General features: G+C 73.2%; 47 protein-coding genes, 1 pseudogene and 2 riboswitches. Of the genes and pseudogenes, 29 read left to right on the forward strand and 19 right to left on the reverse strand.

The window, feature by feature from the left end; all coding sequences use genetic code 11:
• Window positions 1-127 precede the first annotated feature (127 nt).
• Window positions 128-255, reverse strand: a riboswitch (FMN riboswitch).
• A 256-nt stretch (window positions 256-511) separates the two neighbouring features.
• The gene (locus tag ACFVXG_RS35240; protein WP_387933589.1) at window positions 512-757 is read left to right on the forward strand and encodes an SCO4226 family nickel-binding protein; all 246 of its coding nucleotides are present in this window, start codon (window positions 512-514) and stop codon (window positions 755-757) included.
• Between the two features lie 102 nt (window positions 758-859).
• Here ACFVXG_RS35240 and ACFVXG_RS35245 read toward each other — a convergent pair whose 3' ends face one another.
• Window positions 860-1,174, reverse strand: a complete 315-nt coding sequence (locus ACFVXG_RS35245) for an antibiotic biosynthesis monooxygenase family protein (protein ID WP_387933591.1) — start codon at window positions 1,172-1,174, stop codon at window positions 860-862.
• A gap of 144 nt (window positions 1,175-1,318) precedes the next feature.
• Between ACFVXG_RS35245 and ACFVXG_RS35250 the strand changes: the two genes are divergently transcribed.
• Window positions 1,319-2,014, forward strand: a complete 696-nt coding sequence (locus ACFVXG_RS35250) for an MSMEG_1061 family FMN-dependent PPOX-type flavoprotein (RefSeq protein ID WP_387933593.1) — start codon at window positions 1,319-1,321, stop codon at window positions 2,012-2,014.
• A gap of 113 nt (window positions 2,015-2,127) precedes the next feature.
• Here the strand turns inward: ACFVXG_RS35250 and ACFVXG_RS35255 are convergent, their stop codons facing one another.
• Window positions 2,128-2,316: a YegP family protein gene (locus ACFVXG_RS35255; RefSeq protein ID WP_387933595.1), complete on the reverse strand. Its 189-nt coding sequence runs from the start codon at window positions 2,314-2,316 to the stop codon at window positions 2,128-2,130.
• Between the two features lie 177 nt (window positions 2,317-2,493).
• Here ACFVXG_RS35255 and ACFVXG_RS35260 point away from each other — a divergent pair, with 177 nt between their 5' ends.
• The 5 genes from ACFVXG_RS35260 (at window position 2,494) to ACFVXG_RS35280 (ending at window position 7,863) form a co-directional block, all read left to right on the forward strand.
• Window positions 2,494-2,910: an HIT family protein gene (locus ACFVXG_RS35260; RefSeq protein WP_387933597.1), complete on the forward strand. Its 417-nt coding sequence runs from the start codon at window positions 2,494-2,496 to the stop codon at window positions 2,908-2,910.
• Window positions 2,911-3,102: 192 nt separating this feature from the next.
• The gene (locus ACFVXG_RS35265; RefSeq protein WP_387933599.1) at window positions 3,103-4,170 is read left to right on the forward strand and encodes a serine hydrolase domain-containing protein; all 1,068 of its coding nucleotides are present in this window, start codon (window positions 3,103-3,105) and stop codon (window positions 4,168-4,170) included.
• A 172-nt stretch (window positions 4,171-4,342) separates the two neighbouring features.
• Complete coding sequence (locus tag ACFVXG_RS35270) at window positions 4,343-5,278, forward strand: hypothetical protein (protein WP_387933601.1); 936 nt, start codon at window positions 4,343-4,345, stop codon at window positions 5,276-5,278.
• Window positions 5,279-5,364: 86 nt separating this feature from the next.
• A complete protein-coding gene (locus ACFVXG_RS35275; protein WP_387933603.1) occupies window positions 5,365-6,549 on the forward strand; it encodes a thiolase family protein in 1,185 nt (394 codons plus the stop codon).
• Between the two features lie 102 nt (window positions 6,550-6,651).
• Entirely contained in the window at window positions 6,652-7,863 is a 1,212-nt protein-coding gene (locus ACFVXG_RS35280) for an alpha/beta hydrolase family protein (protein ID WP_387933605.1), read from the forward strand.
• 98 nt (window positions 7,864-7,961) lie between these two features.
• On the opposite strand, the gene ACFVXG_RS35285 is transcribed toward ACFVXG_RS35280, so the two are convergent.
• Window positions 7,962-8,501 carry a winged helix-turn-helix transcriptional regulator gene (locus ACFVXG_RS35285; protein ID WP_387933607.1) on the reverse strand — a complete coding sequence of 180 codons (540 nt, stop codon included), beginning with the start codon at window positions 8,499-8,501 and terminating at the stop codon, window positions 7,962-7,964.
• A gap of 122 nt (window positions 8,502-8,623) precedes the next feature.
• On the opposite strand from ACFVXG_RS35285, the gene ACFVXG_RS35290 reads away from it, so the two are divergent.
• From ACFVXG_RS35290 to ACFVXG_RS35310, 5 genes and pseudogenes are all read left to right on the forward strand, one after another.
• A complete protein-coding gene (locus tag ACFVXG_RS35290) occupies window positions 8,624-10,090 on the forward strand; it encodes an MFS transporter (protein WP_387933609.1) in 1,467 nt (488 codons plus the stop codon).
• A gap of 360 nt (window positions 10,091-10,450) precedes the next feature.
• Window positions 10,451-11,711: pseudogene (istA, locus tag ACFVXG_RS35295) on the forward strand (IS21 family transposase).
• Window positions 11,711-12,562, forward strand: a complete 852-nt coding sequence (gene istB / locus ACFVXG_RS35300; RefSeq protein ID WP_387933611.1) for an IS21-like element helper ATPase IstB — start codon at window positions 11,711-11,713, stop codon at window positions 12,560-12,562. The pseudogene istA and the gene istB overlap by 1 nt, the downstream one beginning before the upstream one ends.
• Window positions 12,563-13,892: 1,330 nt before the next feature.
• Window positions 13,893-17,573, forward strand: coding sequence for a SpoIIE family protein phosphatase (locus ACFVXG_RS35305; protein WP_387933613.1), 3,681 nt, complete (start codon window positions 13,893-13,895; stop codon window positions 17,571-17,573).
• Between the two features lie 113 nt (window positions 17,574-17,686).
• Window positions 17,687-18,091, forward strand: coding sequence for a nuclear transport factor 2 family protein (locus ACFVXG_RS35310; RefSeq protein WP_387933615.1), 405 nt, complete (start codon window positions 17,687-17,689; stop codon window positions 18,089-18,091).
• A 36-nt stretch (window positions 18,092-18,127) separates the two neighbouring features.
• Here ACFVXG_RS35310 and ACFVXG_RS35315 read toward each other — a convergent pair whose 3' ends face one another.
• The 3 genes from ACFVXG_RS35315 to ACFVXG_RS35325 all read right to left on the reverse strand — a co-directional run bounded on the left by ACFVXG_RS35315 (window position 18,128) and on the right by ACFVXG_RS35325 (window position 21,031).
• On the reverse strand, window positions 18,128-19,195 hold the full coding sequence (locus ACFVXG_RS35315) for an S-adenosylmethionine:tRNA ribosyltransferase-isomerase (RefSeq protein ID WP_387933616.1): 1,068 nt from the start codon (window positions 19,193-19,195) through the stop codon (window positions 18,128-18,130).
• Window positions 19,192-19,953: an SDR family NAD(P)-dependent oxidoreductase gene (locus ACFVXG_RS35320; RefSeq protein WP_387933617.1), complete on the reverse strand. Its 762-nt coding sequence runs from the start codon at window positions 19,951-19,953 to the stop codon at window positions 19,192-19,194. Before ACFVXG_RS35320 ends, ACFVXG_RS35315 begins: the two co-directional genes overlap by 4 nt.
• A 130-nt stretch (window positions 19,954-20,083) precedes the next feature.
• Window positions 20,084-21,031, reverse strand: coding sequence for an RluA family pseudouridine synthase (locus ACFVXG_RS35325; protein WP_387933619.1), 948 nt, complete (start codon window positions 21,029-21,031; stop codon window positions 20,084-20,086).
• A 173-nt stretch (window positions 21,032-21,204) separates the two neighbouring features.
• Between ACFVXG_RS35325 and ACFVXG_RS35330 the strand changes: the two genes are divergently transcribed.
• Window positions 21,205-22,293 (forward strand): PP2C family protein-serine/threonine phosphatase, encoded by a 1,089-nt coding sequence (locus tag ACFVXG_RS35330; RefSeq protein WP_387933621.1) that lies wholly within the window; start codon window positions 21,205-21,207, stop codon window positions 22,291-22,293.
• Window positions 22,294-22,472: 179 nt separating this feature from the next.
• Window positions 22,473-22,859, forward strand: coding sequence for a DUF3224 domain-containing protein (locus ACFVXG_RS35335; RefSeq protein ID WP_387933623.1), 387 nt, complete (start codon window positions 22,473-22,475; stop codon window positions 22,857-22,859).
• A 44-nt stretch (window positions 22,860-22,903) separates the two neighbouring features.
• On the opposite strand, the gene ACFVXG_RS35340 is transcribed toward ACFVXG_RS35335, so the two are convergent.
• On the reverse strand, window positions 22,904-23,734 hold the full coding sequence (locus tag ACFVXG_RS35340) for a poly-gamma-glutamate hydrolase family protein (protein ID WP_387933625.1): 831 nt from the start codon (window positions 23,732-23,734) through the stop codon (window positions 22,904-22,906).
• A 195-nt stretch (window positions 23,735-23,929) separates the two neighbouring features.
• On the opposite strand from ACFVXG_RS35340, the gene ACFVXG_RS35345 reads away from it, so the two are divergent.
• A complete protein-coding gene (locus ACFVXG_RS35345; RefSeq protein WP_387933627.1) occupies window positions 23,930-24,835 on the forward strand; it encodes a DUF5995 family protein in 906 nt (301 codons plus the stop codon).
• Between the two features lie 82 nt (window positions 24,836-24,917).
• On the opposite strand, the gene ACFVXG_RS35350 is transcribed toward ACFVXG_RS35345, so the two are convergent.
• Window positions 24,918-26,357 carry a GuaB1 family IMP dehydrogenase-related protein gene (locus ACFVXG_RS35350; RefSeq protein ID WP_387933628.1) on the reverse strand — a complete coding sequence of 480 codons (1,440 nt, stop codon included), beginning with the start codon at window positions 26,355-26,357 and terminating at the stop codon, window positions 24,918-24,920.
• 303 nt (window positions 26,358-26,660) lie between these two features.
• Between ACFVXG_RS35350 and ACFVXG_RS35355 the strand changes: the two genes are divergently transcribed.
• Window positions 26,661-28,145: an SDR family NAD(P)-dependent oxidoreductase gene (locus tag ACFVXG_RS35355; RefSeq protein WP_387933672.1), complete on the forward strand. Its 1,485-nt coding sequence runs from the start codon at window positions 26,661-26,663 to the stop codon at window positions 28,143-28,145.
• 22 nt (window positions 28,146-28,167) lie between these two features.
• The gene (locus tag ACFVXG_RS35360) at window positions 28,168-28,674 is read left to right on the forward strand and encodes an NUDIX hydrolase (RefSeq protein ID WP_387933630.1); all 507 of its coding nucleotides are present in this window, start codon (window positions 28,168-28,170) and stop codon (window positions 28,672-28,674) included.
• Window positions 28,675-28,680: 6 nt separating this feature from the next.
• On the opposite strand, the gene ACFVXG_RS35365 is transcribed toward ACFVXG_RS35360, so the two are convergent.
• The 3 genes from ACFVXG_RS35365 to ACFVXG_RS35375 are packed head-to-tail and all read right to left on the reverse strand — an operon-like array spanning window position 28,681 to window position 32,119.
• The gene (locus tag ACFVXG_RS35365) at window positions 28,681-30,915 is read right to left on the reverse strand and encodes an FtsX-like permease family protein (RefSeq protein ID WP_387933632.1); all 2,235 of its coding nucleotides are present in this window, start codon (window positions 30,913-30,915) and stop codon (window positions 28,681-28,683) included.
• Window positions 30,912-31,598 (reverse strand): ABC transporter ATP-binding protein, encoded by a 687-nt coding sequence (locus ACFVXG_RS35370; protein ID WP_387933634.1) that lies wholly within the window; start codon window positions 31,596-31,598, stop codon window positions 30,912-30,914. The genes ACFVXG_RS35365 and ACFVXG_RS35370 overlap by 4 nt, the downstream gene beginning before the upstream one ends.
• The gene (locus ACFVXG_RS35375) at window positions 31,595-32,119 is read right to left on the reverse strand and encodes a PadR family transcriptional regulator (RefSeq protein WP_387933636.1); all 525 of its coding nucleotides are present in this window, start codon (window positions 32,117-32,119) and stop codon (window positions 31,595-31,597) included. The genes ACFVXG_RS35370 and ACFVXG_RS35375 overlap by 4 nt, the downstream gene beginning before the upstream one ends.
• 362 nt (window positions 32,120-32,481) lie before the next feature.
• Here ACFVXG_RS35375 and ACFVXG_RS35380 point away from each other — a divergent pair, with 362 nt between their 5' ends.
• Window positions 32,482-33,147 carry a hypothetical protein gene (locus tag ACFVXG_RS35380; RefSeq protein WP_387933637.1) on the forward strand — a complete coding sequence of 222 codons (666 nt, stop codon included), beginning with the start codon at window positions 32,482-32,484 and terminating at the stop codon, window positions 33,145-33,147.
• A gap of 24 nt (window positions 33,148-33,171) precedes the next feature.
• On the opposite strand, the gene ACFVXG_RS35385 is transcribed toward ACFVXG_RS35380, so the two are convergent.
• The 3 genes from ACFVXG_RS35385 to ACFVXG_RS35395 form a co-directional block, all read right to left on the reverse strand.
• Complete coding sequence (locus ACFVXG_RS35385) at window positions 33,172-33,849, reverse strand: YoaK family protein (protein WP_387933639.1); 678 nt, start codon at window positions 33,847-33,849, stop codon at window positions 33,172-33,174.
• An 86-nt stretch (window positions 33,850-33,935) separates the two neighbouring features.
• Entirely contained in the window at window positions 33,936-34,670 is a 735-nt protein-coding gene (locus ACFVXG_RS35390; protein ID WP_387933641.1) for an MgtC/SapB family protein, read from the reverse strand.
• A 118-nt stretch (window positions 34,671-34,788) separates the two neighbouring features.
• Window positions 34,789-36,453 carry an NRAMP family divalent metal transporter gene (locus ACFVXG_RS35395; protein ID WP_387933674.1) on the reverse strand — a complete coding sequence of 555 codons (1,665 nt, stop codon included), beginning with the start codon at window positions 36,451-36,453 and terminating at the stop codon, window positions 34,789-34,791.
• Window positions 36,454-36,831: 378 nt separating this feature from the next.
• Window positions 36,832-37,008: riboswitch (M-box (ykoK) riboswitch) on the reverse strand.
• A 168-nt stretch (window positions 37,009-37,176) separates the two neighbouring features.
• Here ACFVXG_RS35395 and ACFVXG_RS35400 point away from each other — a divergent pair.
• The 4 genes from ACFVXG_RS35400 (at window position 37,177) to ACFVXG_RS35415 (ending at window position 42,203) form a co-directional block, all read left to right on the forward strand.
• Window positions 37,177-37,947: an ABC transporter ATP-binding protein gene (locus ACFVXG_RS35400; protein ID WP_387933643.1), complete on the forward strand. Its 771-nt coding sequence runs from the start codon at window positions 37,177-37,179 to the stop codon at window positions 37,945-37,947.
• Entirely contained in the window at window positions 37,944-40,685 is a 2,742-nt protein-coding gene (locus ACFVXG_RS35405) for an FtsX-like permease family protein (protein ID WP_387933645.1), read from the forward strand. The genes ACFVXG_RS35400 and ACFVXG_RS35405 overlap by 4 nt, the downstream gene beginning before the upstream one ends.
• Window positions 40,686-40,926: 241 nt before the next feature.
• The gene (locus ACFVXG_RS35410) at window positions 40,927-41,298 is read left to right on the forward strand and encodes a BlaI/MecI/CopY family transcriptional regulator (protein ID WP_350506409.1); all 372 of its coding nucleotides are present in this window, start codon (window positions 40,927-40,929) and stop codon (window positions 41,296-41,298) included.
• Window positions 41,295-42,203, forward strand: a complete 909-nt coding sequence (locus ACFVXG_RS35415; protein ID WP_387933646.1) for a M56 family metallopeptidase — start codon at window positions 41,295-41,297, stop codon at window positions 42,201-42,203. The genes ACFVXG_RS35410 and ACFVXG_RS35415 overlap by 4 nt, the downstream gene beginning before the upstream one ends.
• 18 nt (window positions 42,204-42,221) lie before the next feature.
• Here the strand turns inward: ACFVXG_RS35415 and ACFVXG_RS35420 are convergent, their stop codons facing one another.
• A complete protein-coding gene (locus ACFVXG_RS35420; RefSeq protein ID WP_387933648.1) occupies window positions 42,222-43,301 on the reverse strand; it encodes an NlpC/P60 family protein in 1,080 nt (359 codons plus the stop codon).
• 412 nt (window positions 43,302-43,713) lie between these two features.
• On the opposite strand from ACFVXG_RS35420, the gene ACFVXG_RS35425 reads away from it, so the two are divergent.
• The 4 genes from ACFVXG_RS35425 to ACFVXG_RS35440 are packed head-to-tail and all read left to right on the forward strand — an operon-like array spanning window position 43,714 to window position 49,247.
• On the forward strand, window positions 43,714-45,597 hold the full coding sequence (locus ACFVXG_RS35425) for a methylmalonyl-CoA mutase family protein (protein WP_387933650.1): 1,884 nt from the start codon (window positions 43,714-43,716) through the stop codon (window positions 45,595-45,597).
• Entirely contained in the window at window positions 45,594-47,822 is a 2,229-nt protein-coding gene (gene scpA, locus ACFVXG_RS35430; protein ID WP_387933652.1) for a methylmalonyl-CoA mutase, read from the forward strand. The genes ACFVXG_RS35425 and scpA overlap by 4 nt, the downstream gene beginning before the upstream one ends.
• Before the next feature lie 13 nt (window positions 47,823-47,835).
• Entirely contained in the window at window positions 47,836-48,828 is a 993-nt protein-coding gene (meaB, locus tag ACFVXG_RS35435) for a methylmalonyl Co-A mutase-associated GTPase MeaB (protein ID WP_387933654.1), read from the forward strand.
• A 5-nt stretch (window positions 48,829-48,833) separates the two neighbouring features.
• Window positions 48,834-49,247: an SRPBCC family protein gene (locus ACFVXG_RS35440; protein WP_387933656.1), complete on the forward strand. Its 414-nt coding sequence runs from the start codon at window positions 48,834-48,836 to the stop codon at window positions 49,245-49,247.
• A gap of 58 nt (window positions 49,248-49,305) precedes the next feature.
• On the opposite strand, the gene ACFVXG_RS35445 is transcribed toward ACFVXG_RS35440, so the two are convergent.
• Window positions 49,306-49,785: an ATP-binding protein gene (locus ACFVXG_RS35445; protein ID WP_387933657.1), complete on the reverse strand. Its 480-nt coding sequence runs from the start codon at window positions 49,783-49,785 to the stop codon at window positions 49,306-49,308.
• Between the two features lie 664 nt (window positions 49,786-50,449).
• Between ACFVXG_RS35445 and ACFVXG_RS35450 the strand changes: the two genes are divergently transcribed.
• Both ACFVXG_RS35450 and ACFVXG_RS35455 read left to right on the forward strand, forming a co-directional pair.
• Window positions 50,450-51,310 carry a tetratricopeptide repeat protein gene (locus ACFVXG_RS35450; RefSeq protein ID WP_387933659.1) on the forward strand — a complete coding sequence of 287 codons (861 nt, stop codon included), beginning with the start codon at window positions 50,450-50,452 and terminating at the stop codon, window positions 51,308-51,310.
• A gap of 6 nt (window positions 51,311-51,316) precedes the next feature.
• Window positions 51,317-51,790 carry a hypothetical protein gene (locus ACFVXG_RS35455; protein WP_387933661.1) on the forward strand — a complete coding sequence of 158 codons (474 nt, stop codon included), beginning with the start codon at window positions 51,317-51,319 and terminating at the stop codon, window positions 51,788-51,790.
• A 38-nt stretch (window positions 51,791-51,828) separates the two neighbouring features.
• On the opposite strand, the gene cyaB is transcribed toward ACFVXG_RS35455, so the two are convergent.
• From cyaB to ACFVXG_RS35470, 3 genes are read right to left on the reverse strand one after another with little or no spacing between them, the layout of a single operon-like run.
• Complete coding sequence (gene cyaB / locus ACFVXG_RS35460; RefSeq protein WP_387933662.1) at window positions 51,829-52,398, reverse strand: class IV adenylate cyclase; 570 nt, start codon at window positions 52,396-52,398, stop codon at window positions 51,829-51,831.
• Window positions 52,382-52,999 carry an HD family hydrolase gene (locus ACFVXG_RS35465; protein WP_387933663.1) on the reverse strand — a complete coding sequence of 206 codons (618 nt, stop codon included), beginning with the start codon at window positions 52,997-52,999 and terminating at the stop codon, window positions 52,382-52,384. The genes cyaB and ACFVXG_RS35465 overlap by 17 nt, the downstream gene beginning before the upstream one ends.
• 13 nt (window positions 53,000-53,012) lie before the next feature.
• On the reverse strand, window positions 53,013-54,125 hold the full coding sequence (locus ACFVXG_RS35470; RefSeq protein ID WP_387933665.1) for a helix-turn-helix domain-containing protein: 1,113 nt from the start codon (window positions 54,123-54,125) through the stop codon (window positions 53,013-53,015).
• A gap of 201 nt (window positions 54,126-54,326) precedes the next feature.
• Here ACFVXG_RS35470 and ACFVXG_RS35475 point away from each other — a divergent pair, with 201 nt between their 5' ends.
• Complete coding sequence (locus ACFVXG_RS35475; RefSeq protein WP_387933667.1) at window positions 54,327-54,500, forward strand: hypothetical protein; 174 nt, start codon at window positions 54,327-54,329, stop codon at window positions 54,498-54,500.
• Window positions 54,501-54,689 lie beyond the last annotated feature (189 nt).

Genomic DNA, 54,689 nt, shown 5'->3' on the forward strand with positions numbered 1-54,689 from the left:
CCGTCGCCGGGATGCCGGAGCCGTCGGGAGATCGCTCGCCCGACCCGGGAGACACCTCTCCCGCCGTTCACCTGACCGTGGTCCGGTCCGGTTCGTGATGGACCACGGGTACTGCTCTTCGTCCGCCCGCGCACGCCTCCCATCCGGACTTTAACCGTCGGTCCAGGAATTTCACCTGGTCAACCGGCCGCTGGCTGCGGACGGGTCGCGGACTGTAACCGCCGGTTCGGATTTTCACCGACCCCGGAGTGCGCTGAACGTCACTGCTGTTGACGTCATTGTGCCACGCGGGGCGCAAGCCCAGGGAGAGGGTTCCGCTGTGGCCTGTTTCACGGACTTGCGGGGAATGCGCGGCGGGGCGGTACGGCGTCGGTGGCGGCGGCGGTGGCGGGGCTGCGGCGGTGGCGGGGCCGTACGCGCAGGGTGACCCTGGTGGTGGGGCCGGAAAGGCCCGGGAGGGGTCGGCGGGGGTTCGGGCGCGAGCGCGGTTTCGGAGTCGGAGGCGAGCGCGATGAAGTTCATGGACATCCACCACGGGATGACCGGCATCACGGCGGAGCAGCTCAGGGCGGCCCACGCGGCCGACCTGGCGGTCGAGGGCGAGGAGGGCGTGCACTTCGAGCAGGCCTGGGCGGACCCGGAGTCGGGGACGGTGTACTGCCTGTCCGAGGCGCCGACCAAGGAAGCGGTGCAGCGGGTGCACGACCGGACCGGGCACCCGGCGGACGAGATCCACCCGGTGCCGCTGTCGGTGTGACCGGACGGAGGCGGTCGGGCCCGGCCGGGCGTTCAGGCTTGGCCGGACGTTCCGGACCGGCCGGGCGTTCAGGCTCAGCCGGGCGTTCAGGCCCGGCCGGGCTCAGAGCGTGGCGGGTGCGGCGATCGGTGTGAAGTGGCTGACCTCCGGGGGGTGCAGGAGGTAGTGCAGCTCACCCTCCGACCAGACCGGCCGGATCCGCCACATCGGCCCGGCGTACCCGCGCAGGGCCTCCTCGTCGCGCCAGCGGCTCACCACGAGCACCCGGTGCCCGCCCTCGGTCACCGAGCGCAGCAGTTCACCGCCGAGGCAGCCGTCCGTCCGCCCGAGCTGCGGGATCACCTGGCTGAGCAGGTGCGCGCAGAACTCCTCGATGCGATCGGCCGTGACCTGCCCGGCCCAGATTCTGACGATCACGGCCACCACCTCCGGCTGGCTGGAGTCCTTGGCCCCATTATCAGCGGAAACCCGCTGGTGGGGAGGGGTGGAGCGACTCTTTCACGGAGAGTTGGGGAACTCGCGGGAAGCGGTGCGGGGAGGGGCCTCCGTTAGATTCCCGGTATGACCCTCATACCGGAAGCCCCCGCGTCGTCGTCGTCCTCCGCGCAGGCCCCGAACGGCCTGTTCGCCGCCCTCAGCGCGGGCGCCCTCACCGAGCCGGCCCAGCTGCGCGAGGTCTACGAGCAGCCGGGCGACCACGCCCGCCGCAAGCAGGTGGACCACCTCCACGAGGTCGCCCAACGGCTCATCGCCTGCTCCTCGTTGGTGTTCGTCGCCAGCTCCGACGCCGCCGGCCGCTGCGACGTCTCCCCGCGCGGCGGCCCGGCCGGGCTGGTCTCGGTGCTCGACGAGCACACCCTGGCCATTCCGGACGCCACCGGCAACAAGCGCCTGGACACCCTGCACAACATCCTGGAGAACGGCCGGGTCGGCCTGCTCTTCGTCGTCCCGGGCCGGGACACCACGCTGCGGGTCAACGGGCGGGCCTGCGTCTCCACCGACCCGGAGCTGCTGCGGCAGCTGACGGCGGTCGGCAAGCCGCCGCGCAGCGCGATCGTGGTGGCCGTCGAGGAGGTGTACGCGCACTGCCCGAAGTCGCTGATGCGCGGGTCCGCGTGGAAGCCGGAGAACTGGCTGGCCAAGGACGCGCAGCCGACGTCGGCGGAGGTCACGCTGTCGCACCTGCGGGACGACTCGCTGACCGTCGAGATGATCGAGCAGACGGAGCGCGAGGCGCTGCTGTACCGGTACGAGTAGGGGCGGTGGCCGGTGGTGGCCGATGGTGGCCGGCGACGCCCCGCGGCCGGTGGTGCCCCGCGGCCTGCCGGGTGTCGGCCCGGCCGCGGGGCTTCCGCCCGTCCCGGGCCGGGTCAGGCGGCCTTCGGGACGTCGATCACCGGTGCGCCGTCGGCCGCCCGCTGGACGGCCTCGACGCCCTTGTGGGCGGCGTCCTTGCTGACGTAGCCCTGGCCGGTGGCGACGATCTCGCCGTTGCCCGCCTTGAGTCGGAACCGGTACTTGCCGCCGGCGTCCTGGTAGACCTCGAACTTGCCCGACATCCGGGCCACCTCCTCGTGCGGCGCGGGTGCGCCACGTCGGTCCGTCCCCCTCCCCCTCGCAGCACCGTGCGCCCGCTGCCGGGCCGGGCGCACGCGGTCGGCCGCCGGACGGGTGAAGCCGGGCGGATCCGGGTTTGCGGAGGTGCCGGGGACGCCGCCGGTGGTTTGAATGGACGGATGGACTGCGTGTTCTGTGCGGTGGTGGCGGGCGAGGAGCCCGCGCACCGGGTGCTGGACGACGAGGCGGCGGTGGCCTTCCTGGACCGCCGGCCGCTGTTCCCCGGCCACGTGCTGGTCGTGCCGCGCACCCACCACCGGACCCTGCCGGACCTGCCGGCCGAGGAGGTCGGGCCGTTCTTCCTGCGGGTGCAGCGGGTGGCGGCGGCGGTGGAGCGGGGCCTCGGCGCGGCGGGCAGCTTCGTCGCGGCGAACAACCGGATCAGCCAGTCGGTGCCGCACCTGCACGTCCATGTGGTGCCCCGCAATCCCAAGGACGGGCTGCGCGGGTTCTTCTGGCCCCGCGGGAAGTACCCGGACGAGGCGGGGGCGGCGGAGGTCGCGGCGCGGTTGCGGGCGGCGCTCGGGGAGGGGTAGGGGCGTTGCGGGGGGACTGGGGCGGTAACGGGGTCGACTGGCAAGGGGGTTGGGCGGCAGGGGTTGGGCACTGGGAGCGTTGCGGGGGGATTGGGGCGTACGGGGGCGTACACCCGTGGGAGCATCCGGGGTGGGCGAAATCATTTCCCAGGCGGACGACTTCGCAGGTCGTGGGCGCCTAGGCTCGCACACATGGACGAACTAGCCCGCCTCGTGCAGCAGACCGCCGACCGCCTCGCCGGCCGGTGCGTCGGCGTGGTGGTCGCCGGGCTGGCCGGTGACGCCGTGGCGGTCCACGGCGCCGGGCGGACGGGGCCGGGGGGCCAAGTACCCGGGGCCCGAACCCTGTTCGACATCGGCTCCGTCACCAAGGTGTTCACTTCGCTCACGCTCGCCAAGCTGGCGCTCGACGGCGCCGTACGCCTCGACGAGCCGCTCGCGGAGCCGCTCGCGGACGTGCTCCCCCGCCCGGCGGCCGTGCCGACCCGGGGCGGGGAGGCGATCACCCTGCGGCACCTCGCCACCCACACCTCGGGGCTCCCCCGGTTGCCCCGGGGCATGCTGCTGCGCGGACTGCTCCGGCCCAACCGGCCCGACCCGTACGCCCATTGCACGACCGAGCGAATACTCTCCGGGCTCGCGCGGACGCGGCTTCACTCCACTCCCGGGCGCGCCTTCCGCTACTCCAACCTCGGCGCCGGGCTGCTCGGACTGGCCCTCGCCCACCGGGCCGACGCCGGGTACGGGGAGTTGGTGGCGCGCGAGGTCTGCGCGCCGCTGGGGCTGACCGACACCTGTCTGCGGCCGGACGCCGAACAGTCCGCACGGCTGGCGACCGGCCACGCGCCGGGCGGGCGCCCGGTGCCGTCCTGGGACTTCGCGGCGCTCCCGGGCATGGGCGGGCTCCGCTCCACGGCGGCCGACCTCGCGGCCTTCCTGCGGGCGCAGTTGGCCGCCGAGCGCGAGCCTGACGCGCCGTTGGCGCCCGCGATGCTGCTCACCCGGGAGACCCGCCACCGGGTCAACCCGTGCGCGTGGACGCACCTCGGCTGGCTCGGGCACCGGCTGCACGCCCAGCAGGGCAGGCACCTGCAGCTGTGGCACAACGGGGGGACGGGCGGGTCCAGTTCCTTCCTGGCGTTCGACCCGGAGCAGCGGGTGGGGGTGGTGGTGCTGGCCAACAGTCGGCGGCCGGTGGACGCGGCGGGCACGGCGCTGCTGCGGCGGCTGCAGGTGGGGCTCGGCGCGGCCGGACGCTGAGCGGGGGGTCTGCTGCTTGGCGGCCGTCCATTGGCTGCTTGGCGGCCGCCCGTCGACCACCCCAGAGCCCCTATGGGCCGAACGGCACCCCTGCTCCGGACACAGTCCGGCTGTTTCGGGCCAAAAGGTGTCGATTGGCACTGTCCCCGAAGGCGGCGGGCGATCGATCCTGGTGATCCGACAGCCGCAGTTCCGGTTGGGGACGGTTGCGGAGACCGCCGAGGGCAAGGAGGCCGAAGTGGCGATGGTGTGGTCGCCCGCATGGGCGCAGTCGTTCATGGAGAACGGCCAGGCCCGGTGCGGGCCGACCGGTCCGCTCGGGCCGGTGGTGCGGGTGCACCGGGCGTTCCGGCCGGTGCCGTGGCGGGCGCGGACGTGGCTGGACGCGGCCGCGGCGGCCCTGGCACTGGCGCTCTGCCTGGCGCTCGGTGAGTGGTGGCCCGCGCCCGTGGTGGCGGCCGTGGCGGTGGTGGCCGTGAGCGGGTACGGCGTGCTGCGGCCCGCGCCCGGCCTGCACTCCGTGCGGGTCCACGAGGGCGGGCTGGCGCTGGTCCGGGCGGACGGCGGCGAGCGGCTGCTGCCCTGGGCGGGCATCGAGGCCGTGGAGTACTCCCCCGGCGGGCACCGCCGGGGGCCCGAGCTGGGTCGAATATGGCCCACCGGCATGGACGGGCCCCTGGTACTGACCCAGCTGCACGGCTTGGAGGGGCTGGTGCGGGAGGTGGACGAGCGCCTCTCCCCCGGCCTCCGGGCCGACCTGCACGAGGCGCTGCGCACCGAGGGGAGCGTCCGGTTCGCCCGGGGGCGGCTGACCGTGACGGCCGCCGGTCTGGTGCACCGGCCCGCGCATCACCTGGCCCCGACGGAGGCCCACCGGTGGGCGGAGGTGCACTCGGTCCGGGCGTCCGGCCTCGGGGAGCTGGAGATCCGGACGCGGTCGGTCGGACTGCCGCTCACCCTCCCGGTGTCCAATGCCCGCGCGGCGGCGGAGTTCCTGGAGGAGCTCCGCTCCCGGCCCGAGCCCCGGTCTCAGCCCCGGTCCGAGCTCCGGCCCCGGTCTGAGCTCCGGTCTCAGCCCCAGCCCCGGAGCGCCATGGCGAACACCTAGCGGGTCGGATTGGGTTGGATTCCCAAACTCACCGACCTATAGTGAGTTTGCTTTTCCAATTCACCCCAGAGGAGAGGCGGCCCGCCATGCGCGATGCCGTGATCGTCGAAGCCGTCCGCACGCCCGTCGGGAAGGGCAAGCCAGGAGGATCGCTCTCGGGCGTCCACCCGGTCGAACTGCTCTCCCACACCCTCCAGGCCCTGATCGGGCGCAGCGGCGTCGACCCGGCCCTGGTCGACGACGTGATCGGCGGCTGTGTCGACCAGGTCGCGGAGCAGGCGATGAACACCACCCGCTACGCCTGGCTGGCGGCCGGGTTCCCGGAGTCCGTTCCGGCGACCACCATCGACCGGCAGTGCGGCTCCTCCCAGCAGGCGGTGCACTTCGCGGCCCAGGGGGTGATCTCCGGGGCGTACGACCTCGTGGTGGCCTGCGGGATCGAGTCGATGAGCCGGGTGCCGATGTGGTCGAACGTCCCGCCGGGGGCGGACCCGTTCGGCGCCTCGGTCGCGGCCCGCTACCCGGGCGGGCTGATCCCGCAGGGCGTCAGCGCCGAGCTGATCGCCGCCAAGTGGTCGATCAGCCGGGAGGCGATGGACGAGTTCGCGGCCGGTTCCCACGCCAAGGCCGCCCGGGCCCACGCGGAGGGCCGGTTCGCGGCCGAGCTGGTCCCGGTGCCGACGCCCGACGGCCTGGTGGCCATGGACGAGTCGGTGCGCCCGGGCACCTCGCCCGAGGTGCTCGCGGGGCTCCGGCCGGCCTTCGCCGACCCGTCCTTCGCCGAGCGCTTCCCGCAGATCGACTGGTCGGTGACGGCGGGCAACAGCAGCCCGATCAACGACGGGGCCTCCGCCGTCCTGATCACCAGCAGCGAGACCGCCGCCCGGCTCGGGCTGCGTCCGCTGGCCCGACTGCACTCCTTCGCGGTCACCGGATCGGACCCGCTGCTGATGCTCACCGGCGTCCTGCCCGCCACCGAGAAGGTGCTGCGCCGGGCCGGCCTGTCGCTCGCCGACATCGACCTGTTCGAGGTCAACGAGGCCTTCGCCAGCGTGGTCCTGGCCTGGCTGCAGGAGACCGGCGCCGACCCGGCCCGGCTCAACGTCAACGGCGGCGCCATCGCCCTCGGCCACCCGCTGGGCGCCAGCGGCACCCGCCTGATGACCACCCTGGTGCACGAACTGCGCCGCAGCGGCGGCCGGTTCGCCCTGCAGACCATGTGCGAGGCCGGCGGCCTGGCCAACGCCACCGTCCTGGAGGCGCTCGACTGATCCACACCTTCCCCTAGGGGCCGCCGAGGGCCCATCCCGCAAGGGATCAGTACACCGCTGAGCGGACGTCAGTTCCCTTGTCCGCGACCTACCGTCGGTCTCATGAGCCGACACACGAACCGCCTTCGCACCACCGCGGCCGCGGCCGCCCTGCTGCTCGCGCTTCCCCTGTCCGTCGCCGCGGCCGCACCGGCCCTGGCGGCGCCCGCCACCCCGGCCGCCGCCACCGCTTCCGCCACCGGCGCCACCACCGCCCCGAACGCCGTCCACGTCGAACTCCCGCGCCCGACCGGGCCGTACGCGGTCGGGCAGGAGGTCCTGCACCTGGTCGACCAGAACCGCCCCGACCCGTGGGTCCCCTCCGCCGGGCCGCGTCAGCTGATGGTCACCATGTACTACCCCGCGCACGCCGGAACCGGCAGCCCGGCCCCGTACATGACCGCCGCGGCCGCCCGGATGCTGCTGGACGGCAAGCTCCCGGGCAACACCCTCCCGACCGAGGACGTGACCAACACCCGCACCTGGTCGGCGACGGACGCGCAGCCGAAGGGCGGCCACTACCCGCTGGTGGTGCTGTCGCCCGGCTTCACCATGCCGCGCGCCTCGCTCACCAGCCTCGCCGAGGACCTGGGCAGCCGCGGGTACGTGGTGGCCCTGGTCGACCACACCTACGAGAACACCGGCACCACCTTCCCGGACGGGCAGACGCTGCCCTGCGTGGTGTGCGGCACGCTCAAGACCCCCGAGGCCTGGCAGGGCCTGGACGAGAGCCGGGCGAAGGACGTCTCCTTCGTCATCGACCAGTTGACCGTCCGCCCCCACCCCGCCTGGCGCTACGCCCGCATGATCGACCGCGACCGGATCGGCATGGCCGGGCACTCGGCCGGCGGCGCGTCCGCCGTCCCGGCGCTGGTGACCGACGACCGCATCAAGGCCGGGGCGGACCTGGACGGCAGCATGGACTACCTGGTGCCCGAGTCCGGCATCGGCGGAAAGCCGTTCCTGATGATGGGCCACCCGCTGCCCGGCGGCGACGAGGACACCAGCTGGATCAAGAGCTGGCCCCGGCTCGACGGCTGGAAGCAGTGGCTGACCGTCGACGGTTCCGACCACGGCAGCTTCACCGACTTCCCGCTGTTCTTCGAGGCGCTCGGCATGCCCCAGGGGCCGGACACCACCCTGTCGGGCCAGCGGGCCGTCCAGCTCACCCGCCAGTACGTCGGGGCGTTCTTCGACCTCCAGTTGAAGGGCATCGACCAGCCGCTGCTCGACGGGCCGACCGCCGCCAACCCGGAGGTGCGGTTCCACTCCTGACCGGCAGCACCCCCTGAGGTGCCGCATCCCGAGGCCGTCGGCGACCTGCCGGCGGCCTCCTCGGCCTGCCCACCTTGCGGCGCTCGGCAGAAAACGGTCTAAGCCGCGGCGGCCGAGGCGATCGGTTCGAGCAGCGGGTGCGGGCGGACCAGAGCGCGGGAGACCGGGTCCTCGCGGTGGCCACCGGTGTGGGCGGGGTTGGGGCACATGGCGACCTCGGCCGGGGGGACGGGCCCGCCGCCGCAGGCGGGGCAGGCGCCGATGAGGTCCAGGTCGGTGCCGCAGGCGAGGTGCGAGAACAGATGGTGCGGGCCGCCCGGGGTGGCGTGCCGGCCGCCCCAGCGGCTCAACTGGTAGAGCGGGCCCCAGAGTTCGAGGCCGACGTCGGTGAGCAGGTAGCCGTGGCGCAGCGGCGCCTGCTGGTACGGCTCCTTGCGCAGCACCCCGGCCGCGACCAGGGCGTTGAGGCGCGCGGTGAGTACGGCGCGCGGGATGCCGAGGTGGGCGAGGAAGTCGTTGAAGCGCTGCACGCCGTAGAACGCGTCGCGGACGATCAGCAGGCTCCAGCGTTCGCCGACCACCTCCAGGGCGCGGGCCAGTGCGCAGTCCTGCAGTTCGTAGTCGATTCCCAGCGCCATGCGGGCCAGCGTAGTCCACGGTCGAGGTGGGTTCAATGAACAGACTGGCAGTGGTAGCGTGCTGCCCGAGACGAAGGTTCATTCACCAGACCCACAAGTCCGGCCCTCCGGAGGGAACACCCATGTCCCCCGCACCACCCGCCGCGCCCGCCCCGCCTGTTCGGCCCGTCCGCCCCGTTCGGCCCGTTCGGCCCGTTCGGCCCGGTGCCACGCTGGCCGTCACGGCAGCCGCGACCGCCCTGGTCACCGTCGCCTACACCGCCCCCACCGCCTCGCTCGCCGCCACCGCCCAGGCAGCCCACCTCGGCGCCTCGGGTCGCACCTGGATCCTCACCGGCACCCTCGTCGGCATCTCGGCGCTCCTGCTCACGGCCGGCAGCGCCGCCGACGACCACGGCCGCAAGCGGGTCTTCACCTTCGGCGTGCTGCTGTTCGCCGTCGCCGAGGCCCTGGCCGCGCTCGCCCCCGGCGGCGTCGTCTACCTGGCCGCCCGGGTGCTGCTCGGCGTCGCCTCGGCCGCCGTCCTCGCACCCGCGCTCGGCCTGATCAGCCACTCCCACCCCGCCGGACCCGAACGGATCAGGGCGCTCGGCATCTGGGGCGCGGCCGTCGGCCTCGGCATCGCGGTCGGACCGGTGTACGGCGCGCTCGTCCAGCAGTGGGCCGGCTGGCGCGCGGTCGGCGGCGGACTCGCCGTCGTCTCCGCCGCCGTGGCCGCCTGCGCCGCCGCCTGCCTCACCGAATCCCGGGCCGAACGGCCCCGCGCGCTCGACCCGTACGGTGTGCTCACCCTCGCCGCCGGAACCACCCTGCTCATCGCCGGACTCGCCGAAGGCCGCAGCGGCTGGGGGCGACCGTCGGTGGTGGTGCTGCTGGTCGGCGGAGTCGCGCTGCTCGCGGCCTTCGCGGTGGTCGAGGCGAGGGTCCGCGAGCCGATGCTCGACCTGGCCCTGTTCCGCAACCCCGGCTTCATCGCTGCAACCGGCGGCGCCCTGTTCACCGGGCTCTCGCTGGTCGGCTTCATGAGCTACCTGCCCACCCTGCTGCAGGGCGTGCTCGGGCTCTCCGGCCTGGCGGCGGGCGGCGTGCTGGCCCTCTGGTCCGGCCTCTCCGTGGTCGCCGCCCTCCAGGCCCGACGGCTGGCCGCCCACCTCGCGGCCACCACCCAGGTCGCCCTCGGCCTGCTCGTCTGCGGCCTCGGCGAAGCCGGCCTGTACGGGCTCACCCCCGGCTCCTCCTGGCCCCGACTGGCCCCCGGCCTGGCCGTGGCCGGTCTCGGCAGCGGCGTCCTCAACGCCGCCCTCGCCCGGCTGGCGGTCAGCAGCGTCCCCGCCCACCGCGCGGCCATGGGCTCGGGCGCCAACAACACCTCCCGCTACCTCGGCTCCGCCCTCGGCGTCGCCGTGACGGTCACCGTCGCCACCTCCGCCCACCCCCACACCCCCGACCCCGAAGCCACCGCCCGCGCCCTCGCCACGGGCACCGACCGCGCCGTCCTGGTCGCCGCCACCCTCTGCCTCCTCGGAGCCACCCTCGCCCTGGCAGCCCACCGCGCCGCCCGCCACCCCGCCCCCGCCCCGGCCCGATGACCAGCCGCGAGCACACCAGAAGTCGCCCCGGCCGACTTCCCACGCGGAGCAGCTCCCGAACGCGAACCAACCAGCCACAAGAGGTCGAACCCGCCGACTTCCGGGCACCCTCTGCGCCCACCCCAGCCGCACAGAAAGTCGACCCAGCCAACTTCCTGCGCACCGCGGCGACCGGCCGCCCGCACCAGGAAGGGCCACTCGGCCTCGGTTCGAGCCGACGCAGGAAGTCGACCCAGCCGACTTCCGGCGCAATGTCGGCAACGGGTGAAACGAGGACCACGGACAGCGGATCAAAAGCGGGTCACTTCGTGATCTCTTGATCATCCTGACTTCACTGGTACGGGAGTCAGGAGGGAAGAGGTGATCGGGGTGGAGGACTGGGCTGAGATCCGTCGGCTGCATCGGGCCGAGGGGTTTGTCGGCGCGGGCTGTGGCCCGGCAGCTGGGGATCTCTCGGGGCACGGTGGCGCGGGCCCTGGGCTCGGACCGGCCGCCGGTCTACCAGCGGCCGTTGAAGGGCTCGGCGGTGGACGCCGTGGAGCCGGCGGTCCGCGAGCTGCTGCAGCGGACGCCGACGATGCCGACCACGGTGATCGCCGAGCGGATCGGCTGGGATCGGGGGCTGACGATCCTGCGGGAGCGGGTGCGGGAGCTGCGGCCGGCCTATCTGCCTGTCGATCCGGTCTCGCGGACGGTCTACGAACCCGGCGAGCTCGCACAGTGCGATCTGTGGTTCCCGGAGGTGGACATCCCGCTCGGCTACGGTCAGAGCGGTCGTCCGCCGGTGCTGGTCGTCGTCTCCGGTTACTCCAGGATGATCACCGCCAGGATGCTGCCCTCGCGGCAGACCAACGATCTGATCGACGGACACTGGCGGCTGCTGACCGGCTGGGGCGCCGTCCCGAAGACGCTGGTCTGGGACAACGAGCCGGGCGTCGGCAGGGGCCGGCCGACCAGCGAGTTCGCCGCTTTGGCGGGCCTGCTCGCCATCAGGATCCACTTCTGTCGGCCCCGGGATCCGGAGGCGAAGGGCCTGGTCGAGCGGGCGAACGGCTACCTGGAGACCAGCTTTCTGCCCGGGCGGACCTTCGCCGGCCCGGGCGACTTCAACACCCAGCTGACCGCCTGGCTGCAGAACGCCAACCGTCGCCGGCACCGCACGATCGACGCCCGGCCCCTCGACCGTTGGGAGACGGACCGGGCTGCCATGCTGGCCATCCCTCCCGTCGACCCGCCGACCTGGTGGCCGCTTCGCACCCGTCTGGGCCGCGACCACTACATCCGCGTGGACACCAACGACTACTCCGTCCATCCCCGTGCGATCGGCCGGCTCGTCACCGTCCGCGCCGACACCGAGGAGATCAGCGTGACCTGCGGCGAGGACGTGGTGGCCCGCCATGCCCGCTGCTGGGCCCGCCACCAGTCGATCACCGACCCCGAGCACGCCGTCGCGGCCCGGCACCTGCGCGAGGAGGTCTGGCAGCAACGGGCCGCCAGCGCGCGCACCGCCGCGCCCCTGGCGCCCGACGGCCTCGGTGTCGAGGTCGAGCAGCGCGAGCTGGCCACCTATGACCGCATCTTCACCCTCATCGAGGGCGGAGCCGGCAAGGAGGATCCCTGATGACCCCGACCACCGCCCCTGCCAAGCAGAGCACCACCACCGCCAGGAGTGACCGTCCACCCGAGGCACGCGCCGCCCGCACCGGTCGGCAGACCGCCGCCGACCTGGCCTTCCTCGCCCGCGCGATGAAGGCCCCCGCCCTGCTGGACGCCGCCGAGCGCCTGGCCGAACGCGCCCAGGCCGAGTCCTGGACCCACCTCGAATACCTCGTCGCCTGCCTGCAACGCGAGGTCGCCGCCCGCGACAGCCACGGCGGCGAGGGCCGCATCCGCGCCGCTCATTTCCCCGCCGTCAAGACCCTCGAGGAACTCGACCTCGCCCACCTACGCGGGCTGACGCGCCAGCAACTCGCCCATCTGGGAACATTGGACTTCATAGCCGCCCGGGAGAACGCGATCTTTCTGGGCCCGCCCGGGACGGGCAAGACGCACCTGGCCACCGGACTCGCCATCCGCGCCTGCCAGGCCGGCCACCGGGTCGCGTTCGCCACCGCGGCCCAATGGGTCGACCGCCTGGCCGCCGCCCACCACGCCGGCCGGCTCCAAGACGAACTGGTCAAGCTCGGCCGCTACCCGCTGATCGTGGTTGATGAAGTGGGCTACATCCCGTTCGAATCCGAGGCAGCGAACCTGTTCTTCCAGCTGATCTCGAACAGATACGAACGAGCGAGCGTGATCGTCACCTCGAACAAACCGTTCGGGCGCTGGGGAGAGGTCTTCGGCGACGAGACCGTCGCCGCAGCAATGATCGACCGACTCGTCCACCACGCCGAGGTCCACTCTCTCAAAGGCGAGTCCTACCGCATGCGAGGCCGAGAACTCGGACGCGTCCCCACCGACGACAACGACTGACGCACACCATCCAGCGAGACCAACGGATGGCCCACAACTGAACCGTTGGAACCGGCCCGTTTTGAGCCGTTGCCGACACGCAAGCCAGCACCCGAACCGAGCGGCCTCCACAGTTGCAAGGGCCGCTTGGCCTCAACCAGAACCGGCGCAGGAAGTCAGGCCCGCCGACTTTTCGTGCGCGGCCACCAAATGCGCACCGGGCAACCGCCGCGCCCAACCCGGCCGCGCAGGAAGTCGACCCGGCCGACTTCCTGCGCAGGCCAGCACCCGAACCGGCGGCCTCCGCAGTTGCAAGGGCCGCTTGGCCTCGACCCGAACCAGCGCAGGAAGTCAGGCCCGCCGACTTTTCGTGCGCGGAAAGCGACGCTCAACGCTCACGGAAGGCAAACCCGGCAACCGCTGCACCCAGCACAGCCGCTCGCCCGCAATCCAGGCTGTCCATAAATCCGACCCGGCTTACCGCCCACGCAAGGCGGTGACCGGCCGCCGACGGGAATGGCCACTTAACCCCGGGTCGAACCAACGCAGGAAGTCAGACCCGCTGACCTTCGAGCACGGCCACCAAATGCGCACCGGGCAGCCTCTGCGCCTAAGCCTGCCGTACAGGAAGTCGACCCGGCCGACTTCCCACGCAAAGCGGCGACCGGCCGCAGCGGGAAGGGCCACATGGCCTCGGGCCGGGCCGACGTAGGAAGGCGGGTCCGCCGACTCTCCGCACACGGCCACCGAATGCCCTTCGGAGGAGCGCTGCGCCCAAGCCTGCCGTACAGGAAGTCGACCCGGCCGACTTCCTGCGCAGGCCAGCGGCCGGACCGATCGGCCTGGTCGACAGCAGCTAGCGGGGCCGCTGGCCTCCGCCCGAACCAACACCGGAAGTCGGGCCCGCCGGACTCTCACGCGCGGCCGCCAAATGCGCGCCGGGCAAACTCTGCGCCTGGCACGGGCGCAGCCCGGGCCGCTCGAGAAGTCGAACTGGCCGACTTCCCACGCACGCGGCGACCGGCCGCCGGTGGGAAGGGCCACTTGCCGAACCGACGCAGGAAGTCGGGCCCGCCGACTTTCCGCGCACGGCCACCGAATGCGCACCGGGCGGCCGCGATGGAACCGAGCGGCTCCCGCTGTTGCAAGGACTGCTTGGTCCCGGCCTGGAGAGGCGCAGGAGGTCGGGGTCGCCGACTTCCTGTGCGGGGTCGGGGGTCGGGGGTCCGTGGTTGTCGGGCCCGGCCTGGGGATCGCGGTGTTCTCCGCGGGGCCACGAGGGGCGGGGCGTGGGGGCTGCGTGCGAGGATGGCAGGGCTGGTGGGAACGAGCTCCGGGCGGGTCTCTGGCCATGGTGGACGACGACGCGCAGCGCCGGGGGGAGCCGCAGCAGCACGCCCTGCTGATGGTGCCGATCGCCACGGCGTTGATCGACGCCGACGGCCGGATCCTGGATTGGAGCGGCGACGCGGAGGCGCTGCTCGGTTACCGTGCGGACGAGGCTGTGGGGGCGAAGGCGGCCCGGCTGCTGACCTCGAACGAGCACCGGCCGGAGGTGCTGGCGCTGTTCCGGGAGATCCTCGCGGGCCGGGAATGGTCCGGGGTCTTTCCGGTGCGGCACCGGGACGGGCATCTGGTGAAGCTGGAGTTCCGGACCCACCCGGTCCGGGGGCCCGGCGGGGTGCCGCTGGTGCTGGCGGTGGCGTCGGAGGTGACGACGTTGCGCCGGATCCAGGCGGACCTGGCGGTGCTGGACGGTTTCTTCACCCAGTCCCCGGTCGGCATGGCGGTGTTCGACACCGGGTTGCGCTACGTCCGGCTGAACGAGGCGCTGGCCGTGGCGAACGGCCTGCCCGCGCGGGAGCACCTGGGCCGCCGGCTCACCGAGGTGCTGCCCGGGATCAACGGGGCCGAGGCCGAGGCGGTGATGCGGCAGGTGCTGGCGAGCGGCCGGCCGGTGGTGGACTTCCGTACGCAGGGCCGTACGCCGGGGGATCCGCAGCGGGACCGGGCCTGGTCGGCCTCGTACTTCCGGCTGGCGGACCGGGGCGGGCGGGTGCTCGGGGTGAGTGCGACCATCATCGACGTCACGGAGCGCTACCGGGCCGATGCCCGGGCGGCCCGGGCGCAGGAGCGGCTGTCGCTGCTGGTGGACGCGACCGCGTCGATCGGCACCACGCTGGACCTGCGGCAGACCGCCCGGGAGCTGGCGGACGCGATGGTGCCCCGGGTGGCGGACATCAGCGGGGTGTTCGCGCTGGAGGCGCTGATCGCCGGGCGCAACGTCGAGCCGCCCGTGCCGGACTCCGCCCAGCTGGTGCGCCGGCTGGCGCTGGCCACCGCGGATCCGCTGTACCCGGCCGATGCGCTGCCGGTGGACTCGGTGTACGAGCTGCCCGCGGACTCCCCGTACGCCCGGGCGCTGATCACCGGGCGGACGGTGGTGGTGCCGTCCTGGGAGCTGTCGCCGCTGGCCGACGCGCTCAGCGAGAGCCGCCGCCGGGCGTTCCTGGGCGACCGGCCGCGCTCGGTGCGGATCACCCCGCTGGTGGCGCGCGGCACGACGCTCGGCATGGTGGTGTACTCGCGGCGCGGGGAGCGGGAGTCCTTCGCGGAGGCCGACATCACGCTCGGCGACGAGCTGGCCTCGCGCGCGGCCGTCGCGATCGACAACGCCCGGCTGTACCTGCGCCAGCACCAGACGGTGCTGGCCCGGCAGCAGGCGCTGCGCGAGGCGAAGGCCGCGCAGGAGCGGCTCGCGCTGGTGAACGCGGCCTCCGCCAGGATCGGCACCACGCTCGATCTCGACCGCACCGCCCACGAGTTGGCCGAGGTGGCGACGCCCCGGCTGGCGGACACGGTGGTGGTGGAGGTGCTGGAGGAGCTGGTCCGCGGCGAGCGGGAGGCACGCGCGCCGGCGGACGGTTCGGCGCTGCTGCGGCGGATGGCGTTCCACTCGGTGCACGGCTCCACCCTGGCGCCGATCGCCCGGCTGGGCGGGGTGCACCGGTTCATGCCCGGTTCCCCGTACGCGTGGAGCCTGGCGCACCGCAAGCCGGTGCTGGTGCCGCGGATGAACGAGGAGGGCATGGCCTGGTTCGCCGAGGATCCGGTGCGCACGGCCGCCGTGCGGGAGCAGAACGTGCGCTCGTTCATGGTCGTGCCGCTGATCGCGCGCGGCAATCCGGTCGGTGTCGCGGGCTTCTACCGGACGTTGGTCGCGCGCCCGTACGAGGACGAGGACCTGGCGCTGGCCGGGGAGTTGGCGGTGCGGGCGGCGGTGTCGATCGACAACGCGCTGCTGTTCACCCGCGAGCGGGACGCGGCCGCGGCCCGGCAGCGGGCGCTGGACGAGGCCTGGGCCGCCCAGCAGCGGCTGGGCCTGCTGAACGAGGCCAGCAACCGGATCGGCACCACGCTCGATCTGCACAGCACCGCACGGGAGTTGGTGGACGTGGTGATCCCGCGCTTCGCCGATTTCGTGACGGTGGACCTGCGCGACGCGGTGCTCGGCGGCGAGGAGCCGGGGCCGGTGCCGAGGGCCGGGCCGGTGCTGATGCGGGCGGTGGCGGTCGGCGAGGCGGCGGCGGACGGCACCATGACGGCGGCCGCGGACCAGGTCGGCGAGACCTCTCAGTCCGCCGAGGTGTACGCGCAGAGCCTGCGCACGGGGCGGTCGATCCTGGTCTCCGAGGTGACGGAGGAGGAGCTGCGCCGGATCGTCGCCTCCCCCGACCGGGTGCAGCCGGGGCTGGCCGCCGGGGTGCACTCGTACCTGATGGTGCCGCTGGTGGCGCGCGGACTCGTGCTGGGCGGCGCGGAGTTCGTCCGCACCCACAATCCGATGCCGTTCGGCCCGGCGGACCGTTCGCTGGCCGAGGAGCTGGCCGCCCGTACCGCGCTGGCGATCGACAACGGCCGGCTCTACCGCCGGGAGCGGGACACCGCACTGACCCTCCAACGCAGCCTGCTGCCGCAGGAGATCCACCGCACCCTCGGCCTGGAGCTGGCCCACCGCTACCTGCCCAGCAGCGTGGTCAGCGAGGTCGGCGGCGACTGGTTCGACGTGGTGCCGCTGTCCTCCGGCCGGGTCGCCCTGATCGTCGGCGACGTGATGGGCCACGGCATCCGGGCCGCCGCCACCATGGGACAACTACGGACGGTGGCACGGACGTTGATCACCCTGGAGCTCAGTCCGGTGCGGGTCCTGCACCGGCTGGACGAGGCCACCTCGGCGCTCGGCGAGGGCCAGTTCGCCACCTGCGTCTGCGTGGTCTACGACCCGGCGGACCGCAGCTGCACCGCCGCCTGCGCCGGCCACCTGCCGCCCGTGGTCGCCGACACCGAGGGCAACGCCCACCTGGTCGAACTGCCGCCGGGCGCACCGCTGGGCGTGGGCGGAGTCCCGTTCGAGAGCGTCGAGTTCACCCTCCCCGAGGAGGCCATCCTGACCCTCTACACCGACGGACTGGTCGAGCGCCGGGGCCACGACCTGGACGAGGGACTGGAGTTGCTCTGCCGTACGGTCGCCGACCGGCGCCGCTCGCTGGAGCAGACCTGCGACGCCGTCCTGACCCGGCTCACCGGGCGCACCCAGGAGGACGACATCGCCGTCATCATGGCGCAGGTCCGCCCGGCGGGCGCCGACCGGATCGCCGCCCTGCCGCTCACCGGCGACCACTCGATGGTCGCCCACTCCCGGCGCTTCACCCGCGAGACGCTCACCGCGTGGGGCCTGACCGCACTCGCCGACGGGGCCGAGCTGCTCACCAGCGAGCTGATCACCAACGCCCTGGTGCACGCCGGATCGCCCACCCAGCTACGGCTGTTCTGCGACCGGGTGCTCACCGTGGAGGTCGCCGACCGGGAGAGCGAGACGCCCCGGATCCGGCGCGCCCGCAGCGAGGACGAGGGCGGGCGCGGCATCCACCTGGTCAACGAGCTGGCGCACCGCTGGGGCAGCCGCCGGACCGGGGACGGCAAGGTGGTCTGGTTCGAGCTGGAGCTGCCGCCGGGCTTCCCGCCTGCGTGAACAACCAGTGGTTGTCGGCGGCCGACCGGGGTTGTTGGCCGCCGGGGCGGCCGAGGGGCTTTGCTGGTGCCACGGCGGGAGAGCCCCGGCCGGACGGACCACAGGAGCCCACCATGCAGCAGAACGACGCCCGCACCGTCGTCACCGAGTACGTCACCCGGCTCGCCGCGGGCGAACTCGACGCCGCCATAGCGCTGTTCGCCGAGGACGCCACCTGGACGTACCCGGGCGGCCTGTCGCTCTCCCGCACCTGGCGCGGCAAGCAGGAGATCTTCGGGGACTTCCTCGGCCAGGTCGGCACCCTGTTCGCCCCCGACGGCCTGCCGAGCATCACCCTCACGAGCGTCCTCGCCGACGGCCCGCAGGCGGTGGCCGAGTGGACCGTCGTCGGGAGGGCCGCCAACGGCGCCGCGTACGAGAACCACTGCCTGGGCGTGTTCACCGTGGAGAACGGCCTGGTCACCGCCGTCCGCGAGTACCTGGACACCCACCACGTGGCGCAGACCCTGCTGGCCTGAACCCGCGGCGCTCCCGATCGGGACCATGAACGCCGGTCAGTCCGGCAGCAACAGGTTGACGTCACCGAACTCGTGCCACAGGTACCGCTGTTGCACGGCCTCGCGGTAGCAGGCTGCCAGCAGCGGGCGGCCCGCGACGGCGGCCAGCATCAGCAGGTGGGAGGCGCGCGGCTCGTGCCAGCCGGTGAGCAGGCCGTCCACCGCGCGGACCCCGCGCTCCGGGGTGACCACCAACTCCGTCCAGCCGTCCGCCTCCTGGAGCGTGCCGTCCGGGGCGACCGCCGACTCCAGGGCGCGGACCACGGTGGTGCCGACGGCGATCACCCGGCCGCCCTCGGCCCGGACACGGCCGACCAGCCGGGCGGTGGCCGCCGGGACGTGGAAGCGCTCCGCGTACGGGGCCTCGTGCGCCTCCGGCGAGGCGACCCCAGTGTGCAGGGTGACCGGCGCGACCAGCACGCCCCGACCGGCCAGCCGCGCCACCGTGTCCGGCGTGAACGGACGGGCTGCGCTGGGCATTTCGCTGCTGCCGGGGACGGTCGCGAAGACCGTCTGGTAGGCCTCGATCGGCCACTCGCGGTCCACGTAGCCGTACCGGATCGCCCGGCCGTGCAGCGCCAGGTACGACAACAGGGGTGCGGGCAGCGAGAGTTCGGCGTACCAGAGGCGGGCGGTGAAGGACTGCACCAGGACGGCCGCGCCGCCGGCCGGCAGGGCGACGCTCAGGCCCGGGCGGGCCGGGGACTCCTCCGGCGGGTAGTAGGCCGCCGCCGAGCCCGGCACCGACCGACGCAACTCGACCAGGTAGGAGCCCCGTTGATCGGGCTGGGCGGAGGAGAGGTGCAGGGCGACCGGGGTGCCGTCGGGCAGTCGGCCCGGCAGGGCGGCCGGGAGGGTGGCCGAGTTGTTGACCACCAGGACGTCCCCCGGGCGCAGCACCTCGGGCAGTTCGGTGAAACGGCGGTGCTCGACCGCGCCGCCGGCCCGTCGGCCGACCAGCATCCGCACCCCGTCCCGGGCCGCACCACGGGCCTCCGCCGGTGCGCGGGCGGAGAGTTCGGGCGGGACGGTCACGTCGAGGCCCAGTGCGGCCAGGGTCGTCATCGCCCACCCCGGACGGGAACGGGCACGGCCGCCAGGTCCTCGGCGCGGTAGCGGCCGGAGGGGGTGCGGCCGCGCAGCAGGTCGAGCAGCAGCGGGGCGACCTGCTCGGGCAGCGGCTCGCCGGAGATGTCCTCGCCGGGACTGGCCTCCTGCAGCATCCGGGTGCGCATGCTGCCCGGGTCGACCGCCCAGACTCTCAACTCCGGCTCCTCCCGGGCGAGTACGGCACTGGCCAGGTCGAGCGCGGCCTTGCTGGCGCCGTAGCCGCCCCAGCCGAGGTAGGGCACCACGGCGGCGTCCGAGCTGATGTTGAGCACGGCGCCGGAGCGGGCGCGCAGTTGGGGCAGGACGAGTTGGGTGAGGGCGATCGGGGCGAGCGCGTTGACCTCGAAGAGCTCCAGCAGGTCCGGCAGCGGGAAGTCGGCCAGCCGGGGCAGCGGTTCGGCGCCGGGCGCGGCGGCGCCGTTGAGCGAGCCGGCGTTGTTGATCAGCAGGCTCGCGCCGCCGAGGCGCTCGGCGGCCTCGGCGAGGTGGGCCCGGTGATCGTCGTCGACGATCGAACCCGGCAGGGCGACGACCTCGGTCACGGCGGCCAGGCCCGCCGCGGCCCCGGCGAGTTCGGCCGCGCCCCGGGCGGTGATCACCAGCCGCCAGCCTTCGGCGGCGAGGGCGTGGGCGAGGGCCAGCCCGAGGCCGCGGGAGGCACCGGTGACCAGGGCGACGACGGGGGCGGAATCGGTGTGCGGTGCTGCGTTCATGGCCCAACGATCGCGCCGCCCGTCGGCGGGCGGATCGGCCGACGGAACCGGGACCCGGTCGTCCGTTCGCCCTAGACCGCGAGCCGGACCTAGGACCGGGACCGGGGTGGCCCGTGACCCCGGCGAGACGTCAGCCCCCGGCCGCCCAGCCGGACGGGTCGTCCCAGGCGGCGAGCGTGCGGCGGCTCTCGAAGCGGCGCTCCCGCCCGGTCAGCGGATCGGTGAACTCGACCGTCGAGGCGAGAAGTTGCAGCGGCCGGCGGAAGTCGTCCGGATCCGGTTCGGGCAGCACCACCGGGTACACCGGGTCACCGAGGATCGGCACTCCGAGACCGCTCATGTGCAGCCGCAGCTGATGGGTGCGCCCGCTGAGCGGCTGCAGCCGGTACCGGCCGAGGCCGTCGCGGCGCTCCAGCAGCTCGATCCGGCTCTCGCTGTTCGGCGGCGCGTCGAGCTCCCGGGCGGCGATCACCCCGCGCTCCTTGACGATGTGGGTGCGCACCGTGCGCGGCAGGCTCAGCTCCGGGTCGTACGGGGCGACCGCCTGGTACTCCTTGCGCACCTGGCGGTCGCGGAAGAGCGTCTGGTAGGCGCCGCGGTCCTCGGGGCGGGCCACGAACATGGCCAGGCCCGCGGTGAGCCGGTCGATCCGGTGCGCGGGGCTGAGCGCGGGCAGGTCGAGGCCGTGCCGCAGCCGGGAGAGCGCCGTCTCGATGACGTGCCGGCCGCGCGGGGTGGTGGCCAGGAAGTGCGGCTTGTCGACCACCACCAGGTGCTCGTCGCGGTGCAGCACCACCAGCTCGAAGGGGACGGTCACCTCCGCCGGGAGGTCCCGGTAGAACCACAGGTGCGCGCCGGGGCGAAACGGTTCGTCGAAGGCGATCGGGCCCTGCTCGCCGACGATCTCGCCCCCGCGCAGCGCCGCCTCGATCCGCACCGCCGCCACCGCGGGCAGCCGCTCGACCAGGTGCTCCCGCACGGTCGGCCAGTCGCCCTCCAGGGGCAGCCGCAGGTGCACCGGGTCCACGCCGAGGCGCTGCGGGAGGGGCGAGGTCGGGCGGCGGTTCTTGCGTCTCATCTCCCGGCCCAGCCTAGTGCGCGCCCCGCTCACCCCCGCAGCGAGGTGCCGGGGCCCCGGGCACCGGCACGCCGGTGCGCCCCCCGCGCCGAGGTGCTGACCCGGGGCGGGGCGGGGAAAGTGGTTCGAAGGCCCTCGGGCCCTGGAGCTTTTCCCATATTGGAGGAGGACGCGTGAGCGCCGACGGCCCGGACGGGCTTCCGCCGCTGCACCTGCCACGGCGGACCCGGCTGCTGCTGTACGGCGCCCTGGTACTGCTGGTCGCCGCCGTGGTGGCCGCCCTGGCCCTCGGCCCGGGGGCGACCCTGTCCCCGCTGCTCGCGGTGGCCCCGGTGCTCGCCGGGGCCACCACCCGCAAGGCCCGGGTCCCGCTGCTGGTCGGCGCGGCGGCGCTGCTGGCGGTCGGCGCGCTGGAGTCGGGGAACACCCAGCTGCCGCTCTCGGTGCGGATCAGCGTGCCGGTCACCGTCCTGGCGGCGACCCTGGCCAGCGCCGCCAGCGTGGTGCTGGTGGCGGCCCGGGAACGGCAGCTGTACCAGGTCCGGACGGTGGCCGAGGCCGCCCAGCGGGCCCTGCTGCGGCCGCCCGCCGAACGGATCGGGCCGCTGCGCCTGGCCGTGCGGTACGTCGCGGCGACCGCCGAGGCCCGGATCGGCGGGGACCTGTACGCCGTGGTGGAGACCCGCTTCGGGGTGCGGATCCTGCTGGGCGACGTGCAGGGGCACGGGCTCCCGGCAGTGGAGACGGCCGCGGACGTGCTGGGGGTGTTCCGGGAGGCCGCCCGGACCGAGCCCGACCCCGGCCGGCTCGCCGAACGGCTGGACGCGGCGCTGACCGCGCGGCCGGGCGACGGCCGGTTCGCCACCGCGCTGCTGCTGGACGTCCCGGCCGGCCGGGAGCCGGTGCGGGTGGTGAACTGCGGCCACCCGCCGCCGCTGCTGCGCCGGGCGGGAAAGGTCGACGAGCTGGCGCCGGCCGTCCCGGCCCCGCCGCTGGGCCTGCGCGAGCTGACCGGGGAGGACTACGCGGCGAGCCGGTTCCAGCCGTGCCCGGGCGACCTGCTGCTGCTCCACACCGACGGGGTGTCCGAGGCCCGGGACTCCGGGGGCCGGTTCTACCCGCTGGCGGAGCGGCTGCCCGGACTGCACGGCAGCAGCCCGGCGGACCTGCTGGACGCCGTGCTGACGGACGTCCGGGCGTGGACCGGGGAGGCCGGGCTGGCCGACGACGCGGCACTGCTGGCGCTGCGCTGGGACCACTGAGGCGGCTGCGCCGGGCGTGAGCGGTGAGCGGGGTGAGCGGGCAGGGGCGATTGTCAGTGGCGTGTGCAACGCTTCACGCACGGTCGCCGGAACGCCGACGGGGTGTCGCCGGGGCGGCGGCCGTACGTACCGAGGGGTGCGTGTCCGAAGCGTGTGAGGACCGACGAGGGGAGCGTGCCATGGCCGAGGCGAGCGGGTCGTTCGAGGTGACGGCGTTCGAGCCGGTGGAGACGGAGCAGCTCGAGGGCGCCGCCTTCGGGCGGGTCAGGATCTCCAAGACCTTCACCGGCGGGCTGAGCGGGCGCGGCGAGGTGCGGATGCTGTCCGTCGGCGACGCCTCCGGCGGGCCGGCCTCGTACGTCGCGGTGGAGCACGTGACGGGCGAACTGGACGGACGCACGGGCTCGTTCGTGCTCCAGCACGCAGCCTGGGACACCACGGGGGTGACGATACGCGTGGTGCCGGGCACGGGGGCGGGCGAGCTGGCCGGGATCAGCGGCGAGTTCCGGCTGTCCGTCGACGCGTCCGGCGCCCACACCTACGTGCTGGCGTACGAGCTGGGCTGACGCCCGCCCTCCCGCCCGCGCCCGGCCGCGCCGTCCCGCGCCCGTCACAGGATCGGCTGGGTCGCCTCCAGTCGCTGGATCGCGGCCCGGACGGCCGTCGCGAAGCTCCAGAACAGGGGCAGCGTGTTGGCCGCCCGGTCGCCCCGGGTGTTCTTGCCGGGGGCGAACATCGCGACCCGCAGCTCGGTGGTCAGCTCCAGCTGGGCGCCCATGCCGAGCATGCTGCGGTTGCAGATGTTCTCCGGGGAGATGCCCGCGATGCCATCCTCGCCGGAGGCGGCCACGGCACGTACGCCCACTGCGGCGAACTCCTCCATCAGGTACTGACGGAAGGCCGGGTTCAGGCCGCCGACCAGCACGGCCCGGGCGCCCGCCTCCAGGCCGGCCCGGGCGGTGGTGGTGCCGTGCAGCGCCAGCACGTTGAGGCTGCCGGAGCACATCGCCCGGACCACGGTGTCGTCGCAGTGGGTCGAGGTGACGTGCAGCGCGCTGTTGTTCGAGGAACGCAGGCCCTCGAACATCCAGAAGTCGTGGGCCGACCCGACGGCCGGGAGCGGGGCGAGGTCAGCGGGGTGGTAGCCGGCGACGGCCAGGCACAGTTCGGAGGTGCCGGCCTCGATGCCACCACCGTGCGGGGCGATGACGGTGGTCCGGAGGAAGCCCGGACGGCCCTGCGGGCCCTGGTCGTCGATCAGGTGCCGGCGGTAGCGGCGGCCGTAGTCCACGCCCTCGACCAGCGTCGGGTCGGCGTACAGCGCGGTGTTGGACGGGTAGAGGTCGGCGGCGTGTGCGGGAGTGCCCCGCAGCGCGACTCCGATGGAGGCGAGGGCTGGGGCCGCGGCGAAGGCGGCCATCAGGGTGCGGCGGTTGATCACGGCCACAGATCATCTCAGGAGGCGAATGAAAGGTAAAGTCCTGGAAAAGTCATAACAAAAGAGAAGTCATGGCGAATCCGGCGCGGCCGGCCCGGCCCCGCGTCACCTTGACGGACGCGCGCCGCGGCCGCCTGGGACAACTCCACGCTGCCACGATGATGCGATCAGTGCACGATCGGCCTCGGAGGGTGGCGCATGCCCCGCACAGCAACAGGCCTTGCCGTAACAGCCCCTGCAGCAACGGCCACCACGGTTGCGGCCCGCCCGCCGGCGACGGTCGAGGAGGTGGTCGGCCGGCTGCGGGAGATCGCGGTGGCGCTGCCCATGGCCGACGGGGTGGCGGTCTTCAACCGGCTCTACCTCACCGTCACGGAGGCGGTTCGCGACCGGCTCTCCGACGGGTACTTCGCCGACCCGTCGGCGATGGCCGAGCTGGACGCGGTGTTCGCCGGGCGGTACCTGCTGGCCGTGGCCGCCGATGCGGCCGGACAGGAGCCGCCCGCCTGCTGGCGGCCGCTGTTCGCGCTGCGCGCCCACCCGGGCGTGCACCCGCTGCAGTTCGCGCTGGCCGGGATGAACGCCCACATCCAGCACGACCTGCCGCTCGCCGTGGTGGAGCTGTGCCGCCGCCGGGGCTGCGCGCCCGCCGAGGTCGAGCCGGACTACCACCGGATCAACGGGGTGCTGGCCGACGTGGAGACTGCGGTCCGGGAGCAACTGCTGCCCGGGCCGGAGCTGCCGGAACGCGCCGAGCCGCTCACCCACCTGCTCGGCACCTGGTCGGTCGAGGCCGCCCGGGAGGGCGCCTGGTCCGCCGTCCAGGCGCTCTGGGAGCTGCGCGGGCTCCCGGCCGCCGCCCGGGCCTTCGCCGCGATGCTGGACGGCACGGTCGGGCTGCTCGGCCACGCCCTGCTGCTCCCGCTGGTGCCGTACGACAGCTGCGAGGGCTACGAGGACTACGACATCGACGGCGTCCACGACGATCGCCCCGACCGCACTGGGAGTCCCGGAACGGCCGCGGCCGCCCGGCTCCCCGAAGCGAGGAACCGGACGGCCGACGGTACGGACGCGGGCGGGCTCAATCGGCCCGATCCCGGCTAGACCCTGTCCCAGCCGGGGCACTGGGCCGCCAGCCCCGCGGCTGGTCGGCCCTGCGGCCGGCGGCCCAGCGGCCCGATCAGGCTCAGGCCCAGCTGGAGTGCAGCGGCTTGCCCTCGGCGTAGCCGGCCGCGCTCTGGATGCCCACGATCGCCTTCTCGTGGAACTCCTCCAGGGTGTTGGCGCCCGCGTAGGTGCAGGAGCTGCGCACGCCGGCCACGATCGAGTCGATCAGGTCCTCGACGCCCGGGCGGGCCGGGTCGAGGAACATCCGGGAGTGCGAGATGCCCTCCTCGAAGAGCGCCTTGCGGGCCCGGTCGTAGGAGGAGTCCTGGGAGGTGCGGTTGCTGACCGCACGGGCCGAGGCCATGCCGAAGCTCTCCTTGTACTGGCGGCCGTCGGCGGCAGTCTGGAGGTCGCCCGGGGACTCGTAGGTCCCGGCGAACCAGGAGCCGATCATCACGTTCGAGGCACCGGCGGCCAGCGCCATGGCGACGTCGCGCGGGTGGCGCACACCGCCGTCGGCCCAGACGTGCTTGCCGAGCCGGCGCGCCTCGGCGGCGCACTCCAGGACGGCGGAGAACTGCGGCCGGCCGACGCCGGTCATCATCCGGGTGGTGCACATGGCGCCGGGGCCGACGCCGACCTTGAGGATGTCCGCGCCCGCCTCGACCAGGTCGCGGACACCGGCGGCGGAGACCACGTTGCCGGCCACGATCGGGATCCGCGGGTCCAGGCCGCGCACGGCGCGCAGCGCGCTGATCATGCTCTCCTGGTGGCCGTGCGCGGTGTCGACGACGAGCACGTCGGCGCCGGCGTCGATGAGCGCCTTGGCCTTGCCCGCGACGTCGCCGTTGATGCCGACGGTGGCGGCGATCCGCAGCTTGCCGTTCGCGTCCACGGCCGGGGTGTACAGGGTGGCGCGCAGCGCGTTCTTGCGGGTGAGCAGGCCGACCAGCTTGCCCTCGCCGTCGACGACCGGGGCGAGCTTGCGGTGCGCCTCGGTGAGCTTGTCGAAGGCGGTGCGCGGGTCGAGGCCCTCGTCCAGCAGCAGCAGGTCGCGGGACATGACGTCGGCGAGGCTGGTGAAGCGGTCGACGCCCTGGCAGTCGGAGTCGGTGACCACGCCGACAGGCTTGCCGTCCTCGACCACCACGAGGGCGCCGTGGGCGCGCTTGTGCAGCAGCGAGAGCGCCTCGGCGACGGTGGCGCCGGGGGCCAGGGTGATCGCGGTGTCGACCACCAGGTGGCGCTGCTTGACCCAGGAGATGACCTCGGCGATGACCTCGGTGGGGATGTCCTGGGGGATGGCGACCAGGCCGCCGCGGCGGGCGACGGTCTCGGCCATCCGGCGGCCGGCGATGGCGGTCATGTTGGCGACGACCAGCGGGATGGTGGTGCCGGTGCCGTCGTTCGAGGAGAGGTCGACGGCCTGCCGGGAGCCCACGGAGGAACGGCTGGGGACCATGAAGACGTCGTCGTACGTCAGGTCGTACGAGGGCTTGAGGTCGTTCAGGAAGCGCATGAAGGGGGCTCTCCGGCTGGGGGAAGGTACACCTCGGGTGCGGTTGCGGCGATGCCGCCGGGGCGCACTCGGGCGCCCGGCACCCAGCATTCGATTCTCCGTGACGGTGGGGACAAAAGCCAGTTCGAGCGCCATCGCTGGGTGTGCACACAAAGCATGATCAATGCTCCGCGCGTAGACATGTGTGATCCTCCAAGGACCGGCCCTCAGCTCGGGCTTTCGCCCCGGCCGGGGCCGCTCCCGTAGCATTCACGCGGTAACGGCGGGGCGATCGGGAAAGCAGCGGGCGTGAGCATCGAGCAGATGGACATCGAGCAGGGTCAAGGCGAGGAGGAGATCGACTACGGTCCGGGCCTCGACCCCGAGCGGCTGCGGCTCTGCCTGGAGGTGCTCGCCGAGCTCGACGAGCTGCACGTCGACCACCCGGACGCGATCACCGTGCGCCAGGCCGTCGGCGGCATATTCCGGACGCTCAAGCAGCGCCGCCGCCAGGAGACGCGGGCCCGCAAGACGGCCAACGACCGCGAGGTCACCGCCCGCACCGCCACCGGCGCCCCGACCCGGATCGACGACGAGACGGCCGGCGCCTTCGGCCTGACCACCGTCACCACCACCGAGATCGCCGGCATCCTGGAGCGCCCGCGCTCCTGCTACACCTGCAAGACCCGGTACGTCGAGGTCGACGCCTTCTACCACAACCTGTGCCAGAAGTGCGCCCTCCTGAACCGGTCCCGCCGGGACGCCCGGGCCGACCTCACCGGCAAGCGCGCGCTGCTCACCGGCGGCCGGGCCAAGATCGGGATGTACATCGCGCTGATGCTGCTGCGCGACGGCGCCCACACCACCATCACCACCCGCTTCCCCAACGACGCGATCCGCCGCTTCACGGCGATGCCGGACAGCGCCGACTGGATCCACCGGCTCAAGATCATCGGCATCGACCTGCGCGACCCGGCCCAGGTGATGGCCCTGGCCGACGAGGTCGCCGCCGACGGCCCGCTGGACATCCTGATCAACAACGCCGCGCAGACCGTCCGCCGCCCGGCGGAGTCCTACCGCGAGCTGGTCAACGCCGAGTCCGCCCCGCTGCCGGCCGGCGCACTGCCGCAGGCCACCACGATCGGCCGCTTCAACAGCGGCAGCGTCGACCTGCCCGCCCTCCCCCAGCAGGCGGGCGGCGGGGAGCAGCGGCTGGCCGCCGAGGACGTCACCTCCCTCGCGCTGGTCACCGGCTCCGCCACCCCGGCCCGGATCGAGGCCGGGACGGCGATCGACGCCGGCGGCCTGGTGCCCGACCTCGCGCCCACCAACAGCTGGGTGCAGACCGTGAGCGAGGTGGGCCCGGTCGAGCTGCTGGAGGTCCAACTCTGCAACTCCACCGCGCCGTTCATCCTGATCAGCCGGCTGCGCCCGGCGATGGCCGCCTCCTCGTCGCGCCGCAAGTACGTGGTCAACGTCTCCGCCATGGAGGGCGTGTTCCAGCGCGGCTACAAGGGCGCCGGCCACCCGCACACCAACATGGCCAAGGCCGCGCTGAACATGCTCACCCGCACCAGCGCCCAGGAGATGTTCGAGTCCGACGGCATCCTGATGACCGCCGTCGACACCGGCTGGATCACCGACGAGCGGCCGCACCCGGACAAGATGCGCCTCGCCGACGAGGGCTTCCACGCCCCGCTCGACCTGGTCGACGGCGCGGCCCGGGTGTACGACCCGATCGTGCGCGGCGAGGCCGGCGAGGACCTGTACGGCTGCTTCCTCAAGGACTACGAGCGCGGCAACTGGTAGGCACCACAAGGGAGGACGCGAGTTGACCACCGCACCGATGCTCGGCGCCGGGATCGTCGTACCCACCGGGGACGGCCGGGTGCTGATCGGCCGCCGCACCACGGCCGGCGAGCCGCCGACCTGGAGCCTGCCCGGCGGCAAGGTCGACCCGGGCGAGTCCTTCGAGCAGACCGCGGCCCGCGAACTGGCCGAGGAGACCGGCATCGTGCTGCCGGCCGAGCGGATGCGGGTGCTCGCCGTGCACCTGGACCACGAGCTCGGCCGGCCCCGGCTGACCGCCGCCGTGCTGGCGCCGCCGAGCCTGGCCGAGGCCGTGGTCACCGAGCCGCACGCCTGCGCCGGTTGGGAGCGCTTCCCGGTGGACGCGCTGCCGGAGCCGATGTTCTACCCGTCCGCGCTGGTGCTCGGCAGCTGGCTGCCGCGGTACGCCCCGGTGGTCCGGGCAGCGACGCACGGCTACCCCCGTCGCCCGCTGAGCGCGGCCGACGGGGCAACCGACGGGGCAACCGACGGGTGGTCAACTCGCTGACAACGCTCAGCCGTTGCGGGCCGCCTCCGGCCCGGTGATCCGCCGCAGCAGCGGCAGGGTCGAGGCGATGATGCCGAGCGAAGCGACCAGGCCGAAGCCGGTCAGCGCGTAGTACGTGAGGTCCGGCGACACCAGGTCGTAGCCCATCTGGGCCTTGAGGAACATCGCCGCCGCGGCGAAGCCCGTCGCGATCGCGAGCGCCGACACCACCAGCAGTGGCAGCGCGCTCTCCAGTCCGACCACCCGGCGCAGCAGCCGTAGCGGTGCGCCGGTCAGCCGCAGCATCGCGAACGGCCGCCTGCGGTCGGACAGTCCGGCGACCACGCTCACCGCGAGGCTGCACCCGGCGACCGGCAGGGTGGTCAGCAGCACCACGTCGGCCAGCTGCCGCCAGCCCTGGACCCTCCTCTGTCCTTCGGAGGAGTAGTCCTCGGCCATCCTGGTCACGTACGCCGGGAACGCCCCGGTGAACAGGGTCCGCAGCTGCTCCTTGGCCGCCTGGGAGTCGTCGGTGGTCGCGTAGACGATGAACACCGGGAGGGCGGCGACCTCCTCGGCGGAGACCGGCGCCGCCGGCCACTCCTTGTCCGGGTGCGCTTGCAGGTCCAGGACACCGTTCCGGTCGACGGCCGCGACCACGGCCCCGGGCGCGCAGTGGCCGACGGCGGGGATCTGCGCCAGTTCCGAGCAGCGGACCAGGACGGGCACCAGCCGTTCCCGGCCGTACTGCGACGCACCGATCCCGGCCGGGTTGTCGTGCAGCAGCGCCATTCCCTCGAAGCCGGGGACGGCCCGGGCCCGGGCCGTCACCCCGTCGGGCACCGAGGGGAGCACCGCCGGCCGCTCCGGGCCGAGCAGCGGGGTGGCCACGACCGCCTTGCGGACCTCGGGAGCGCCGTCGATCGAACCCCGGTTCACGTTGATGGTGCTCATGATGCCCAGCGTCGCGGTGGTGACGAACAGCGCGAGCACCAGACCGGCGACCGAGCGGAACCCGGCCCGCGGGTCGTCCCCCAGGCGACGCATGGCGATCAACGTGGCCGGCCGACTGGTCCGCCGGGCGACCGCCCGGGCGGTCGCCATGGTGAGCCACGGACCGGCGATCACCAGGCCGAGCATGACCAGGACGAAGCCGCTCAGGTACGCCAGCGACTGCCCGTTGGTGGTCTTCGGGTGATCGGCGACGAAGTAGCCGAGCTCGGCGAGACCGACCACCAGCGGGGCCAGCCGCCAGGGGCTCGGCGGCTTCGGGGTGACCCGGCGGGAGACCCCGAGCGGCGAGATGGTGACCCGGCGCAGCGCGAACCGGGCGGCGAGCGCGGCCGCCAGCGGCACGCCCAGCACCACCCCGGCCACCTGCGGCAGGGTCAGGCTCAGGTCGGAGGCGAAGAAGCGGGCGCCGGTGAACGGTACGTCGGCCACCAGCGGCTTCAGTGCGAAGTACAGACCGAAGCCGACGACCGTGCCGACCACCGCCGCGACGGTGGACTCCACCGCCGAGATCACCGACACCTGGCCCGGGGTGGCCCCCACCAGCCGCATCGCGGCGTAGCGCTGCTCGCGGGTGGCGGCGGACAGCCGGGTGGCGGTGCCGATGAAGATCAGCACCGGGAAGATCAGCGCGGCGGCCACCACCGTGAGCACCAGGACGAGCGCGTCCCCGTGCACGCCCGCGCCGTAGCAGTCGTACTCGCAGTCGGTGGGCAGCGCGGTGGCGATGCTGGTGACGCGGGCGGCCCGCGGCATCGCCCGGACCTCGTCGGCGGTGCGGCCGACCACCACCGCGAGGGTGTCCGGGGAGGGCAGCGCGTCCTCGCCGAGGGTGCCGACCTGCCGCCCCGGGAAGCGGTCGCCCAGTTCGACGGCCGGGGTCTCGCGCAGCAGCTTCGCCAGCGCCGGGGAGGCGTAGTACTCGCCGGGCGCGGGGAACCGGCCCAGCCCGGGCGGCAGTGGCGAGGTGGGCCCGGTCGGGGCGAGGTCGGCCTGGAAGACGGTCTCCCCCCGGTAGTAGTCCATCCGCGCGTGCCACCAGAGCGGGTCCGCCGGGGCGGCCGCCGTCGCGCCCTTGGCCCCCGTGTTCATCCAGACCTGCCGGGCGTTCGTGCGGTCGATCGCGTTCATGCTGGAGAACACCGACAGCAGCAGCCCGACCCCGATCGCGACCGCCGCCGCGATCATCAGCAGCCGGGCCACGGCCTCCCGGCCGCCGCTGACGGCCAGCCGGAGCGAGAAGGCGATCACGGGGCCACCGATCCGGCGGAGAGCGTACGGGCCTGGCCGTCGCGGACGATCGCCTCGCGGTCGGCGTAGGCGGCGACCCGCGGTTCGTGGGTGACCAGGATGACGGTGGTGCCCTCCTCCCGGGCCGAGGCGACCATCAGCTCCATCACCTGCTCGCCGGTGAGCGAGTCCAGCGCACCGGTCGGCTCGTCGGCGAACAGCAGCCGCGGCCGGGCCACCAGGCCGCGGGCCAGCGCCACGCGTTGGGCCTGGCCGCCGGAGAGTTCGCCGGAGCGGCGCTGCTCCAGGCCGTCCAAGCCGAGCCGGGCGAACCAGGGGCGGGCCTGGGCCAGTGCGGCGCCCCGGCGGACGCCGTTCAGCAGCAGCGGCAGGGCGACGTTCTCCTCGGCCGTCAACTCCGGTACCAGCTGGCCGAACTGGAAGACGAAGCCGAACTTGTCGCGGCGCAGGGCGCTGCGCTGGGCCTCGCTCATGCGGTCCAGGCGCTGCCCCTCGAACAACACCTCGCCCGCGTCGGGCACCAGGATGCCCGCCAGGCAGTGCAGTAACGTCGACTTGCCCGAGCCGCTGGGGCCCATGATGGCGAGCACCTCGCCGGCCTGGACGGACAGGCTGGCCCCGCGCAGGGCGGGCGTCTCGCCGAAGGCGAGGGCGAGGTCGCGGGCCTCGATGACGGGGGTCATGCGCGCACCTCCGCGGCGAGGGCGTCGAGCCGGGCGGCGGTCAGGTCGATCCAGCGCAGGTCGGCCTCCAGGTGGAACAGGCCGTGGTCGGCGAGCAGGGCGTCCACCAGGGCGCCGTTGCGGCGCAGTTCGGTGAGCTCGCGCATCCGGCGCAGGTGGGCGGCCCGCTGGGTGTCCAGGTACAGCTCGGCGTCGCGGTCGAGCAACAGGGCCAGCACCACCTTGGTGAACAGCACGGACTGCAGGGTGGGTTCGGGGGCGACGGGCTCCTGGAGCCAGGTCTCGAACTCGGTCGCCCCGGTTTCGGTGATGACGTAGCGCTTGCGCTCGGGCCCGTCGCCGGGCTCGGCCTCACCGGCCATCACCTTGCCGTCGCGGGCCAGTCGGCCGAGGGTCGCGTAGACCTGGCCGTACGGGAGGGGCTTGCCCCGGCCGAAGAAGGAGTCGTAGTCGCGCTTGAGGTCGTAGCCGTGACTCGGCTCCCGCTCCAGCAGCCCGAGGAGGGTCAAAGGAACACTCATGCGGAGGACCATACACCAGGGATATACACCGAGTGTATATCTGCGGAGAACAATCCCCTGACCTGGCGAAACGTCAACTCGTGGACAGGGGCGGGCAGGAGGCGGCCGCACGACCGCCCCCTGCTCCGCACCGCGGCCCGGCACCCCCACGGTCACCGGCCCGGGGGCCGCGCCCAGGCACGGGGGGCGCGGCCGCACTCCAGCCTGCCGGGGCCGCCGACCGCTGCCGAGGGCCGAACGTCCCGGATGGACAGGGCCGAGCGGCACCACGGGTGCATCACACTCTTGTGCGAGGGGGGCGGTCGGGTGGAGATTGGGTGATGAAACCCCGTACGCGCCCGCATCCTTGAGGAGACCTCAGCGTGCCCAGCACACCCCGCCCGGCCCGGCCCGCGTCGCGCCCGCGGCGAACCGGACGTCAGCTGCGGCGGGCCCTCGGCGCCCGGCACGAACCGTTGGCGCGCCCCCTCGACCGGTCCCGCGCCCGCGCCTGGCTGCTCACCGTGGTCGGCGGGCTGCTGGCCGCCGCCCTCTCCGTCGGCGGCGCGCTGCTGCTCTTCCACACGACCGCGCCGCAGGCCGACACCGACCGGGCCCGGGCGCACCGGATCGACGCCGTGGTGACCGCCGGGAGCTCCGGGAACACCCGCAACGCGGCCTCCACCAGCCGGTTCTCCGGCGGCTACGGCGACCGGGTCGAGGTCGAGGCCTCCTGGAGCTATCCCGGCAGCACCCCGCACACCGGCACCGTCGAGGCCCCCGGCTCGGCCGTCAGCGGCTCCGTCGTCCCCATCTGGGTCGACCCCGACGGCAACGTCACCACTCCCCCGCTCGACCCCGCCGCCCTCGCCGTCTCCGCGGCCTGCACCGGGGCCGGCGCCCTCCTCGTCCTGTCCGCCCTGCTCACCCTCGGGCTGCGCCTGCGGCTGAAGGCGCTCGACCGCCGGGCCGAAGCCGGCTGGACCGCCGACTGGGCCCGGTTGGAGCCGCTCTGGAGCGGCCGCGCCGGGCACCGCCGGGAGGACTGAACTCCGCGAGGATCCGTCGCCTGCTCAGCGGCGCGCCGTCCAGGCCGGGGCCGGGACGGCCCTGGCGGCGAGGCGGGTGAGGACCGCCACCGCGACCAGCAGCGCGAGGGCCAGCGCCAGCGCGACCGGGACGGCGACATGCAGGACCAGCACGGCGCCGAGCAGGGCGCCGGCGAACATCCAGACCGCCGAGGCGAACCGGCGCGGGCCGGTGCGGTCCGCGGCGAGGGCGGTGATGGTCATGGTGAGCACGGTGGTGGTGAGGTCGGGGACCTTGAGCGAGCGGACCACCGCGTTCTGGCCGCCCATGGCCAGGGCGAGCAGGCCGATCAGGGCGTAGCGGGCGGGCTCGGTGGCGTGGCCGAGCGCCGCCGCCAGCGCGGTGCTCACGGCGACGAGCACCGCCTGGGCGGCGACGGCGGCGGTCAGCAGCCGGCCCCGGTGGCCGGGCAGCCGCCGGGCCAGGTGCCCGCCGGCCAGCGCGCCGAGCAGGAACGCGGCCAGGGCGGCCAGCGAGGCGGTCGCGGACAGACCGGGGGCGCCGGCCAGGGCGAAGCCGAGGAAGACCACGTTGCCGGTCATGTTGGCGACGAAGACGTGCCCGAGTGCCAGGTAGCTGACCGCGTCCACCACCCCGGTGACCAGGGTCAGCACCAGCAGCATCGGCACCAGCGGCCCGTGCTCGGGGTCGGCTCTCAGCATCGGACGGCGGCTCTCGGCATCGGACGGCTCCCGGAAGGTACGCGTGACGGTCCTTCCGTTCTACTACCTCGACCACCTCGACGGGCTCAGGCGAGTGCCGGACTGCTCGGGTCGTCCGACTCGTCGTCCAGGTGCCAGTGCAGGTCCCGGACGCCCGGCTCCAGCGAGAGCCGGGAGACGACCTGCTCCAGCGCGGGGGCGACCTGGCCGCTGATCGCCACGGTGGCCCGCAGGTTGGTGGCGTCGCCCTGCTCGGTGCGCCGGGCGCGCAGGCCGGTGGGGGCGAGGCCGGAGGCGGTCAGGGCCTGCAGCAGCAGGGCGCGGATGTGGGTCTCGGACTTGCGGTCGCACTCCAGGTGGACGGTGGCCCGGGAGAAGGAGTCCGGGTCGCTGCCGGACTGCGGGGCCCGGTCGAGCAGCCGGCCGGCCGGGCGCAGCACCAGGTGCACGGCGAGCACCGCCAGGGTGCCGAGGGCGGCCAGCTCCAGCTTGCCGGAGGCGGCCAGCACCCCGACGGCGGCCGAACACCACAGCGTGGCGGCGGTGTTGAGGCCGCGCACGCCGGCGCCGTCGCGCAGGATCACGCCACCGCCGAGGAAGCCGATGCCGGAGACGACGTAGGAGGCGACCCGGGTGGGGCTGCCGGTGTCGCCGACCGCCTCGCTGTACAGGACGAACAGGGTGGCGCCGGCGGCGACCAGGGCGTTGGTGCGCAGGCCGGCCATCCGGGCCCGCCACTGGCGCTCGATGCCGATCAGTGCGCCGCAGGCGACGCCGGTGGCGAGCCGGACCAGGAACTCGACGGTGGTCAGGGTGTGCACGACGGCACCTCCTCCAGAGGATCCACGGGGAAAGCGGGCGGGGGGAGCGCGGGCAAAAGGAACGGACGGGTGGCGGGCCGCTGCCCGCCACCCGTCCGTACGGGTTCCGCTCGGCGGCTCAGTGGTTCAGCGCGGTCTGGACGACCTTGATGATGACCATGATCATCGCGATCAGCAGGTAGGCGCGCAGGGCGCCCATGCCGACCTTGCGGGCGGTGGACATGACCGGCCGGCCCAGGGTCTCCAGCGGGGGCATCCGCCAGTTCTCCCGGCCGGTGCGGTCGATCGGGTCCTCCTTGGTGCCGGTGCGGCCGGCGGTGAAGAAGTACCCGGCGACCAGGACCCCCGCCACGCCGCAGCCGGCCATGATCCAGAGGATCGCGCCCGAGCTGATGTCCGGCCAGACCACCGAGGCGGTGAGGATCAGCGAGAGCATCACCAGCACGCCGACCACCGTCGAGGTGAAGGCGTTGGTCCTGGGCCCGTTGGCCCAGGGGCCGAGCACGGCCTTGTCGTTGCAGAGCAGCAGCAGGAAGACGGTGGCGGAGGGCAGCAGCACCCCGGCCAGCACCTGGACGAACTGGGTGATCAGGCCCTGGGTGTAGCCGTTGGACAGCAGGGTGATCGTCGCGGCGACCGCGACCAGGCCGGCGTAGACGGCGTAGAAGCCCTTGGCGCCCTTGACCCCGCGGTGCAGCGAGTGCTTGATGCCGAAGACGTCGCCGATCGCGTAGGCGGTGGAGAGCGAGACGGCGAAGGCGCCGATGATCGAGGCGTCCAGCAGGGCGATGGCGAACAGCACGCCCGCCAGGTGCCCGGCCTTGTCCTCGATGCCCTTGGCCACGGCCGCGGTGTCGGAGAACTGGCCGAATCCGTCGGTGCCGGCGAAGGCCGCCGCCGTGAGGCCGATCAGCGCGGCCGCACCGATGATCACGATCGCGATGCCGATCCACAGGTCGACCTTCTCGTACTTCATGAAACGCGGGGTGATCCGCTTGTCGATGACGTACGACTGCTGGAAGAACAGCTGCCAGGGGGCGACGGTGGTGCCGACGATCGAGATGATGACCATCATGACGGCCGCGAGCTGGCCGGCGCCGCCGGGCATCTGCGGCGTCACGAAGTCGTGGGCCATCTGCGAGGTCTTGGGGTGGACCATGAAGTAGATCGGGACCAGCAGCAGCGAGCCGACGCACAGCGTGATGGCGACCCGCTCGAAGCGCTGGAAGGAGCCGGTGAAGGCCGAGGCGATGATGATCGCCGCCGCCAGCACCACGGAGAGGACCTTGGGCAGGCCCAGGTACCCGGCCGCCATGGTGACACCGATGAACTCGGTGACCAGGGTGAGGGCGTTGAGCAGGAACAGGTCGATGACGCTGAAGGCGCCCCAGAACTTGCCGAACCGCTCCAGGATCAGCCGGGCGTGGCCGACGCCGGTGACGGCGCCCAGGCGCAGCACCATCTCCTGGTTGACGTACAGCACGGGCACCAGCAGGAGCAGGGTCCACAGCAGCTGGGTGCCGTAGTTCTGGCCGGCCTGGCCGTAGGTGGAGAAGGCGCCCGCGTCGTTGTCGCCGACCATCACGATCAGGCCGGGGCCGACGATCGCGAGCAGGGTCTTGAGCCGGGCGGAGAGTCCGCTGCGGGGGGTGGTGTCGTCGAGCCGGATGGTGCCGAGCGCACCCTTGATGTCGCCGACGTGGGCGTCGTCCAGGACCGCGGACTTGGCGGCGGCGGGAGCGGCGGGGGCGGTGGGGACCGTGGGAACCTTCGGGTCCAGCATCACGTTGGTCATGGCGGTGGCCTCCCTCCCCCTACCTTGAGGGGGCGTCAGGGGGCACGCAGCGGCAATCCTCCCCACGGGCGCACGGCATCCACGCCGTACGGCGACGCTGAGCGGCGGCGGCCGTGCGGGCATGAGGATGCTGACGATGCGTCAGGCGGCGTGCGTCGAGGCATGGTTGAGCGCAGGACGAATCGCCGGGTGAACGCGCAGGGAAGGTTGTTACCGCGTGCCGGAGGTGTTCGAGAGCATGCGGAGGTAGGGGCTACTGTGGCCCGGACTATCGCAGTCCATGTCTCTCGCCTCCTCCCGGTCGGGGGCGCACCGTCTGTGCGCCGCATCACGACACGGCAAGGAGCACACCGGCCATCGAGGACCGGTACACCCCAACTCGTCAGAGCTTTGGCACTCCACGGCGTGTCCAGCCGGATCGGCCGGAAGCCACTTGGGGTCAACCCTTAACTCGGGAAGACCTGTCCTGAACCTGGGCGTCTCTCGACGTCGTCGGGTCAGTGGCCTGTGTCCGTGAAGACGCCTCACCGAACGAGGTGCCTTTTCAAACCTCCCAAAGCATAGACCCGGCGCGCCGGGCCCGTGTCACCTTTTCGGCTGACCTTCGACAGCTTTGTAGAACCTTGACCAAAACCGTGACGACTTGTGCATCCTTCCCCGGCATATATAGTTCACCGACATATGCAGCTGAACAGCTCACGAGGGGGAAGCATGTCCCACATCGATCCGAGCCGACCCGCGCCCGTCCTGCAGCTGGCCGGGGTCTCCCGGGTGCACGGCCGCGGCGCCGCCGAGGTGCACGCCCTGCGCGAGGTCGACCTGACCGTCCACGCCGGCGAGTTCGTCGCCGTGATGGGGCCCTCCGGCTCCGGCAAGTCGACCCTGCTCACCCTGGCCGGCGGACTGGACCTGCCCAGCGGCGGCGAGGTGCTGGTCGAGGGCGTGACCCTCGGCGGCCTCAGCCGGGGCAAGCTCGCCGACCTGCGGCGGCGCTCCGTCGGCTACGTCTTCCAGGACTACAACCTGATCCCCGCGCTCACCGCCGCCGAGAACATCGCCCTGCCGCGCGAACTCGACGGCGTCTCCGGCCGCACCGCCCGCCGGGAGGCCCTCGCCGCCCTGGAGGAGCTGGGCATCGGCGAGCTGGCCGACCGCTTCCCCGACGACATGTCCGGCGGCCAGCAGCAGCGCGTCGCCATCGCCCGCGCCCTGATCGGCGAGCGCCGCCTCGTCCTCGCCGACGAGCCCACGGGGGCGCTCGACTCCGCCACCGGCGACGCCGTGCTCGCCGTGCTGCGCGCCCGCTGCGACGCCGGGGCGGCCGCCATGATGGTCACCCACGAGGCCTCGCACGCCAGTTGGGCCGACCGGGTGGTCCACCTGCGGGACGGCGCGGTCGCCTCGGAGAGCGTCGGACGCCGCTCCGGCGGCTGCCAGGCCGCCGTCCACCGCTCCAACTCCCTGGGCGAGGTGGCCCGGTGAGGATCGGAGCATGGAAGGTCGCGCTGCGGATGGCCCGGCGCGACGCCCTGCGGGCCAAGGGGCGCAGCGCCCTGATCCTGGCCATGATCGCGCTGCCCGTGCTCGGCGTCACCGGCGCCGACGTGGTCCACCGCAGCGGGCAACTGACCCCGGCCGAACGGGTCGAGCGGGTGGTGGGCGGCGCGGACGCGCTGGTCACCGCGCTCAGCCCGGGCCAGGCCGTCGAACAGGCCCCGGTCGCCGAGGACGGCGCCTTCGCCGTCCGGGCCCGCCCCGGGCAGCAGCCCACGCCCGAGCAGCTCAAGGGCGCGAGCACCGACCCGACCGTCCTGGTCGGCTCGCTGCTGCCGCCCGGCAGCGCGCTCACCCCCGTCCGGACCGGTCCGGAGACCGGCGCGACCTCGCCGGAAGGCCTGGTCCGCACCCTCACCACCGAGGCCGACCTGGGCGACCCGGTCTGGCGCGGCCGGATGGACCTGGTCGAGGGCCGCGCGCCCGGCGCGCCGCACGAGATCGCCGTCACCCAGGCCTTCCTGGACCACTCCGGGCTCCGGCTCGGCAGCGACACCACCGTCCAGGGGCTGGAGCGGACCACCTTCCGCATCACCGGACTGGTGGAGCACCCGGACGACCTCAAGCGGGTCGAACTCGTCGCCCGGCCAGGCGAGTTGCTCGACCAGCTGGCCGCCGCGGCGGAACCCGGACAGCCCGCCCCCGAGTCGGGCCGCAACGGCCACAGCTCCTGGCTGGTGCACCTCCCGGGCGGGGCCGCCCTCGACTGGGCCGCCGTCCAGTCGTTCAACGCCCACGGCTACACCCTCACCGCGCGCGCCGTCGCGCTCGACCCGCCGCCCTCCGGCGCCGTCCCCTACTACCGGGACTCGACCGTCTACCGCGACCCCGCCGGCGGCAACAGCACCAAGGTCGTCGTCGCCACCGTCACCGGCATGGCGCTGCTGGAGGTCGCCCTGCTCGCCGGGCCCGCCTTCGCGGTCGGCGCCCGCCGCTCCCGCCGCCAGCTCGCCCTGCTCGGCGCCGCGGGCGGCCGGCGCACCCACATCGGCGCCGTCGTGCTCGGCGGCGGCCTGGTGCTCGGCCTGGCCGGTGCCGCGCTCGGCGTGGCGGCCGGCACCGGACTGGTCGCCGCCCTGCGACCGGTGATCGAGCAGGTCGGCGGTGCCCGCTTCGGCCACTTCGCCCTCTCCCCGCTGGACCTGCCGGCGATCGCCGGGATCGGCCTGCTCACCGCGCTGCTCGCGGCCGCCCTGCCGGCCTGGCAGGCCGCCCGGCGCAGCGTCACCGCCGGCCTCACCGGGCGGGACTCCGTCCAGGCGCCCAACCGCCTGGTCACCGTGCTCGGCGTGGTGCTGCTCCTCGGCGGCGGCGCGCTCGCGATGTACGGCGCGGGCGCCGTCCAGCGCGGCCTGCCCGTGGTCAGCACCTACGACACCCGCACCCTCACCGTGCTGGGCGGCTCCGTCACCGCCGAACTCGGCCTGCTCGCCTGCACCCCCGTCCTGGTCGCCCTGTTCGGCCGGTTCGCCGGACGGCTGCCGCTCGGCCCCCGGCTGGCGCTGCGGGACTCCGCCCGCAACCGCTCGCGCACCGCACCGGCCGTCGCCGCGGTGATGGCCGCCGTCGCCGGAGCCGTCGCCATCGGGGTGTACAGCACCAGCACCGACGCCGAGAACCGGCGCGACTACCGGCCGGAGGCCCCGTACGGCGCCGTCCAGCTGATCACCCACAGCGACGGGCCGCAGAGCGCCCAGCTGCCGGCCGAGGTGGAGAAGCAGCTCGCCGGACTCGGCCCGCGCGCCGAACTCGGGCAGGCCGTCTACAAGTTCTGCGACAACTGCTCCAGCACCGTCACCCTCAAGGGCCCGGTGGAGCTGCGCCAGCTCGTGGGGAACCCGCACCTCGCCACCGGCGACGCCACCGTCCTGCACAACCTGTTCGACGTGCGCGACCCGGCAGCCGAGCAGGCGCTGGCCGCCGGGAAGCTGCTGGTCTTCGACCGGTCGCTGATCGGCGCCGACGGCAAGGCCGTCATGCTGCTGCGCGGGGGCGGCAGCGGCCCGCTGCAGCCCGGGCAGATCCCCAAGCCCGACCTCCAGGAAGTCCCGGTGGACGCGGTGCTGGTCGACAACCCGGACGCCGCCCGCTACGCCCAGGGGCTGATGCCGACCACGGCGCTGGCCAAGCTCGGCCTCGCCTCGGCGCCCCAGGGCGCGGTCTGGCGCCCGGCCACCCCGCCCGACCGCAAGGCCCAGCAGCGGGCCGCGGCCGCCGCCGCCCGGCTGGACCACTACGCCGAGCTGACCGTCGAGCGCGGCTACCAGTCGAAGGGCGACGCCCTCACCCTGGCGCTCAGCGGCTTCGCCGGACTGGTCGTGCTCGGCGCCGCCGGGATCGCCACCGGGCTCGCGGCCGCCGACTCCCGGCAGGACCAGGCCACCCTGGCCGCCGTCGGCGCCCCGCCGCGGATCCGCCGGACCATGGCGGGCCTCCAGTGCGCGCTGATCGCCCTGCTCGGGGCGCTGCTCGGGGCGGCGAACGGATTCGTCCCGGCGGTGGGACTGCTGAAGTCCCGGGCCAGCGGGTTCGGTTCGAAGGGGATGCTGCTCGCCGCGCCCTGGGGGGAACTGCTGCTGGTGGTGCTGGTGCTGCCGGTGGTGGCCGGACTGCTCGCGGCGCTGTTCACCCGCTCCAAGGTGCCGCTGGGGCGGCGGCTGTCCTGAGCGCCGTCCCGCTGGGTCCTGCACATCTTCGAGGCACGTCTTCGAGGCACGTCTTCGAGCACGTCGGACACCAGCTGAGCACGACCTGAGCACCACCCGGGCACCGCCCGGACTCCGTGGGCGCCCGTCCCTTCGACCAAGGGGCGGGCGCCCGGCGCGTTCCGTGCGCTCGCCGTACGATGGGCCGCGTTCCAGCGGGCGAACGGCGCCGGCGGTCGGTGCGGCGAGGGAGACGAGGGCGGTGCTACGGGGTTTCGGCGATCTCGAGGCCGAGATCATGGACCGGTTGTGGTCCTGGGGCCGTCCGGCCACGGTGCGCGAGGTGGTCGACGACCTCCAGCAGCAACGGGCGGTCGCGTACACCACCGTGACCACCGTCGCCGACATCCTGCACACCAAGGGCTGGCTGCGCCGGGACAAGGTCGGCCGCGCCTGGGTGTACGAGCCCACCTGCACCCGGGAGGCGTACACCGCCCAGCTGATGCACCAGGCCCTGGAGACCACCACGGACCGGGCCGGCGCGCTGCTCCACTTCGTCGACCGGATCAGCGGGGACGAGGCCTCCGCGCTGCTCGCCGCCCTCGAACAGGTGAAGACCCGGGACGCCGAGTGACGCTCGCCCTGCTCGGCCTCTACCTGGCCGCGACCGGCGTGCTGCTGCCCCGCCGGCTGGCCGGCTCGGCGCGGCTCCAGGCCCGGCTCCAGGCCCGTCCCGCCCTCGGCGCCGCGCTCTGGCTGGCGCTGATGGCCTCCTTCACCGTCGCCCTGGTGCTCGCGGCGCACCACGCGCTCGAGCCCGCCGCGCACGAGCCGGCCGGGCTGATCGGCCTGTTCCCGCACCTCGAACCGACCGGGCCGGTGCTGCCGCACACCCACGACTGGTGGCTGCTCGCCGCCGTCGGGGCGGTGCTCACCGGGCTGCTGGCCACCGTCGGCGTCCGGGCCGGGCGGGTCCGGCGGCGGCACCGGGCGGTGCTGGACATGGTCGCCGTACCGGACCGGCGCTGGGGCGCCCTGGTGCTGGAGCACGCCCACCCGACGGTCTACTGCCTGCCCGGCCGGCGCTCCCGGATAGTGCTGTCGCGTGGGGCGCTGCGGCTGCTGGACGAGCGGCAGCTGGCCGCGGCCGTCGCCCACGAGCACGGGCACATCCGCGGCCGCCACCACCTGTTCCGGCTGCCCGCCGACACCTTCGCCCTGCTGCTGGGGCCGCTGCCGCTGGCCCGGCTGGGGCGCTCGGAGGTGGCCCTGCTGCTGGAGATGGCGGCGGACGACGCGGCGCTGGCGGAGGTGTCCCGGGGCGAACTGGCCTCGGCGCTCTGCGCGTTGGCGACCTCTGGGGCGGCCTCCGGGTCAACTCCCGGCGGTTCGCTGGGAGTCGCCTCCACCGGGGCACTGGCCCGGGTCCGCCGCCTGGCCCGGCCCGGCGGCGGACGACGGCGTCAACTGGCCTGGCGGCTCGGGGTGTTGACGCTGCCGGCGCTGCCGTACCTGCTGGCCTGCGCGCCGCACCCGTAGCGCCTCCTACTACGGGCGTTACGGGCGGACGGCGCCCATGTAGGGCATCGCGGAGATCGGCAGGACCTCCACGTTCTTGCCGGTGCGCGGCGCGTGGATCATCTTGCCGTCGCCGATGTAGATCCCGACGTGGTGGATGTCCTCGTAGAAGAAGACCAGGTCACCGGGCTGGAGGTCGGCGCGGGCGACCCGCGGGCCGTCGTTCCACTGGTCCTGGGAGATCCGGGAGAGCTTGACGTTCGCCGCGCGGTAGGCGGCGCCGGTGAGGCCGGAGCAGTCGAAGCTGTTGGGGCCGGTGGAGCTCCACTGGTACGGCTTGCCGAGCTGGGCGTAGGCGAACTGGACGATCGCCGCGGCGCGGCCGCTGGCGGCCGCCGGCGGCGGGGCCGGGGTGTTCATGTCCGGGCGTGCGGCCGAGCGGGAGGCGCGGTCGGCGGCGGCCGCCTGCTGGGCCTCGGCCTTGGCCTTCTCGGCGGCCTGCTGGGCGTTGACCTTGGCCCGGTCCTCGGCGCTCAGCTTGTTGAGCGTCGCCTGGGCCTGGGCGAGCTTGGTCTGGATCTGCTGCTTCTTGGCGGCCAGTTCGGTGCCCACCGAGTCGAGCTGGGCGAGCGTCGCGGTGGCCTCGGCGCGGTCCTGGTCGAGCTTGCGCTGCTCGGTCTGCGCCTGCTTGAGCAGGGCGGTCTGGGTGTCGGCGACCTGGTTCTGCGCCGAGGCGCGCTCCAGGTAGCCGGCCGGGTCGGAGTCGAGCATCAGCTGGACGGACGGGTCGATGCCGCCGTTGCGGTACTGGTCGGCGGCGACGGCGCCGAGCCGGGTGCGCAGCTCGTTCATCGCGTCCTGACCGCGGGCGACCTTCTCCTGGATCCGGTTGGCGTCGGCCTGCAGCTTCTGCTGCTTGTCCTGGAAGCCGTTGTACTGCTCGATGGACTGCTCGGCCTCCTCGTTGAGCTTGTCCACCTGCTCCTTGACGGAGGCCAGGCTCGGGGCCGGCTCGGCGTGGGCGGTTCCGGCGGCGAGCACCGCACCGCCGGCCATCGCCGTGGTGAGGACCGCCATGCGGGCCCGGCTCGGGGGGCTGGGCTTGCGGCGCTTTCCCATCGCGGTGGGCACTCCTTCGGGGGAACGGGCGGGGACGTGCGGTGACACTGGAGGAACGGAGGGGAGACGTCCGCACGTTCATCCGAGGCGTCCGGAGGCGCGTACGACGGCGCCCGGAGGCACGTACGACAGCGCCCGGGAGCGCGCACGGCGCGTCCCGGGACGGCGAAGGACGGGCGGGGCCGTACGGGGGATGCCGCCCCCACCCGCCTTCTTCGAAGTAACTTAATAGATGAGGGGCGGGGTTCCGCAATCCCCCTGTTCCGGGCACTCCCGCCCCTCCTGCATCCCCCTCGTGGCACTCCCCGCCGGGCGGAGTGCTGGCCCCGGGCCGGACGTACGCCAAAATCGAGAACAAGGTCACACGCGACGCCCCTCCTTCCGCTCCGTTGACGGGCGCTAACCTGCGGACATGAAGGTCCCGCCCGAAAGGCTCCCCCTCGCCGCCGAGTTCCCGGCCGCGCACCGTGAGCAGTGGCAGCAGCTCGTCGAGGGCGTGCTGCGCAAGTCCGGCGCCCAGCCCGAGGACGGCGCCGCCGCCGAGCAGGCGCTCACCACCGCGCTCCCGGACGGGCTCCGCGCCCGCCCGCTGTACACCGCCGAGAACACCTCGGTCGAGGCCGGCTACCCCGGATTCCCGCCGTTCGTCCGCGGCGGCCGGCCGCAGGGCTCCGCCGTCGCCGGGTGGGACGTACGCCAGCGCCACGCCGACCCGGACCGGCGGCGCACCAACGAGGCCGTGCTGGCCGACCTGGAGCACGGTGTCGGCTCGCTCTGGCTGGAGCTCGGCGACGCGGGCCTGCCGGTCGCCGCCCTGCCCGAGGCGCTCACCGGGGTCTACCTGGACCTGGCCGCCGTGGCGCTCGACGCCGGGCCCGAATTCACCGCCGCCGCCGAGCAGTTGTTCAAGCTCTACGAGGAGCGCGAGGTCTCCCCCGGCGACGCCGCCGGCAACCTCGGCGCCGACCCGCTCGGCCTCCAGGCCCGCACCGGCTCCGCCGACCGCACCGAGGCCCTGCTCGCCGAGGCCGCCGCGCTGGCCGCCCGCTGCGCCGCCGGGTACCCGCAGCTGCGCGCCCTCACCGTGGACGCCCTGCCGTACCACGAGGCCGGCGCCTCCCCCGCCCAGGAGCTTGGCTGCGCGCTCGCCACCGGCGTCGCCTACCTGCGCGCGCTGACCGCCGCCGGCCTGTCGGTGGACGCCGCGCTCGGCCAGCTGGAGTTCCGCTTCGCCGCGGACGCCGACCAGTTCCTCACCATCGCCAAGTTCCGCGCCGCACGCCGCCTCTGGGCCCGTGTCGCCGAGGTCTCCGGGGCCGGTGCCGAAGCCTCGGCGCAGCGCCAGCACGCCGTCACCTCCCGGGTGATGATGACCGCCCGCGACCCGTGGGTGAACATGCTGCGCACCACCGTCGCCTGCCTCGCCGCCGGAGTCGGCGGCGCCGACGCCGTCACCGTGCTGCCCTTCGACAGCGCGCTCGGCCTCCCCGACGCCTTCGCCCGCCGGATCGCCCGCAACACCCAGTCGATCCTGCTGGAGGAGTCCCACCTGGCCCGGGTGATCGACCCGGCCGGCGGCTCCTGGTACGTCGAGCAGCTCGGCGAGGAGCTGGCCCAGGCCGCCTGGGCCTGGTTCCAGGAGATCGAGCGGGCCGGCGGCCAGCAGGCGGCGCTCGCGTCCGGTCTGGTCGGCGAGCGGATCGCCGCGACCTGGGCGGAGCGCTCCACCAAGCTCGCCAAGCGGCGCGAACCCGTCACCGGCGTCAGCGAGTTCCCGAACCTGGACGAGCAGCCGCTGGTCCGCGAACCGGCCCCGGCCGGGCACACCGGCGGACCGCACGGCGGCGGGCTGCCGCAGGTGCGCCGTGCCGAGGCGTACGAGGCGCTGCGGGACCGCTCGGACGCGCACCTCGCGGCGACCGGCGCCCGTCCGGCGCTGTTCCTGGCCTCGATCGGCACCGCCGCCGCGCACACCGCGCGCACCACCTTCGCGGCCAACCTGTTCCAGGCGGGCGGCATCGCGACCTCCTCGCTCGCGTCGGTGGACCCGGCCGCGTTCGCCGCGGCGTTCCGGGACTCCGGTGCCGCCGTCGCCTGCCTGTGCTCCAGCGACGCCCTGTACGGCGAGCACGCCTCGGCCGTCGCCGTAGCCTTGAAGGAGGCGGGCGCCCAGCGCGTGCTGCTGGCCGGCCGCCCGGCCGAAGTACCCGCCGGAGTGGACGAGTTCATCTACGCGGGCGGGGACGCGGTCGCCGTCCTGACCTCCCTGCTGGACCTCATTGGAGTGGCGCGATGATCCCCGACTTCACCGGAATCGGGCTGGACGACTCCTCCGCCGGTTCCCCCGCCGACTCCCCCGCCGGAGACGTCACCGACGCCCAGTGGCAGGCCGCCTGGCAGCAGTCCACCGGCAAGGCCGCCGACGAGCAGGTCTGGGACACCCCCGAGGGCATCGGCGTCAAGCCGCTGTACACCGCGGCCGACCTCGAAGGCCTGGACTTCCTGGAGACGTACCCCGGCATCGCCCCGTACCTGCGCGGGCCGTACCCGACCATGTACGTCAACCAGCCGTGGACCGTCCGCCAGTACGCGGGCTTCTCCACCGCCGAGGAGTCCAACGCCTTCTACCGCCGCAACCTCGCGGCCGGCCAGAAGGGCCTCTCGGTCGCCTTCGACCTGCCGACCCACCGCGGCTACGACAGCGACCACCCGCGCGTCACCGGCGACGTCGGCATGGCGGGCGTCGCCATCGACTCGATCTACGACATGCGCCAGCTGTTCGACGGCATCCCGCTCGACAAGATGTCGGTGTCGATGACCATGAACGGCGCCGTGCTGCCCGTGCTCGCGCTGTACATCGTCGCGGCCGAGGAGCAGGGCGTACCGCCGGAGAAGCTGGCGGGGACCATCCAGAACGACATCCTCAAGGAGTTCATGGTCCGCAACACCTACATCTACCCGCCGCAGCCGTCGATGCGGATCATCTCGGACATCTTCGCGTACACCTCGCAGAAGATGCCCCGGTACAACTCGATCTCCATCTCCGGCTACCACATCCAGGAAGCCGGAGCCACGGCCGACCTGGAACTCGCCTACACCCTGGCCGACGGGGTCGAGTACCTGCGCGCGGGCCTGGACGTGGGCCTGGACGTGGACGCCTTCGCGCCGCGGCTGTCGTTCTTCTGGGCGATCGGCATGAACTTCTTCATGGAGGTCGCCAAGCTGCGCGCGGCCCGGCTGCTGTGGGCCAAGCTGGTCAAGCAGTTCGACCCGAAGAACGCCAAGTCCCTTTCGCTGCGCACCCATTCGCAGACCTCCGGCTGGTCGCTGACCGCCCAGGACGTGTTCAACAACGTGACGCGGACGTGCGTCGAGGCGATGGCCGCCACCCAGGGCCACACCCAGTCGCTGCACACCAACGCCCTCGACGAGGCGCTCGCGCTGCCGACCGACTTCTCCGCCCGGATCGCCCGCAACACCCAGCTGCTGCTGCAGCAGGAGTCCGGCACCTGCCGGGTCATCGACCCGTGGGGCGGCTCGGCGTACGTCGAGAAGCTGACCCAGGACCTCGCGGCCCGGGCCTGGCAGCACATCCAGGAGGTCGAGGCGGCCGGCGGCATGGCCAAGGCCATCGACGCGGGCATCCCCAAGATGCGCGTCGAGGAGGCCGCCGCCCGCACCCAGGCGCGGATCGACTCCGGCCGCCAGCCGGTGATCGGCGTCAACAAGTACCGGGTCGAGAACGACGAGCAGATCGACGTCCTCAAGGTCGACAACTCGGCGGTGCGGGCCCGGCAGATCGAGAAGCTGCGCCGGCTGCGCGAGGAGCGCGACGAGGCGCAGTGCCAGGACGCTCTGCGCGCGCTGACGGCGGCCGCCGAGGCCGGTCCGCAGCGCGGCGGCTCGCTGGACGGCAACCTGCTGCACCTGGCCGTCAACGCGGCCCGGGCGAAGGCCACGGTCGGCGAGATCTCGGACGCCCTGGAGAAGGTGTACGGCCGCCACTCCGGCCAGATCCGTACCATCTCCGGTGTGTACCGAGACGAAGCGGGCCCGTCGGCTCCCCTCCAGCGCACCCGCGACCTGGTCGAGCGGTTCGAGCAGGCCGAAGGCCGTCGCCCGCGCATCCTGGTCGCCAAGATGGGCCAGGACGGCCACGACCGCGGCCAGAAGGTGATCGCCACCGCCTTCGCCGACCTCGGCTTCACCGTCGACGTCGGCCCGCTGTTCCAGACCCCGGCCGAGGTCGCCCGCCAGGCCGTCGAGGCGGACGTCCACATCGTCGGCGTCTCGTCGCTGGCCGCCGGGCACCTGACGCTGGTGCCCGCGCTGCGCGCCGAACTCGCCGCGGCGGGCCGGGAGGACATCACCATCGTGGTCGGCGGCGTCATCCCGCCGCAGGACTTCGAAGCCCTGTACGAGGCCGGCGCGGCAGCCGTCTTCGGCCCGGGCACGGTGATCCCGGACGCGGCCTTCGACCTGCTGACGGCACTGGCGGCCGAGCTCGGCCACGAGCTGTGACGGTCTGATCGCCATGCCTCCGCGGACGATCGACCTCGACAGCTACGTGACGGGAGTCCTGGACGGCTCGCGCGCCTGGATCGCGCGCGCCGTCACCCTCGTCGAGTCCAGCCGGCCCGACCACCGCGTGCTCGCGCAGCAGCTGCTCCAGCGGCTGCTGCCGCACGCGGGCGGGGCGGTGCGGGTCGGCATCACCGGGGTGCCCGGTGTCGGCAAGTCGACCTTCATCGACTCCTTCGGGACGATGCTGACCGGGCTGGGACACCGGGTGGCCGTCCTGGCCGTCGACCCGACGTCCAGCCGGACCGGCGGATCCATCCTGGGCGACAAGACCCGGATGGAGCGGCTGGCGGTCGATCCGGCCGCGTTCGTCCGGCCGTCGCCCACCTCCGGGACGCTCGGGGGCGTGGCCAAGGCCACCCGGGAGTCGATGGTGGTCATGGAGGCGGCCGGGTACGACGTCGTACTGATCGAGACGGTGGGGGTCGGGCAGTCGGAAACGACGGTGGCCGGGATGGTGGACACCTTCCTGCTGCTCAGCCTGGCGCGGACCGGCGATCAGCTCCAGGGCATCAAGAAGGGCGTCCTGGAGCTGGCGGACGTCATCGCCGTCAACAAGGCGGACGGCCCGCACGAGCGCGACGCGAAGGCTGCGGCGCGCGAACTCGCGGGCGCGCTAAGGCTGTTGCAGCCGCCGGACGCGGCGTGGACGCCGCCGGTGCTGACCTGCAGCGGCCTCGACGGGGCCGGCCTGGACGTGCTGTGGGAGCGGCTGCAGCAGCACCGCAAGGTGCTGGACGCGACGGGCGCGCTGGCGACCAAGCGGCGCGAGCAGCAGGTCGAGTGGACGTGGGCGATGGTCCACGACCAGCTGTACGCGCGGCTGCACGAGCACCCGGAGGTACGGCGGCTCACCCCGGAACTGGAGGCCCAGGTGCGGGCCGGTACGCTGCCGGCGGGGCTGGCCGCGCAACGGATCCTGGACAGCTTCTTCGGTACCGCCTGAGGGAGTTGGGAAGCATCGCCACCATCGTCGAAGACGTCCTGATCGAAGCCGACGCGGAATCCGTCTGGGACGCCGTACGGGACGTGGGCGCGGTGCACGAGCGCCTCATCCCCGGCTACGTCCTCGACACTCGGATGGACGGTGACGTCCGCTACCTCACCACGCCCGGCGGCGCGGTGATCCGCGAGCTGATCGTCAGCGTGGACGACGAGTTGAGGCGGCTGGCCTACTCGGCCGTCGAAGGCTTCAAGATCCCGCTGACCCACCACCACGCCTCCTTCCAGGTCTTCCCAGCGGCCGAGGGCCGCTGCCGCCTGGTGTGGACCACGGACGTCCTGCCGAATGACATGGCCGACCAGGTCCGCCTGCGGGTCAGTCGCGGCGCCCAGGTCATGAAGCAAACCCTGGAATCCGCCTAACGGTCACACCCGGCGGCGGAGAACAGCACCCACCACACGAGTCGGGCGGCGGTCCCCACTACGCCACCTCACAGACGGCGTGGAGTTCGAGCGCCGTGCCCCACCCGTGCGTGGGGCACGGCGCTTCGGCATCCGCCTGATACTCGAACCAGACCACCTTGCCTCGGTCCGCCGGCCGCCACCCCCACGCGTGGGCCAGCGCCTCCACCAGCAACAACCCCCGCCCACCGGTCGATTCGGCGTCGCGATCCCGCCGTGGCAACTCCGGCTGCCGGTCGGCCACTTCGACCCGCACCCGCCCATTACGCCAGTGGACGGACACGGCACACCGCTCCTCCGTGTGCAGGAGCGCATTCGCGATCACCTCACTCGCACACAGCTCGATCTCCTGCAGCGCATCGCCCGTGAGCGGCACTCCCCACTCCCGCAGAATCGCCACCACCAACCGCCGCGCCGCCGGCACCGCATCCGGCCCCGGCGGCACCCCCCACTCCAGCGGCACCGGAAATCGAGCATTACTCAGTGGGCTGACCACCATGGTTCCTCCAAGCTGGCCGGGGCAGAACAGATGCCCGCACAGAGCCAGACGTCGGTGTCTCGGCGACTGCCGAGACACCGACGCACCAGCAGTTTCTTACTCTCAGTCAACCTCCGTGTACGCAGACAGATAAGGTGCCAGCGTGTGGACCAGATGTCGGCCAGTTGTCGGCCGCTGTGGGCCAGGTGTCGGTCCGAGGGAGAACACCGTGTCAGGGGGATCCGCAACAGTCGCAGACCTGATCAGGAATGCACGGGAAAGGAAAGGCTGGTCGCAGCCCAGACTCGGTCGCGAGCTCGGCGCGGCAGAAGGCAAGGGCGGCCCGGGACCGGACCGTGGGCAGGTCTCCCGTTGGGAACGCGGTGGACGCGTTCCCAAGTACTGGATGCCTTACCTGATCTCGGTTCTGGGCATCGATCTAGCAGAAACGGTCAGCAGCCCGTCAACCGGTCAGGATGAGACCGCAGCTGGGGATACCGTGGATTCCGTCATCGAGTTGAGCCGGAGGGACGTGGTGGATCGCCGGGGATTCATGGCCGCCTCCAGCGCGTACGCGCTTGCGGCACTGGGACTGCCCGACCCTGACGCCGTCTTGCGGCGCGTGCGGCTCAAGTCCGGCGGCAAAGTCCAGGTCGGCTATGGCGAGGTTGCCGCCATCCGGCAGATGACGAAGTCTCTGGGCGATGCGGCGGCGGAACTCGGCGGCGGGCACGCGCGCCATCTCGCCGTCCGTTATCTCCACGACGACGTCGCACCCTGGCTGGACGGCACCTGGACCGAAGCCGTCGGCCGGGAGCTGTTCGCCGCGACCGCTCAGCTCGTACACCTGGCCGGCTGGATGGCCCAGGACGAGGGCAACCAGGACGCCGCCCAGCAGTACTACGCCCACTCGTTCCGCCTCGCTTCCGAGGCCGGCGATGCCGAGCTGGCAGCCACCGCCCTGCGCGGCCTGGCCGTCCAGGCCATCGACCTGGGCTTCAGGCCCACCGCCGTCCGGATAGCGGAAGAGTGCGTCGACCAGGCCAAGACGCTCGACGCACCCCGAGCCCTCGCCTACTACCAGGCCACCCTCGCCAACGCCGCAGCGCTGGACGGAGACCGCCGCACCGCCACCACCGCACTCTCCGCCTCGCAGACCGCGATCGAACAGGCCACCGACACCCCGGGCCCGTCATGGGCCTCGCACTACAGCATCGGCCGGTGGGCCCACGAGTCCGGCATGATCCTGGCCCGGCTCGGCGATTACAACAGCGCGCAGGAGCACCTCCACCACGCGCTCGATATCCACGGACTCGACCGCCGCCGGACCCGCGCGATCGTCCTCGCCGACCTCGGTACCGTCCGTCTCCGCCAAGACGACGTCGACGGAGCCCTCGTCTCCTGGAACGACTTCCTCGAGTGCGCCGACGGTATCCGCTCCATCAAGGTCCAGGACGCAGTCAACGACATGCGGGCTCGGCTCTACCGCCTTCGCGCCGTCCCCGGTGTCAGGGAACTGGACGAGCGCGCCGCACGGTTGGAGTGACACGGAATGCGGATCGGAATCACCGGCCACCGGGGGCTGACAGCCGAGATCGAAGAGCAGGTCCGACAACTGCTCGGCTCCTCGCTCGCGAGCGAGGAGCCGAGCGGTCTCACCGTCGTGTCGTGCATCGCAGACGGGCCGGACACCTGGTTGGCCGAGATCGCGCTCGAACGGGGTGCGCAGTTGGAGGTCGTCATCCCCGCCGATCGATACCGCGACGGACTGCCGAACTGGCATCGCCCGGTCTACGACCGGCTACTGGAGAGCGCCGCAGCTGTTCACGGCACCGGCCTCGTGGAGTCCGACTCGGCCGCCCACATGGCCGGGAGCGAACTCCTGGTCCAGCAGGTCGACAAGCTCCTCGCCGTCTGGGACGGCCTGCCCGCCCGGGGCTACGGCGGGACCGCCGACGTCGTCACCTATGCGCAGCAGCGAGGCGTGCCGGTCGAAGCGCCGTGGCCGCAGGAAGCGCAGCGGTGAGCAGTGGGCCCGCCCCCCTTATGGGAGGGCGGGCCCGATCAGCAAGGCCGAGCCGCCGCGACCGCATCGGTGTAGAGCGCCGTGGTCAAATCGCTTTCCTCGATGCCGAGTTCAGCCATCACAGCACGCACGAGAGCGAGCGCCGGAGCGAGTTCGACCTCTGTTGCAGCCGCCGTCTCGACCTCGATGAAGGTCGCGTCGTCCAGCTCGGGAACGCGTACGAGAGTGACCAGCACCCGACGGCCATCACGCTCGAAGGCGTAGTTACGGCACCGCTTCTCGAACGCGATGCGCGACACGAAACCCAGGCCTCGCACGATCTCGTGCGCAGCCCCGGCATCCTCGACCCTCGTCTCGGCCTCCGGCTTCGAGCCGGAGGCCTCGTCCACCCGCGCGCCCTTGTAGGTGAGCACGGTGCGCGTGTCATCCGGGCCGTGCACGGTGCGGATCCGCAGTTCACGGTCGGCACCCATCAGGCTGCCGTCCAGCGCGTCGTAGTAAGTGTCGCGGTAGACCTCGGCCCGGCCGACACCGTACCGACCCTCCAACTGCTCGAGCACGCCTTCCGGGTCACGCACGACCGCCTTGAGCTCAGCCTCGATCGCCATCCTGCTCCTTCCGCCCGCCGTCGAGCGGCTTCTCACCGAGAGCAGCACGGAGCCAATCCAGGGAGTCGCTCGCCAGAATCGCTTCGGCGAGGGCGTTGCCGGACTTCGTGGTGAGCCGTCCGCGGCTGTTGTCGATCCACCGCTGCGCGTTGGCGTAACCCTGCGCCTTGTACTCGACGCCCTGGATCATGCACTCCAACTTGTCCGCGTCCCGGGCACACACCGCCTCCGGCGTCTGCTTCCCCTCGTACTCCGCGACAAGGTCCTGAATGGCCGAGGCCAGGATCGTCGGCATGCCGGCGACCTGGTCGGCCGTCACGGCCGCCGGGTCCGCACCCGATGCGTACTTCTTCCCCAGGTGGTTGACGTCCCCGGTGCGCGTTTCCTGCGAGTCGTGCCAGACCGCAAGGAAAGCGGCTTGAGCCGGATCAGCTCCTTCGAGCTTGGCGATGACCGATGCGATCAGCGCGGTCCGCCAGGAGTGTTCGGCGACCGACTCCGGGTCGCGAACTCCTGCCATCCACCAACCCGTGCGCTTGGTCTGCTTGAGCGTCCCGGCTTCGAACAGGAACCTCGCCACCGAGGTCAGGTCGTCCGTCATCCTCCGGCTCCTCTCACGCCTCGGAAAGGCGGATCGCGTAGCGAATACTGTCGAGCTCGCGCCGCCCCCGCCGCGAGAGCTCCCCATCATCCAACATCACCGGAAGCCGTTCACGTAGTGCTCGGGCTACGGTTCCGGAGCGCAGCAGGTTGGGCCGCAGCTGAAGCAGCGACCACACCGTGTGGATGTTGAGCTCGACGTACCCGTGCTGGGGCATGAGACCTTGGGCAAGGTGGGTGAGGAGTTTGTCACCTGCCCACTGGCCCGGTACCCGGGCCGCAATGAAGTCATCCGAGAGTTCGAGGGACGGGACCTCACCAATCCAGTAGGCCCAATAGTTGAGGTTCGCGATGGCACCCTCCTCGTCGGCGAGCTCGGTGTCGATGAAGTGGCTCATGCGGTCGAGGTCACCGTGACGGGCGGAGACCATGGCGACGGAACGGGAGTTGAGCCAGCCGGTCAGCCAATCGTCCGGCTTCTCGGTTCGTTGCTGGTGAGCGAGCCAGTCCCGGGTGTCACCACGGTCGTCGTACCCGGCGAGGTACAGCGCTTGGCGCCGCACAAGGAAGTGGTCCGTCCCCCGAGCTTCCTCGGCTTTCTGCCGCATGCCGGCGAAGAACCGGATGCGGTCGGAGACGGCCAGCTCCGGCCCGCCCGGAACCGGCCCCCTTCGCGGACGTGGTGGAGGCGGCAGGCCACGCACGGCCTTCGGTGCCGCACCGCCGAGCGGCCACATGAGAATCTCTACGAGGTCTCGCTGCAGCACCATCGATCCGAGTGGGCTGTTGCACGTCGAGGCTCGATCCTCAAGCGCATCCGCGAGGATGATGTCTGCCTCGAAGGCCCGTTCCAGTGTCTGTAGGAGCACGGGGGCGGTGCCCATGTGCATCAGCCGGTGGCGATGCGCGAGCATCTGGCCGACGGGCACGGCTGTCAGAGGACGTCGGCCGCTCTCCCAACCGGCGATCGTGTCCGGTGAGACTGCCAGGCACTCGGCGAACTCGTCCTGCGTGCAGCCGTGCTGTTCGCGTATCACCCGAAAGACGTACCCGGAGATAGCGCCGGATCGCACACGTGAAATCCGACCCTGACCGACAGTCAGGGTTTCGTGTGAGCTTGACCGCATGAGATCCCCCACTCTTCGGGAGTTCGCGCCAACGTACCTGTACCGGTGGTCACTTCAGACTGAGATCCCGGACGCCTACCGTTGTGGACATCCCGATTGAGATTAGTCGGACGCCCTCGCCGACGGGTTACTTCCCCAGGGCGGCGACGCACGACCGACGACACCACGGCGAGCATCGCGATCAGATGATGGGAGAACTCCATGGGATGGGGCACCGGCAAGGGCGGAAGCTCCGGCGGCAGCGGCGGGTCCAACGACGGCGGCAAGGGTAAGCACGCGGGGAAGAAGGACTTCGGGAAGTCCCCGCAGAACCAGGATCACCAGTCCGGAAAGCCCGCTGGCAAGCACGGCAAGGACGGCGAAGAGAACAAGTGACAACTCACCAGCCCCGCGTGGAGCAGGCCGGCGTGCCCGGCCTGCTCCACGCGGTCTCCCAACACCTCGGCCACGATGTGGGTCCCGAGTGGCGGGGGGGGGGGGGGGGGGGGGGGCCCCCCCCCCCCCCCGCCCCCCCCGCGGCGCGTGGGCAAGAAGAAACCACCCCAACAACGGGGGGCCGCGGCG

Source organism: Kitasatospora sp. NPDC058162 (assembly GCF_042884005.1).
Taxonomy (GTDB): domain Bacteria; phylum Actinomycetota; class Actinomycetes; order Streptomycetales; family Streptomycetaceae; genus Kitasatospora.

Excerpts from the sequence above, each read along its gene's own strand:
- ACFVXG_RS35310 (WP_387933615.1), top strand. The coding sequence starts at position 17,687 with ATGCAGCAGAACGACGCCCGCACCGTCGTCACCGAGTACGTCACCCGG.
- ACFVXG_RS35260 (WP_387933597.1), top strand. The coding sequence starts at position 2,494 with ATGGACTGCGTGTTCTGTGCGGTGGTGGCGGGCGAGGAGCCCGCGCAC.
- ACFVXG_RS35320 (WP_387933617.1), bottom strand. The coding sequence starts at position 19,953 with ATGAACGCAGCACCGCACACCGATTCCGCCCCCGTCGTCGCCCTGGTC.
- ACFVXG_RS35475 (WP_387933667.1), top strand. The coding sequence starts at position 54,327 with ATGGGATGGGGCACCGGCAAGGGCGGAAGCTCCGGCGGCAGCGGCGGG.
- ACFVXG_RS35375 (WP_387933636.1), bottom strand. The coding sequence starts at position 32,119 with ATGAGTGTTCCTTTGACCCTCCTCGGGCTGCTGGAGCGGGAGCCGAGT.
- ACFVXG_RS35285 (WP_387933607.1), bottom strand. The coding sequence starts at position 8,501 with ATGGCGCTGGGAATCGACTACGAACTGCAGGACTGCGCACTGGCCCGC.
- ACFVXG_RS35455 (WP_387933661.1), top strand. The coding sequence starts at position 51,317 with ATGCGGATCGGAATCACCGGCCACCGGGGGCTGACAGCCGAGATCGAA.
- ACFVXG_RS35445 (WP_387933657.1), bottom strand. The coding sequence starts at position 49,785 with ATGGTGGTCAGCCCACTGAGTAATGCTCGATTTCCGGTGCCGCTGGAG.
- ACFVXG_RS35400 (WP_387933643.1), top strand. The coding sequence starts at position 37,177 with ATGTCCCACATCGATCCGAGCCGACCCGCGCCCGTCCTGCAGCTGGCC.
- ACFVXG_RS35355 (WP_387933672.1), top strand. The coding sequence starts at position 26,661 with ATGGACATCGAGCAGGGTCAAGGCGAGGAGGAGATCGACTACGGTCCG.
- ACFVXG_RS35280 (WP_387933605.1), top strand. The coding sequence starts at position 6,652 with ATGAGCCGACACACGAACCGCCTTCGCACCACCGCGGCCGCGGCCGCC.
- ACFVXG_RS35470 (WP_387933665.1), bottom strand. The coding sequence starts at position 54,125 with ATGCGGTCAAGCTCACACGAAACCCTGACTGTCGGTCAGGGTCGGATT.
- ACFVXG_RS35425 (WP_387933650.1), top strand. The coding sequence starts at position 43,714 with ATGAAGGTCCCGCCCGAAAGGCTCCCCCTCGCCGCCGAGTTCCCGGCC.
- ACFVXG_RS35250 (WP_387933593.1), top strand. The coding sequence starts at position 1,319 with ATGACCCTCATACCGGAAGCCCCCGCGTCGTCGTCGTCCTCCGCGCAG.
- ACFVXG_RS35345 (WP_387933627.1), top strand. The coding sequence starts at position 23,930 with ATGCCCCGCACAGCAACAGGCCTTGCCGTAACAGCCCCTGCAGCAACG.
- ACFVXG_RS35395 (WP_387933674.1), bottom strand. The coding sequence starts at position 36,453 with ATGCTGGACCCGAAGGTTCCCACGGTCCCCACCGCCCCCGCCGCTCCC.
- ACFVXG_RS35370 (WP_387933634.1), bottom strand. The coding sequence starts at position 31,598 with ATGACCCCCGTCATCGAGGCCCGCGACCTCGCCCTCGCCTTCGGCGAG.
- ACFVXG_RS35290 (WP_387933609.1), top strand. The coding sequence starts at position 8,624 with ATGTCCCCCGCACCACCCGCCGCGCCCGCCCCGCCTGTTCGGCCCGTC.
- cyaB (WP_387933662.1), bottom strand. The coding sequence starts at position 52,398 with ATGGCGATCGAGGCTGAGCTCAAGGCGGTCGTGCGTGACCCGGAAGGC.
- scpA (WP_387933652.1), top strand. The coding sequence starts at position 45,594 with ATGATCCCCGACTTCACCGGAATCGGGCTGGACGACTCCTCCGCCGGT.
- ACFVXG_RS35385 (WP_387933639.1), bottom strand. The coding sequence starts at position 33,849 with ATGCTGAGAGCCGACCCCGAGCACGGGCCGCTGGTGCCGATGCTGCTG.
- ACFVXG_RS35465 (WP_387933663.1), bottom strand. The coding sequence starts at position 52,999 with ATGACGGACGACCTGACCTCGGTGGCGAGGTTCCTGTTCGAAGCCGGG.
- ACFVXG_RS35420 (WP_387933648.1), bottom strand. The coding sequence starts at position 43,301 with ATGGGAAAGCGCCGCAAGCCCAGCCCCCCGAGCCGGGCCCGCATGGCG.
- ACFVXG_RS35325 (WP_387933619.1), bottom strand. The coding sequence starts at position 21,031 with ATGAGACGCAAGAACCGCCGCCCGACCTCGCCCCTCCCGCAGCGCCTC.
- ACFVXG_RS35335 (WP_387933623.1), top strand. The coding sequence starts at position 22,473 with ATGGCCGAGGCGAGCGGGTCGTTCGAGGTGACGGCGTTCGAGCCGGTG.
- ACFVXG_RS35315 (WP_387933616.1), bottom strand. The coding sequence starts at position 19,195 with ATGACGACCCTGGCCGCACTGGGCCTCGACGTGACCGTCCCGCCCGAA.
- ACFVXG_RS35275 (WP_387933603.1), top strand. The coding sequence starts at position 5,365 with ATGCGCGATGCCGTGATCGTCGAAGCCGTCCGCACGCCCGTCGGGAAG.
- ACFVXG_RS35450 (WP_387933659.1), top strand. The coding sequence starts at position 50,450 with ATGACGAAGTCTCTGGGCGATGCGGCGGCGGAACTCGGCGGCGGGCAC.
- ACFVXG_RS35305 (WP_387933613.1), top strand. The coding sequence starts at position 13,893 with ATGGTGGACGACGACGCGCAGCGCCGGGGGGAGCCGCAGCAGCACGCC.
- ACFVXG_RS35265 (WP_387933599.1), top strand. The coding sequence starts at position 3,103 with ATGGACGAACTAGCCCGCCTCGTGCAGCAGACCGCCGACCGCCTCGCC.
- ACFVXG_RS35240 (WP_387933589.1), top strand. The coding sequence starts at position 512 with ATGAAGTTCATGGACATCCACCACGGGATGACCGGCATCACGGCGGAG.
- istB (WP_387933611.1), top strand. The coding sequence starts at position 11,711 with ATGACCCCGACCACCGCCCCTGCCAAGCAGAGCACCACCACCGCCAGG.
- ACFVXG_RS35350 (WP_387933628.1), bottom strand. The coding sequence starts at position 26,357 with ATGCGCTTCCTGAACGACCTCAAGCCCTCGTACGACCTGACGTACGAC.
- meaB (WP_387933654.1), top strand. The coding sequence starts at position 47,836 with ATGCCTCCGCGGACGATCGACCTCGACAGCTACGTGACGGGAGTCCTG.
- ACFVXG_RS35255 (WP_387933595.1), bottom strand. The coding sequence starts at position 2,316 with ATGTCGGGCAAGTTCGAGGTCTACCAGGACGCCGGCGGCAAGTACCGG.